A 54,915-nucleotide genomic window follows, 5' to 3' on the forward strand; every position below is an offset into this window, starting at 1 on the left:
AGGCCGTGGGAGCCGGGATGCAGACCCGTGTCACACGGGTGGAGGACGACGGCGCCGACGTCGTGGTGCTCCTGTGCACGGGCGAGTTCCCCGGCCTGCGGACTCGGCGGGCGCGGCTCGTCGAGCCCGACGTGCTGGTGACGGGATACGTCGGCACGGTGTTGCGGGGCAGCCGGGTCGGGATCGTCGTCCCGCTGCCCGAGCAGGTCACCGAGGCCCGTGAGAAGTGGCAGGCCGTCGTCCAGGACCCGGCGTTCACCACGGCCTCGCCGTACGCCGAAGACGACTCGGCCCTGCACGCAGCGGCTCGCACGCACCTCGACGCGGGAGCGGACGCCCTGATGCTCGACTGCATGGGCTACGGGGCACGGCACCGTCAGGCGCTGCGCGCGGCCGGGCTCACCGTGCCGGTCCTGACGCCCGGGGCGGTGGTCGGGGCGGCCCTCGGCCCCCTGCTGAGCTGATGAGGCCTCAGCGGCTGGTATCGGTCTCCACGTAGCGCAGCCAGTACGGGTCGCCGATGCGCTTGCCGACACGCAGGGCGGCGTCGCGCACCGCCCGGCCGAAGCGGGCCGCGTTCTCGTCATGCAGCTCGGGCGCGGGCAACGCGACCCCTATGCCGAAGATCTGGCCCGTGTCACTGTCGAGCACGGCGGCTGAGACCCCGGCGACGTTCGGTACGTACTCTCCGCGCGAGGACTCCCACCCGTCGGCGCGCACCCGGGCCAGGCAGGAGGTCAGTTCACCGGGGGTGCGCGGCGCCGAGCCGGTGCTCTGTTCGAGGCGAGCGTCGACGAGCCGCAGCACCTGCGCGTCGTCCAGGCGGGCGAGCAGGGCCCGCCCCATCGAACTGGCGTAGGCCGGTGCCCGGGTGCCGGCCGGGGTGTAGGCCTGGAGGGCGCCGGTCGTCCCGAGCCGCATGTGGAGCACGAGCGACTCGGCCCCGTCGAGCACGTCCACGTACCCCGTGTACCCGATGTCCGCGACCAGCCTGGCCAGCTCCTCCTCCAGCAGTGAGGCCGTGCTGCGCGACGCGCGGAAGTGGTACGAGGCCTCCATGACGAGCGCCCCGGGGCGGTAGGCGCGGCTCATCGGGTCGCGGTCCAGGAAGCCGTAGTCGGCCATCATGCTCAGCGTCCGCGAGACGGAGCTCTTGGGCAGGTCCAGCGCCCCCGCGACATCCGTCACGGTCAGGTCGCGCTGCAGGCGCGCCATCAGCCGCAGGACATCGCGCGCGTTGGCGAGTGTGCTCACCGTGGTTCCGCCTCCCCCGAGCTCCCCCGAGTCGTGTCGTCCGATCGTAAGGGGCGGCCGGGCACGCCCGTGACCGCCCCTCGCCCGGGACTCCGGACCGCCCACATACCGAGAAGGCGAGCCGGGACCTTGACGGCAGAGTACGCCGTATGGATGATCCATGGATATCCACATTTTCACTTACGGTTCCAGATTCTAGAACTCACCCAGGCGGCTGACAAGCGCCGACCCGCACGGGAGCACCGCATACCCATGAGCACTGACGCCTCGCCGCAGGCCGACAGCCCGCCCACGGCGGGTGAGGGCCGACGCCATCCCCGGGCCCTGGCACCCGGCAATCTCATCCTCACCGTGGTGCTCAGCGTGTTCGGCGCCGTCGTGGGCGTGCAGCTGCTCGCCACGCTCGGTGTCACCCCCAGCACCTCACTGATCGGTGCGCTGGCCGCGATGACGCTGGCCCGGGTGCCGCTCGCCCTGTTCCGTGGTTTCCGCTCGGTGCATGCGCAGAACCTGGCGCAGACCAGCATCTCCTCGGCCACCTTCGGCGCGGCGAACAGCCTGTTCCTGCCGATCGGCATCCCGTTCCTGTTCGGGATGGACAACATGATCATCCCGATGCTGATCGGGGTCTCCGCCGCGATGCTGGTCGACGCCTGGCTGCTCTACCGGATGTACGACACCCCGGCCTTCCCCGCGGAGAACCCCTGGCCTCCGGGGCTCGCCGCCGCCGAGGCCATCAAGGCGGGCGACGAGGGCGGCCGGCGCGCCAAGGTGCTCGGGCTCGGCCTGCTGACCGGACTGGCCGGAGCCGCCTTCACGCTGCCCATGTCGGCGTTCGGCGTGGCTCTGATCGGTGGGTTCGGCGCCATGGCCGCCTTCGGCGTCGGTCTGCTGTCCAGCCAGTACGCCGACCCGCTGTTCGGCCTCGATCTCGACTCGATGTACCTGCCGCACGGCATGATGATGGGGGCCGGTCTCGTCGCCCTGTTCCAGGTCGGCCGCACCATCCTCGAGGCCCGTCGTGCCACGGCGGACGACGCCCGCGCGGCCGCACCGGCAGGCACCCCCGGCAGCACGCGGGCGGGCGCCCGGCACCTGGGCCGCTCGATGCGGCTCGGCTTCGGCGCCTACCTCGTGATCTCGGTCCTGCTGGCGTTCGGTACCGGCGCCGCCACGCACATGAGCCCCGGCATGCTGATCGGCTTCCTCTTCTACGCCACCGTCGCCGCGTTCCTCCACGAACTGCTCGTCGGGATCGCCTCCATGCACTCCGGCTGGTTCCCGGCCTTCGCGATCGCCCTGATCACGCTGCTGCTCGGAATCCTCATAGGCTTCCCGCCCGAGGCGCTCGTCGTGCTGTCCGGCTTCACCGCCGCGACCGGTCCGGCCTTCGCCGACATGGGCTACGACCTCAAGGCGGGCTACCTGCTGCGCGGCGAGAGCGCCGACCCGGCCTTCGAACTGGAGGGCCGGCGCCAGCAGCTGATCGCCGCGATGATCGGCTTCGGCGTCGCCATCGTCGTCGTGCTCGTCTCGTACCGGATCTTCTTCGACAACGGGCAGACCGCCCCGATCGACGCCGCGTACGTCGCCGCGATCAAGGCGGGCCCGTCCGCCGAGACCGCCCGGAACCTCGCTCTGTGGGCGGTCCCCGGCGCGATCGTGCAGTTGATCGGCGGCTCGAAGCGCCAGCTCGGCATCCTGCTGGCGACCGGGCTGCTGATCACCACGCCGATGGCCGGCTGGATGGTCGCCGCAGGCGTCGCCGTCCGCATCCTCGCACCGCGCGTGCTCGGCCCGAAGGCCAAGCAGGACCTGGAGGTCTTCGCGGGCGGCGCGATCGCCGGCGACGCCCTCTACTCCTTCGGCAACGGCGTGTTCAAGGCCACCAGGTAGCCGGACGCCCGTACGCCCTCTCGCACACCCGCACAGAACCACCCTGGGAGACACCCGTGAAGCGACAGCTGACCCATGACGACATCCGCGCGGCCGTGTACGGCGGCGCCGTACTGGGCGGAGGCGGCGGCGGATTCGTCGAGCGGGGCCTGCGCACCGCCGAACTGGCCCTCCAGATCGGCATGCCGGAGCTGTGGACGGCCGATGAGTTCGCGGCCGAGGACCTGACGGCGACCGTGGCCCTGGTCGGTGCCCCGGCCGCGCCCGACCCGCTGGTGCTGCCCACCCATCTGCTGCGCGCGCTGGAGCTGCTGCGCCGTGATCTGCCCCGGCAGCTCGTGGCGGTCCACACGAACGAGAACGGGGCCGAGACCACCATCAACGGCTGGTTCCACTCGGCGATGACCGGCCTCCCCGTCATCGACCTGGCCTGCAACGGCCGCGCCCACCCCTCGAGCGTGATGGGCGCGATGGGCCTCCACCTCGTCGACGACTACCGCTCGTACCAGGGCTACGCGGGCGGCAAGCCGTACGCCTACGTCGAGGGCTCCGTCTCCGGCGGCCTGGAGGCCACGTCGAACGTGGTCCGGCGCGCGTCCGTCGAAGCGGGCGGCTGGGTCGGTGTGGCCCGCAACCCGGTCGAGGTCGGCTACGCGGTGGAGAACGGCGCGCCCGGCGCGGTGAGCTTCGCCATCGAACTGGGCCGCCGGTTCCTCGCGGAGGGGCCGGCCGGCGTCGCCGCGCAGCTCGGCGGTGAGATCGCCGCGGCCGGCACCGTACGTGAGTACCGCTGCGAACAGCGCGAGGGCCTGGACGTCGGCGTCGCCGTACTCGACGACGCGGCGGGCACCACGCTGCACTTCGTCAACGAGTACATGGCGCTCGACCTGGACTCCGGCCGCCGGGCCGCGTTCCCCGACCTGATCACCACGTTCGACGAGAACGGGCAGCCGCTCGCCTCCGCGGACGTGGAGGTGGGCCGGCCGATCAGCGTCCTGGTCGCCCCGGCCGGCGGTCTCCTGCTCTCCACGACGATGCACATGCCCGAGGTGTACGCGCCGGTGGAGGAGCTGCTCGGCATCGAGTTCGCTCCGGCGGCGAAGGCGTTCACCGCTGCCTGAGCAGGCGCCGGCCCCCTGCTCAAGCGGCCGACACGCCGCCGATCACGCCCGACAGCACCGCTGACCGGCTCAAGGCCGGCCGGGCGGGCTCCGCCGGCGCCGACACCGAAGGACGTACACATGCAGACCGCCCCCGCCCCGCGCACCGGGCGCCCCAGGTCCCCCGCCTGGCTTCCCGTCGCCCTTCTGCTCACCAACGGGCTCGTCGGCCTGCTGACCCTGGCGGACGTCGCACCGGCGCTCCTCCTGCTGTTCGAGGCCATGGACCTCGCCGCGGTCGTGATCGTGTGGCGATCCCGGCACTGGACGGTCGGTCAGAAGTGGAGCGGAATCGCACTGGCCCTGATCCTTCCCGGGATCCTGCGTCTCATCTGGAACCTCGGCGTCCCCGAGGACATGTCCGGCAGGGACGCGTGGCGTTGGGTGCTCCTCGTCACGACGCTCATCCTGAACGTGAGCGGCTGCGCGTCGCTCTGGCGCACCAGGCGTCGTTGACCGGCTCCCCGGCCGGCGGCCCGTCCGGTTCACCGTGCGACCACCCGTCGGCAGCCCTCCGTCGCGCCCGGCCGGCCTGGAGCAGTGGGGCCCCGTTCATGCCGGTGGCCGGTGGCGGGTCCTGTTCGACCCGCGACGCAGCGGTGCGCCGCGCAAGCCGTCCTGTCCGCGCCATTGCTGACGATCTGCCCGCGCGAGCATACTGACAGTGGTCGTGGCGGCACGGTCCGGAACGGAACCTCCGGCCACGCACGGAACACTCAGGGCCTGCCGGGCCTCCACCGGACGGCACGGACACGGGCGCGCCACGAGTCACCGGCACGCAAGGCACCCACACGTCAACGCAGGGGCACGGCCGCCGCGTTCGCACCGTAGGGAAGATCATGCGCAAGTTCGTCGCTGCCCTCATGGGCGCCTTCGCGCTCGTCGCCGCACACCTGGTCGTCGCGACTCCCGCTCAGGCCGAGACCAGCCTGATCGTCTGCACGGGCACGGCTACCGTCGACTACTCCCCGCCGCTCGGCCCGCTGCCCCGGCAGACGACACAAGGCGTGACCGAGAAGCTCGGAACCGACGGGGGCGGAGGCTGCACCGGGCCGTTCGCCGGAGGAAGCGCCTACACCGTGTTCGAACAGCAGGTGAGCTGCCTGGCACAGGGGCTGGGCGACACTCTCGTCCAGAATGTCGTGACGTACCACTGGCAGGGCGGGCAGACGAGCACCGTCACCTATCCCGTCACCGCGGTCGTGCACGCGGTCAACCAGGAGATCGTCACCTCCACGGGAACCGTGACCGCCGGCTACGGGCTCGGCGCGGTGTCCGTACGGATCGCCGTGTACCCCAGCCTGGAGGTGCTCGACTGTCTCGGCTCCGACATCACGCGGCAGACCGGTCTTCTGACGGTGACGTTCACCTGACGCCCCGGACCAGGGAAACCGGAGCGGTCGGCGACTCCGGCCGCACGGCGAAGCCCTTGCTCCGAGTGCGCGGACCCTGCGGCCGGATGACGGGCGTCCCGCCCGCCCTGCGTCAGGGGGTCGCCGCCGAGACCACGTAGACGACCGGAGCAGCCGGGTCGGTCATGTTGACGGTGATGCTCTGGGTGGGGCGCGGCTTCTTGTTCTTGTGGACCGTTCCGGCCCAGTCGACGCCCGGTCCGAAGTACCAGCCGGTGATCTTGACGTCCCGCTCGGCGATGGTCACCTTGCCGGTCTCCAGCGCGGCCCGGCCGGTGCCGACACCGCTCAGGAAGCGGTCGAGCCCGGCGGAGGTCGTACGGAACTTCACGTACATCCGGCTGGCTTTCCAGTTGTTCGTCTCGTAGTACTGGACCCCGATCGCGTTGCCCGGGATGGGCAGCTCGAAGATCCTGCGCTGCATCCCGGAGGGCCAGTCCTCGCGCAGCCCCTGGGCGGAGGCCTCGGCCTCCTTGTCCTTGCCGGAGCGGCGGCTCTGGCCGGCGGAGATCACCAGGTAGCCGGCCGGGATCCCGATGAGCAGCACGATGATCGTCAGCGTGATCAGCCGCCGGCGGATCGTCCTGCGCCGGTCCTGCGGAGGGGTCCCGTCGCCGTCGCCCGGGGAGCCGGCGGAGCCGGACGACGGGGGCTGGCGCGGCACGATGTTCTGCTCGGCTGCGGTCATGGTCGGTGATCCCTCGAAGCTGCGGTACGGAGCGGGGTGCGGGTGTGGGCGGGTGCCGCTGCGCGCGGCCCGCGGATCAGTCGGTGCGGGTGCTGCGGGTGTTCCGGATGGTGCTCGCTGCCTGGTCGTAGAACTGCGCGTACCGCTCGTAGCGCTCGACCCGGCGGCGGTTGGTCCGCCGGAACCTGCGGGCGACCAGGCGGGCCAGGTCGGCGGCGCCGACCATACCCGCCTCGGGGCCGAGCTGCGCCTTCGCGATCCGGGCCTCGGGGCGGTAGCCGCGCCCGGTCAGATGGCGTTTGAAGGCGTCCCTGGCCGGGCCGATCAACAGGTCGTCGGCCGCGCTGACGCCACCGCCGATGACGAAGCAGGAGGGGTCCAGGGCCGCCGCGAGGTTGGCGATGCCGACACCGAGCCACTGGCCGATGTCCTGGAGGAGCTCGACGCACATGGCGTCGCCCTCGCGGGCCAGCTCGGTGATGAGCGGTCCGGTGATGTCCGGGATGTTGCCCTTGACCCGCTCGATGATGCCGTAGGCGACCGGGGAGTCCGCCGCGGCCAGCTCCCTGGCCTCGCGCACGAGGGCGTTGCCCGAGCTGTACTGCTCCCAGCATCCGCGGTTGCCGCACGGGCAGCGGTGCCCGCCCGGCACGACCTGCATATGACCGAACTCACCCGCGACGCCGTACTTGCCCCGCTTGACGTGCCCGTCCTCCAGGATCGCGCCGCCGATGCCGGTGCCCAGCGTGATCATGACCAGGTGGTCCTCGCCGCGGCCCGCGCCGAAGCGCCACTCCGCCCACGCCGCGGTGTTGGCGTCGTTGTCGACCATCACGGGGACCACCAGCCTGGAGGCGATGGCGTCACGGAGGGGTTCGTCCCGCCACGCGAGGTGCGGGGCGAACAGCACCTTGGAGCGGTCCGCGTCGACCCAGCCCGCCGCGCCGATTCCCACGGCGTGCACGTCGTGCCGGTCGGAGAGGTCCAGGACCAGTTCGACGATGGTGTCCTCGACGACCTTGGGGCTCTTGGACTTGTCCGGCGTCTCGGTCTTCAGGGTCTCCAGGATGTTGCCGTCCGCGTCGACGACGCCGGCCATCACCTTCGTCCCGCCGATGTCGATGCCCACGGTGGGGACCCGGGGCGCCGTGAGGTGCGAGCGCCGCTCCCTGGTGCCCACGGTCCGCAGGACGGTCGCGCGGGCGGAGCCGCGGTGTGTGAAGTCGCGGTACGTGCTCATCGTCCCTGCGCAGGTCGGGGGGCCGGGCGGCGGTCCGTCCGGCGGCGGACGGCGCCCGCCAACCACGATTCTGCCATTCCCGGGCCCCCGGAACCGGCCTCCGGCCCGGGGGCCCGGGAATGGCGGACGGGGATTACGGGGTGTCGTCGGCGTCGGGACGGCCGCCGGGGTGGTCCGGAGCCGGGGCCCGCTCGAGCTCGTGGCTGAGCTCGTCGAGCTCGCTCCCGCCCGCCATCTGACGGGTCAGTTCGTCCAGTGTGACGCCGTCCTTGGTGTGGCTTCCGGACATCGTGCCGCGCTTGAGCAGGACGAACCGGTCACCCACGAGGTAGGCGTGGTGCGGGTTGTGCGTGATGAGGACCACGCCGAGTCCGGCGTCCCTGGCGGCCGCGACGTACTTCAGGACGACCCCGGACTGCTTGACGCCGAGCGCCGCGGTCGGCTCGTCGAGGACGAGGACCTTGGCACCGAAGTACACCGCGCGGGCGATGGCCACGCACTGGCGTTCGCCGCCGGACAGGGTGCCGATGGGCTGGTCGACGTCCCGCAGGTCGATGCCCATGCGGAGGAGCTCCGCGCGGGTCGTCTCGCGCATCCGCCTCACATCGAGGCGCTTGAACGGACCGGAGCCCTTCGTCGGCTCCGAGCCGAGGAAGAAGTTGCGCCAGACCGGCATGAGCGGAACGACGGCGAGGTCCTGGTAGACGGTGGCGATGCCCCGGTCCAGCGCGTCACGCGGGTTGGCGAGCGTGGTCTCCTCGCCCTCGATCAGGAACGTCCCGGCGTCGTGCCGGTGGAGCCCCGCGATGATCTTGATGAGGGTGGACTTGCCGGCGCCGTTGTCGCCGAGGACGCAGGAGATCTCTCCCGCGTGGACCTCCAGCGAGACGTTCTCCAGAGCCTTGATGTTGCCGTAGTACTTACTGACACCGTCGAGCTCGACGAGCGCCCGGCCGGCCGTGTCCCGGGGGGCGGGAGCCTGGGTGGCCGTCATTTCGTCGCCTCCGCACGCTTGCGTACCCATGCGTTGAGCAGGGTGGCCAGGAGCAGCATCGCTCCCAGGAAGAACTTGAACCAGTCGGGGTTCCACTCCGCGTACACGATGCCCTTGCTGGTCATGCCGAAGATGACCGCGCCCACGGCGGAGCCGATCGCCGAGCCGTAGCCGCCGGTGATCAGACAGCCGCCGATGACGGCCGCGATGATGTAGATCAGCTCGTTGCCGACGCCCTCGCCGGACTGCACCACGTCGTACGAGAAGAGCAGGTGCTGCCCGGAGACCCAGGCGGCGAAGGCGACGCCGAGGTAGAGCCCGATCCGGGTGCGGATCACCGGGACGCCGACGGCGCGGGCGGCGTCGGACTGGCCGCCGACGGCGAAGATCCAGTTGCCGAAACGGGTGCGGATCAGGATCCAGGTGGCGATCGCGACGAGCGCGGCCCACCACAGGATGGTCACCTTCAGCTCGACGCCGCCGACGGTGAGGTAGGACGCGAAGATCTTGCGGGCGGAGTCGAATCCCTCCATGTTCCCGATGGCCTTGGTCGAGACCGTGCCGCTGATCAGCTTGGTGAAGCCGAGGTTCAGGCCGGTCAGCATCAGGAACGTGCCGAGCGTGATGATGAAGCTCGGGAGCTTGGTGCGGGTCAGCATGAAGCCGTTGAACGCGCCGAAGCCGAGGGTGACCAGCAGCGACACGGAGACGCCCACCCAGACGTTGGCGGTCATCTGGTAGCTGAACATCGAGGAGATCAGCGCGGAGCTGGTCACCATCACACCGGCGGAGAGGTCGAACTCGCCGCCGATCATCAGGAGCGCCACGGGCGCCGCCATGATCCCGATGGTGGAGGCCGCGTACAGCACCGTTCCGAGGCTGGAGGCCTGGAGGAAGCTGTCGGCGACGATCGCGAAGAAGAGGAAGACGGCCGCGGCTCCGACGACCGAGCCGAGCTCGGGCCTGCCGAGCAGCTTGCGCAGCGGGGAGGTGCGCAGCAGGCGTTCGTCGGTGCTGGGCGCCGCCGGTTGCCCGGTCGCCGTCATCGCGTCCCCCGGTCCGTGTACTCGGCGAGTGCGTCGGCGTCCTCGGCCGTGATGACCTGCGGTCCGGTCAGGACCGGGAGGCCGCCTCCGAGCACGTTCTGGTTGAAGCGGTAGAGCCAGAGCAGGTCGACGGCCTCGTACCCCTGGAGGTAGGGCTGCTGGTCGACGGCGAAGCCGAGCGACTTGTCCTGGAGGCCGGCGGCGACGCTCGCGTTGAGGTCGAAGGTGTCGACCTCGGCCTCGCTGCCCGCGGTCCGCTTCGCCTTGACGGCGGCGGTGGCGAACGGCGCGCCGAGGGTGACGACGGCGTCGATGTCCTCGTCGGCGCTCAGCTTGGCCTCGATGGAGGACTGGACGTCGGGCATGTTGGTGCCGTCGACGTAGAGGTTCTGCATCGTCCCGTCGAAGGTCTTCTTCGCCCCGGCGCAGCGCTGCTCGTGGCCGACGTTGCCCTGCTCGTGCAGGACGCAGAGGACCTTCTTGCGGTCGCGCCGGCTCAGCTCGTCGCCGACCGCCTCGCCGGCGATGGACTCGTCCTGCCCGATGTGGGTGAGCGCGCCGAAGGCCTTGGACTCGGCGGAGCCGGAGTTCACCGTGATGACGGGGATTCCGGCCTTGACGGCCTTGGCCACGACGGTCTTCATCGAGTCGGGCTTGGCCAGCGAGACGATCAGGCCGTCGACCTTCTTGTCGATCGCGGTCTGGACGAGCTCGGCCTGCTGCTGGCCCTCGTCGCTGTGCGAGTACAGGAAGTTGATGTTGTCCTTGTCGGCCGCCTGCTTGGCACCCTTCTGGACGATGTCCCAGAAGGTGTCGCCATCACCCGAGTGGGTGACCATGGCGAATGTCCAGCGGGGCGTGTTCACCGCGGACCGGCCCTCGGCGGCCTGCTGGGCCGCGCGCTCCTCCGCCCGCTTGCCGCCGGTGCTGCTGCATCCCGCGAGGGAGGCCGCCAGCACCGCTGCCAGCACGGCGCCCATCGCGCGTACCCCTGTCCGAACCCTTGCCACGACGCCGTGCCCTTCTAGTGCTGCTCGTTGTGCTGCCTGGTGAGCCGGGGGAGCGGTCTCGCCGCCCGGCGGGCCAAGTATCCCCGAGCCCGGTCCGGTGCGGCCCGGCAGGGGCGCGGGGCGCGCCCTTCCGCCGTTCTAACGACCTAGCATGACCACGTCAATGATTGTGTCCGAACATTCTGACCGGAGGGCCGCGGCCCGGGCGCTCAGGGCCGGACGAGCAGCTGGAACTCGAAGGCGTACCGCGAGGCGCGGTAGACGTGTGACCCGAATTCGACCGCCCGGCCGCCGTCGTCGAAGGTGGTGCGCTCCATGGTCAGCAGCGGTGCGCCCACCGGTTCCGCGAGCAGCTCGCCCTCCTCGGCGGTGGCGGCCCTGGCACCCACGGTCTGCCGGGCACTGTGCAGGGTGATGCCGGAGGCGCGCATCATCCGGTAGAGGCCGGTCGCCTCCAGCCGCTCGGTGGAGAGGTCGAGCAGCCGTGGCGGCAGGTGGTTGCGCAGGAGCGCCATGGGCTCGTCGTGGGCGTACCGCACCCGCTCGACGAGATGGACCTCACTGCCCTCCTCCACACCGAGCGCGGCCGCGGTCTCCGGCGTGGCCGGCTCGACCGTGTTGCGCAGGACCTTGGTCGCCGGCTGCCTGCCGGCCGTCTCCAGGTCGTCGTAGAGGCTGCTCAGTTCGAGCGGGCGCCTGATGCGGCTGTGCACGACCTGGGTGCCGACACCGCGCCGGCGCACCATCAGCCCTTTGTCGACGAGCGACTGGATGGCCTGGCGGACGGTGGGACGGGAGAGCCCGAGGCGTGCGGCGAGCTCCAGTTCGTTACCGAGGAGGCTGCCGGGCGCGAGCCGCCCCTGCTCGACGGCCGCCTCCAGCTGCTGGGCCAGCTGGTAGTAGAGCGGGACGGGACTGGTGCGGTCCACGCCCAGCCCCAGGGCGGCGGAGTCGGCGGCGGGTTTGGGCACGGCACGGAGCGTACCCCGTGGCGTCGCGCCGCACCCTTCGATTTGTCAGGACATATAGTTGACAGTGCGACTGAGGGGCGGCACGTTGGGTCCATGCGCATCGGACTCATCGGCACGGGCAGGATCGGTTCCTTCCACGCGGGCGTCCTGGCACGTCATCCGGAGGTCGCCTCCCTGGTGGTGACGGACCCCGACGCCGGCCGCGCCGCACAGGTCGCCGCGCTGACGGGGGCCATCGCCGTCACGTCCGCCGAGGAGGTCCTCGCCGCGGGCGTGGACGCCGTGGTGATCGCCTCGGCCACCTCGGCACACGCCGGTCTCATCGGCCTTGCGGCCCGGGCCGGTCTGCCCGCCTTCTGCGAGAAGCCGATCGCGCTGGACCTGGCGGGGACACTGGGCGCCCTGCGTGAGGTCGAGCGGGCGGGCAGCGTGCTCCAGCTCGGTTTCATGCGGCGCTTCGACGCCGGATACGCCGCCGCGCGCACCGCCGTGCGCGGCGGCGCCCTGGGCCGGCTGCACACCGTCCGGGCGGCCACCTCCGACCCCGCTCCCCCGCCCGCCGCGTATCTCCCGCTCTCCGGAGGCCTGTTCAGGGACTGCCTGGTGCACGACTTCGACATCCTGCGCTGGGTGACGGGCCGTGAGGTGACGGAGGTGTACGCCACCGGGTCGGACGCGGGCCCCGCGATGTTCCGCGAGGCGGGTGACGTGGCCACGGCGGCGGCACTGCTGACCCTGGACGACGGCACCCTCGCCACGGCGACGGCCACCCGGTGCAACGGGGCCGGTTACGACGTGCGCATGGAACTGGCCGGCGAGCGGGACCAGATCGCCGTGGGCCTCGACGACCGCACCCCTCTCACGTCGGCCGAGCCGCAGGGCCCGTCCGCGCCCGCCAAGCCGTGGCCCGGCTTCCTGGAGCGGTTCGCCCCCGCGTACGAGGCCGAACTGGACGCGTTCCTCCGTGTCGTGCGCGGCGAGCGGGAGAACCCGTGCGACGGCCGGGAGGCGCTGCACGCGCTGCGCGTCGCCGAGGCCTGCGAGCTGTCGCGCGCGGAGCGCCGCCCGGTGCGGCTCACCGAGATCACCGGGGCCTGAAGCCCGCTACCAGGCCACGGGCAGGCTCTGCGGCCCCCGGAGCAGCATGCCCGTACGCCAGCGGAGCCGGGCCGGATCCGTGTCGAGCCGCAGCTCCGGACAGCGCTCCAGGAGTGTCCTGATGGCGATGCGGGCCTCGATGCGGGCCAGGGGAGCACCCAGGCAGTAGTGGATGCCGTGGCCGAAGGCGACGTGCCCGCGGGTGTCCCGCGTGATGTCGAACCGGTCGGCGTCCGGGTAGCGGGCGGGGTCGCGGTCGCAGCCGGCCATCGCGATCAGGACGAGCTCACCGCCGCCCGGGATCACCGTGCCCGAGACGTCGAGCGGCTCGGTGGTGAAGCGGTACGTGGGGGTCTCGACGGGCCCCTCGTAGCGGAGCGTCTCCTCGACCGCGTTGTCGATGAGGCCGAAGTCCGCTCGCAGGGACTCCAGTTGCTCCGGATGGGTCAGCAGGCTCAGGACGCCGTTGGAGATGAGGTTGACCGTGGTCTCGTGCCCGGCGACGAGCAGCAGCCAGGCCATGCCCATGAGTTCGTCGGCGGAGAGCTGGTCGCCGTCGTCGTCCGCCGTGTGGATCAGCGCACTGATCAGGTCGTCCCCGGGCGCCGCGCGCTTCTCCGCGAGCAGCCCGGCCAGGTACCGGGTCATGGCGGCGGTGGCCAGGCCGCGGGCCTCGGAGTCCAGGGACGACACCGCCGTGTTGGACCAGGTGCGGAACGCCTGCCGGTCCAGTGTGGGCACACCCAGCAGATCGCAGATGACGGCCATCGGCAGAGGGAACGACAGCGCCTTGACCAGGTCGGCGCTCCGGACCGTCCCGCCGGTCATGGAATCGAGGAGTCCGTCCGTCATCTCCTGGACACGCGGGGCGAGCCGCTCCATACGGCGCGGGGTGAACTCCCGGGCCACCAGCCTGCGCAGCCGGGTGTGGGCCGGCGCGTCGTTGCTGAGCATGGACGTCCCCGCGGAGACCTTGCCGACGTCCAGGGAGGGCGACGCCCTGTGCCACTCCTTGGAGAGCCGCTGGTCGGCGAGGAGGGCCCTCCCCGCCTCGTACCCGACGACCAGCCAGGCCTCCGTGCCCTCCGGGATGCGGACCCGGTGCACCGGCCCGCGGGCGCGCAGGCGCGCGTAGACGGGATACGGGTCGCGGATGAAGTCGTCGCCGAGTGCGCCGAGGTCGAGCAAGGTGTCCGTGGTCAACGTGGTGCCCTTCAGGTCGTCGGGAGGGCGGACAGAACGGTCCCCTGTGCCACCGCGCACAGTGTCTCGGCCCCCTCGTCGTCCACGGTGTACAGGTCGCAGCGCACCACCGCCTGGCGGCGGCCGGTGTGGACGACCTCGGCGCGGGCGGTCAGGGTGCGGCCGCTCGCCGGGCGGACGTACTGGATGGAGAAACCACCGGTCAGGACGGCGGCCCCGAGCGTCGTCCCGGCGGCGAAGGTGAGCGCGTTGTCGGCCGCGTAGGACACGACACCGCCGTGCAGGTAACCGTTCTGCTGGGTGAGTTCGTCGCGCACGTCGATCTCGAGGACGGCTGTGCCGGCCCCGAACTCCGAGATGCGTGCGCCGACGAGCGCGCTGAAGGGCTGGCTGTCGAGGACTTGCTGCGCCGTGCCGAGCGATAGTTCGGTCATGGCTGCCATTTCACCTCACCAGCGCACCGGCAGGCGACGCACCCCCCGCAGCAGCAGGCCGGGCAGCCAGTCGGGCTCCCCGCCGTCCGGGTCCCGTTCGAGCCCGGGACACCGGTCCAGCAGCGCCCGGATCGCGATGCGGCCCTCCATCCGGGCCAGCGGAGCGCCCAGGCAGAAGTGGATGCCGTGCCCGAAGGCCAGGTGTCCCTGCGCCTGGCGCCGGATGTCGAAGGTGTCCGGATCCGGATAGCGGCCGGCGTCCCGGCCGCCGGAGCCCAGCGCGACGAGCACCGCCTCGCCGCGGGGAATGACGACGGAGCCGATGGTGACGGGTTCACGGGCGAAGCGGAAGGTCGCCGTCCCGACGGGGCCGTCGTAGCGGAGCATCTCCTCGACCGCGTTGTCGATCAGTTCCGGCCTGTCGCGCAGCAGGGCCAGTTGCTCCGGGTGGTCGAGGAGCGCCCGTACGCCGTTGGAGATCAGGTTCACGGTCGTCTCGTGGCCGGCCACCAGGAGCAGGAACGCCATGCCGGTCAGTTCGTCGCGCGACAGGCTGTCGCCGTCCTCCACGCGTGCCTGGATCAGGGCGCTCATCAGGTCGTCGCCCGGTGCGCAGCGCTTGTCCTCGATCAACTCGTCGAGATAGGCGCCCATCTCGTGGACCGCCTCGCTCTCCTTCTCCGCCGAGACCGGTGTGACGATGGCGTTGGACATCCGGCGGAACGCGTCCCGGTCGATGTCGGGTACGCCGATGAGTTCGCAGATGACGGTCATCGGCAGCGGGAAGGCGAACGCGTCGACGAGGTCGGCGCGGCCCGCGGGCACCATCGCGTCGAGGAGCTCCGCGGTGATCTGCTCGACCCGCGGGCGCAGAGCCTCGATCCGACGCGCGGTGAACACGCCGGCGACGAGTTTCCGCAGCCGGGTGTGGTGCGGGGCGTCCATCTCCAGCATGTTGGCGTTGATCGGGTTGCTCGACGCCGACCAGAGTTCCGTCGTCCGCCAGTCCTTGCTGAACCGCTGGTCCGCGAGGGCCGCACGGGCCTCGTCGTAGCCGACGATCATCCACACCCGCTCCAGGTCATCGGTGCGGACCTCGTGCACCGGGCCCTCCGCACGCAGCTTCGCGTAGTAGCCGTACGGATTCGCGTTGAAGTCGCGCGCACCGCGCAGATCGACCACCGACATCGTCCCGCCCCCTCGTCCGGTCTGACCCCTTCAGCCTAGGCGGCCGCCTCCCGCGCCGTCCTCGTCCTCATGGAGGAGACCGGCGTCGTGCACCAACAGGGCGATCTGGACACGGTTGTTGAGCCCGAGCCTGGTGAGGATCCGGGACACGTGCGCCTTCACGGTGGCCACGCTCAGATGGAGCTCCGCCGCGATCTCCGCGTTGGAGCTGCCCCGCCCGACGGCCGCGGCCACGTCCTGCTCGCGCTCGCCCAGCGCGGAGAACCGCTGCCGGGCGCGGGCGCCACGGGCCTGCCGGTCGTCGGCCGGTCCTCCTGCCGCGCGGGCCATGAGCCGCCGGGTGACGGCGGGTGAGAGAACGGGTTCACCGGCCGCGACCCGCAGGACGGCGTCGACGATCTGCGCGGGCGGGGTGTCCTTGAGGACGAAGCCCGCCGCCCCCGCGCGGATGGCCCGCAGGACCTGCTCGTCGGCGTGGAAGGTGGTCAGGACGATGACCTCGGGGGCGCCGGGCCGTCGCCGCAGCTCCTCGGTCGCGGCGAGCCCGTCCATGCCGGGCATCCGGATGTCCATGAGTACGACGTCGGGGTGCGTGCGGGCGACGAGGGCGGCGGCCTCGGTCCCGTCGGCACCCTCCCCGACGAGTTCGATGCCCTCCGCACCGCCGAGCATGAGGGCCAGGCCGGCCCGCACGAGAGGGTCGTCGTCGACGACGGCCAGCCGGACCGGTGTCGCCTCCGGAGGCGTGGGAGTGCTCATGCCGGCCACGGTAGCCGGGCCCGGACCGTGAATCCCCCGTCCGGCCGGGGCCCGTGGTGCAGACTGCCGCCCGCCAGGCTCGCGCGCTCGGTCAGGCCGATGAGCCCCTGTCCCGATCCGGGGACCGCCTCGAAGGATGCGGTGGGAGCCGGATTGCCGACCTCGATGGTCAGCCCGTCGCCCGGCCCGCCGGCCACCGTGACGCCGACAGGCGCTCCGGGTGCGTGCTTGCGGGCGTTGGTCAGCGCTTCCTGGGCGATGCGGTAGACCGTGCGCCCCGTGGCCGCCGGCGCCCGGGCCGGTTCGGCGACGGTGTTGTCCAGGGTGACCTCCATGCCCGCCGAGCGGGACTCCTCGATCAGGGCGTCCAGGGTGACGAGGGTGGGCTGCGGCCTGTTGCCCTCGTCGCCCTCCCCCGGGGCGCGCAGTACGCCGATGATCTCGCGGAGGTCCTGCAGGGCTTCGTGGGCGCTGTCCCGGATGACTCCGGCAGCCCTGCCGACCTCGGCCGGGGGCGCGTCGGGCCGGAACTCGAGGGCGCCCGCGTGGACGCTGAGCAGGGTCAGCCGGTGGGCGAGGACGTCGTGCATCTCGCGGGCGATGGCCTCCCGCGCGAGCCGCTGGGCCTGCTCGGCGCGGAGTTCCGCCTCGGCCTCAGCCCGGCGCGCGCGTTCGCGCAGGGTGACAACCAGCTGCCGCCGTGACCGTACGACCATGCCCCAGCTGAGGACGAGCAGGACCAGCAGCACTCCGATGACGGTGGACGTGAAGAAGGAGGTGGACGGGTCCGGGCGCAGCATCGGCTGTACGGGCGCCGCGACGAGGGCGAGCGCGCCGACGACGGCCACCGGCCTGAAGGGACGGTGCACCGCCAGGCTGAACATCGCGATCAGCATGGCTCCGGCCGCCACCGGTTCCACGATGCTCAGCACCGTGAGGACCGCGCCGACCGCCACGGGCCATCGGCGCCGGACCCAGAGGGCGCAGCAGGCGGCCGCCCCGAGCAGGGAGTCGGCGACCACGACACCGCCGGGGGTGGAGCCGTCGGCGTCGATCGCGGCGAGCACGGCCACCCCGAACGCGGCTGCGCAGAGGAAGAGCGTGATGTCGACGGCCCAGTCCCGCACGGTCCGGCGCGGTCCGCCAGAGGGGCCGGGCCTCTCGTGACCGGCCAGCGCCGAGGGCAGCAGCCAGGGGTATTCCGTGGAGGTGGAGGGCATGTCGGTAAAGCTACGCAGTCGGCGGGCCCTGCCGGGCGCTTGCGCCCCGGCGCGATACCGAAGTCGCACGACTCGATACTTCCGTCGGGGTACGGCAGACCGGTGGCCGACGCGGGCCCGGGGCGGCCCGCGCCAGGCTCGGACCATGAAGAAATTCGTGGAGACGGCCGGGTTCATCGTGTTCGTGCAGGGCGCCGCCGGACTGCTCTACGAGTGGACGGGCTGGTTCCGGCTGTGGGCCGTGGTGGCGAGGCTCCCCGTCCTCGACGACCACGGACTCTTCGCCGGCATCGTCCTGGTGGTGACCGGCGGGGCCGTGATGATCGCGGCCGACTCGATCAGGACGTGATCCAGGACGTGATCAGGACGCGGCGTCGGCGCGGCGGCGCCCCCACGCGGTGCCGAGCAGCACGAGCACCGCGCCCAGCAGTCCCAGCGCACCGAGACGCTCGCCCCCGATGGCGATACCGACGGCGGCGGCCCAGAGCGGCTCCGTCCCGAGCAGCAGGCTGACGCGGGACGGCGAGGTGCGGCGCACCGACCACATCTGCACGAAGAACGCGAACAGCGTGCAGAAGACCGAGAGGAAGAGCAGCCCCGCCCACTCGGTGGCACCGAAGCCCGCGGCCACCGTCCACGGGGCGGGGCCGGTCCCGGGCACGGCGGCCAGCACGGCGAAGACGGCGACCGCGCTGCCGAGCTGCACCGTGGTCAGGGAGAGCGAGTCGGCGTCCTGGACCGCCTTGATGCGCGCCATCGCCAGGACGTGGACCGTACGGGCGAGGGCCGCGAGCAGCATCAGGAGATCGCCCGTCGACGGGCTGGTGAAACCGCCGCCCTGGGTCAGGAGCACGACACCGGTGACCGAGAGACCGGCCGCCGCGAGGAACGACGCCGGCGGGCGGACCCGGGTCACGGCCGCCTCCGCGAGGGGGGTGAAGATCATGGTGAGGCTGATGATGAGCCCGGCGTTGGTCGCCGACGTGTGCACGACGCCGTAGGTCTCCAGCAGGAAGATCCCGCTGAGCACCAGCCCCAGCAGGCCCGCACCCCGCCACTGCGGGCGGCTCAGCGCCCGGAGCCCGCGCCATCCGGCGACGGCCAGGGCCGGCAGCACGATCGCGAAGCGGAGCACCAGGACGGCGATCACGGTGTGCGTCGTCGTGATGCCCTTGGCGGCGAGGTAGCTGGCTCCCCAGACGGCGGCGACCAGCAGGAGCGGCAGGTCGGTGACCCAGGCGCGACGGGACGGTGCGACGGCGGGCAGGACGGCAGAGGACACGGGTGCTCCTGGTTCTCCACAACGGGAACGATGTGGAGACCTCGCCGGCTCACACGCGGAGCCATCACCGTACCGAACGGATGACCCCCTCAGGAACCTCTGTCCGCAGGGTGATCCGACCACCTGTTCGCAGGGGTCGTCCCTGGCGGAAGCGGTCTCCCGGCGGTGTCGGCTCCTCCTAGAATGTCGGTCCTGGGACGCTCGGACACACGGAGTTGGCACATGGGTGGAGCGCGGCTGGACGGACGGGTCGAGCGGGGGAACCAGACCAGACAACTGGTGCTGGGGCGCGCGGTCCACGTCGCCTCGACCGAGGGGCTGGAGGGCCTCTCGCTCGGCCGGCTCGCCACGGAACTGAAGCTGAGCAAGAGCGGCGTCTTCGCCCTCTTCGGCTCCAAGGAGGAACTGCAGCTCGCCACCGTGCGGGCCGCCGTGGCCGTCTTCGTCGAGCACGTGCTGACACCGACCCGGGCGGCGCCGCCGGGTCTCGGCCGCGTCTGGCGCATGTGTGAGAGCTGGCTCTCCTACTCCCGGCGCCGGGTGTTCAGCGGCGGCTGCTTCTTCTACGCGACGATCGCCGAGTTCGACTCACGGGACGGCAAGGTGCACGACGCGCTGGCCTCCACCCAGACGGGCTGGGTGACCTTCGTGGAGGAGACCGTCGAGGAGGCCAGGGCGCGGGGCGAGCTCGCCGCGGACACGGATGTCTCCCAGCTGGCCTTCGAGCTCATCGCGTTCATGGAACTGGCCAACGCGGAGTCGGTGCTGCACAACAACAGTCCCGGCTACACGAAGGCGGCGCGGGCCATCCTGGGGCGGCTGCACGCCGCCGCCACGGATCCGTCCCTGCTGCCGGAGGCGCCCTGACGGGAGGAATTAGCTGCACGACCGTTCGTATAGTTATATCGTCGACGGGAGGCCGCGGCACCGGTCCGGCCCACCCACCTCGACGAAGGGGGCCGGTCATGCCCTCCGGCATCTGGAAGACGTCCTGGAAGAACGGTCCGGCGGCGGACAGTGCGGACCCCGGCTCGGCCGTCGTCGTCAGCATCACCGAATTCAGCACGCACCGCCCGTGGGGCACGCCCGCCGTCGCGTTCGAGGGCATGCGGCTCCGGCGCAGCTGGCCACAGACGCCCGGAGCAGTCGCCATCCGGCTCTGGATGGACCCCGGTCCTCGCCTGAACCGGTCGGGGTCGGTCACCGTATGGACCGACGAGGCTTCCCTGATGCGCTTCGTCGCCCGGCCCGACCACCTGCGCGTCGTCCGGGCGTTCCGGGGGCGCGGAGTGATGCGGTCGGTCCTCCACGAGACGGCGCTGGGCGCCCCCACCGCCGGCCTCCCGACGGTCGGCGGCACCGGACTCGCGCCGCTCTGGGCGGACGCGGAGCGAATCCTGACCGGAGGCGGCCCGTGGAGCTGATCGGGACACCCGCGGACCTCGTCCTGCTCGACCGCATCGCCGTCCTGGAGTCCGTGCGTGTGGTGGACGAGGCCCGCTCCGGCGACTGGGGGCGCCCGACCCCGTGCGGCCGGTGGACCTTGCGTGAGCTGGTGGAGCACATGGCCGCACAGCACCACGGCTTCGCCGCAGCATCGCGGGAAGAAGGAGCGGACGCCTCCGCCTGGCGGACGCGGGACCTCGGGGACGACCCGGCCGGCGCCTACCGGACCGCCGCGACGGCCGTCCTGGACGCCTTCGCCTCCCCCGGCCTGCCCGAAAGACAGTTCACCCTGCCGGAGATCACCGTGCGGCCGGTGCCCGCTCCCCGGGCCGTCGGCTTTCACTTCGTCGACTACGTGGCGCACGCCTGGGATGTCGCCTCAGCGCTCGGGCTCGCGGTCCGCCTGCCGGAGCCCGTGCTCCGTGAGGCCCTGCCGATCGCCCGAGCCGTGCCGGACGGCGACGTACGGCGTGCCCCGGGCGCCGCGTTCCGCCCAGGCCTCGCCCTGGACGAGGGGATCCCCTCCGACCGCCGTGGCCGACCCGGCACGCTGCCCCTGGTCCTGGCTGCCCTGGGCCGCAGCCCTGACTGGACCCCACCCCCGGGCCCTGGTGCCGGCCCGCCTCCTCACACCTCGCCGACGGTCCCGAACCGCGCGTCCCCCGCGGGCCGGTAGGTGTGGATCGCGATGCCGCTGCCGGTGGGCCGGACACCGGTCAGCTCGAAGGCCGTCGGCTTCCCGCCGTCCGCGAAGAGGCGCCTGCCGCTGCCCAGACAGACCGGGAAGACCAGCAGGTTGATCTCGTCGATCAGTCCGTGCTCGAGAAGTGACCGGGCCAGGATCCCGCTGCCGTGGATCTGCAGCTCACCCTCCGCCGTCCGCTCCTTCAGCCGCGCGACCTCCGCCGGCACGTCGGCCGCGACGACGGTCGTGTTCTCCCACCCGGGATCGGTCAGGGTCGTGGAGACGACGTGCTTCGGCAGCGTGTTGAGCCGGGAGGCGATCGGGTCCTCCGGGTCCGTGACCCGGGGCCAGTAGGCCGAGAAGATGTCATACGTACGCCGTCCGAGGAGGTAGGCCCCCGACCGGTCGAACACCTCGTTCATGAAGGCCCCCATGCCCTCGTCCGCGAAGGGCGCCAGCCAGCCGCCGTACGCGAACCCGCCCGTGGTGTCCTCGTCAGGGCCTCCGGGCGCCTGCATCACCCCGTCGAGGGACACGAACGCGGTGAGCGTGAGCTCCGCCATGGTCCTGCTCCTTCGCCTCACTGCCGCGGATCCGGGCAGTACGTGTGCTTCCAGCACCTCTGACACCACTTTCGGGCTGAACCCGCCGGTCCGCCCGGTGAACTCCGCCGCGCCGCGGAAGAACGGTCACAGTTCGTACACATGACCGATGAACCGTGCGGATCTTCGATACACAGGGCACATGCGCACCGCACTGACTCTTCCCGCCGGGCTGTCCGTACTCGCCGCCGTCCTCGTCACGCTGACGTCCTGTTCCGCCGGACCCGGCGCGACGCCGTCCGCCTCGCGTTCCGCCGCCTCACCCGCGGCCTCCTCCGCCGCCCCGGTGGACTCCGGCGCCCTGGAGTCGTCCGTGCGGACGTACGTGAAGGCCTACTACGAGCCTGACGCCGGTGCCGCCTACGCACTGCTCTCCGCCCGCTGCCGGAAGGAGTGGTCCGAGGCCTCCTTCCAGTCACTCGTCGACCGGGCTGCCCAGACCGCCGAGCAGTTGGGGAAGGCTTACACCTTGCGGCGGCTCTCCGTGGACGACATCCACCCGGACATCGCGCAGGTGACCTACGGCGTGGGCGAGCCGCAGTACGACGAGACGTCGCCCTGGGTCCGGGAGGACGGGGAGTGGCACAACGACCTCTGCTGAGGTGCCCGCCTCCCGCGTACCGCGCCCCGCCCGGCGGCCCGTCCTACGCTGGCGGGGAACGGCCCACGCGAACGAAATGGGAGACCATGAGCCAGACACCGCCCCCGGTCCGCAACCTCCACGACGGAAGCACCGTCCCCGCGGTGGGCCTCGGCACCTGGCCGCTCGACGACGACGCGGCGGAGGAGGCGGTGGCCGGCGCGCTGGAGCTCGGCTACCGGCTGGTCGACACCGCACTGAACTACCGGAACGAGGCCGGTACGGGCCGGGGCATCGCCCGTTCCGGCGTGCCGCGGGAGGAGCTCTTCGTCACGACGAAGGTGCCCGGCCGGCACCACGGCTACGAGGAGACGCTGGCCTCCTTCGAGGAGTCCCGGAGCAATCTGGGGCTGGACCACGTCGACCTGTACCTCATCCACTGGCCACTGCCCCGGGTGGACAAGTACGTGGACACCTGGAAAGCGATGATCAAGCTGCGCGAGGACGGCCTCGTACGCTCCATCGGCGTCTCCAACTTCACGGCGGAGCATCTGGACCGGCTGGAGCGGGAGACGGGGGTGCTGCCCGTGGTGAACCAGATCGAGATGCATCCGCTGCTCCCCCAGGAGGAGCTCCGGTCCGTGCATGCCGCGAAGGGCATCGTCACGGAGAGCTGGAGTCCGCTGGCCCGGGGGCGCCAGGTGCTCGAGACCCCGGAAGTGGTCTCCGTCGCCGAGGCCCACGGGGTGACGCCCGGCCAGGTCGTGCTGCGCTGGCACACCCAGCTGGGTGCGGTACCGATCCCGAAGTCCGCCGATCCCGGGCGGCAGCGGGAGAACCTCGACCTCTTCGGCTTCGAGCTGACCCCGCGCGAACTCGACCTCATCGGGGCGCGGCCGCCGCACCGCTTCGGCGGGGACCCCGACACGCACGAGGAGTTCTGACGGCCAAGGGCCAGGCCTGACGCCCGGCGCGGTGCCCCACACCGGGCGCGGCCCCACGCCGGGCGCCGGGCAGGGCCTCACGCCGGGCGCGGCCTGCGGCGGCGTTCACCGGCCCGGCGACGGTCACCGGTTGCGGGGGGTGACCTCCGACATCCGGGACCAGTCGTCCCCGGGCACCTCGACGTTGATGATCTCCGGGATCTCGCTGACGAGCTCGGACATGGTGTCGATCGCCGCCTTGAAGTGGTCGGAGTTGACATGCGCCACCCCCGCCTCCTGGGAGGCGAACGCCTCGAGCAGGACGAACTGGTCCGGGTTCTCGACGCTGTAGGACCAGTCGAAGAAGAGGTTCCCCGGCTCCTGACGGGTGGCGAGGGTGAAGTCCTCCACGGCCGGGAGCCAGTTGTCCCGCTCGGCGGTACGCACGGTGAACTTGACGGCGATGAAGATCATGGCGGCTCCTGGTCGGGACGGCGACGTCCCGACCAGGGTCCCATACCGCTACAGACCGTTCATGAACCGGCACACCCGCCGGTGGACCGCGCACAACGCCCGGGAGAGCCGGTGCCCGTTGTACGGAAACGCCGGGCCCGCGCCCCGGCACCGCTCCCTGATCCGGCGGGATCCGGACGGAAGTCCCTAGCCGCCGAGAGCGTCGTGACGGGCCGCCAGCCGGGCGGCGCCCTCCTCGGTCAGCGAGCCGAAGAGCCGCAGCCGGGAGATTCCGCCGTCCGGGAAGATGTCGATCCTGACGTGGGTGCCGCGCACGGGCTCCGGCAGGACGAAGCGGTGGTTCGTGTCGGGCTGCAGCCGGGTCCGGGGCAGGAGCACGGACGTCCGTCCGTCCTCTCCGTCGCTCACCGAGATCTCGGCCCATCCGGCCGCGTTGCCCTTCAGGTACGCGGTGTCGATCTCGACCGCGCGGATCTCGGACTGCTCGGCCAGCCGGTAGCGGATCCAGTCGTTGCCCTTGTCGCGCCGGCGGCGGGTCTCCCAGCCGTCGTCCATCTTGCGGGAGCGGCCCGGCGCGATGGTGTTCGTGGCCGGGGAATAGAAGCGGTCGGAGGCGTCCTCGACCTCGCCGCCGTTCTCCAGGGCCACCACGTCGAAGGTACCGAGGGCGGCCAGCCACGCCGGGTCGGGGGCCACCTCGCCGTGGACGCGCAGACGGGCTATGCCCCCGTCGGGGTGCTGGTTGACCCGCAGATGGGTGAAACGCCGCCCCGCGTCGACCGCGAAGCCGTTCGCCGCGTGGCCTCCGACGGCCGTGCGGGGCACGAGGGTCGTCCACTTCACGTCGGGCCCGAGGAGGTCGTCGGGGGACGGGGAGCCGGGCACCGAGGCCGCCTCGACGGAGACCGACTGCGGGTAGTTTCCTCGGAAGTGGGCGGTGTCGACGATCAGACCGCGCACCACGCCGGGAGCGCCGAGGCGCACGAGGGCCCAGTCGTGGTCCGCGTCGGTGGGGTGGGGCTCCTCCGCGCCCGCACCACGACGGCGACGGGTCTCCCATCCGTCCATGATCTTGCCCTTGTGCCCGAAGCGCTCCGGGTCGAACTCCGCGGGCTCCGGCCTCAGGAGGTTCTCGCGCTCGGCGAAGAACTCGTCGTTGGCGGCGACGACACCCGCGCCGAGGCGCCGGTCCGCGAGGTCCACGAGGTGGGTGAACGGGAAGTCGGCCGTCCGGTAGTCGGCGTACGGGTCGCCGCCTCCGTAGGGGCTCGCGTCACCGGTGAAGTGCGGGATCGACGTCATGGTCAGCGGTTCCTTTCGAGGAGGCGGCCGGCCGGTTCGGCGAGTACGCCGTCGGCCGCGATCCGCGTGCCGCGCAGCCAGGTCGACCTGACGACGCCCTGCAGGGTCTTCCCCGCGTAGGCGGTGACCTGGTTGCGGTGGAAGAGTCCGGCGGGGTCGACGGTGAACGTCTCGTCCGGAGCCAGGACGGCGAAGTCGGCGTCCCGCCCGGCCTCGATGGCGCCCTTGCGGCTGAGCCCGGCGAGCTCGGCCGGTGCGGTGGACATCCAGCGGACGACGTCCTCCAGGCTGTGGCCCCGCCGGCGCGCCTCGGTCCAGATCGCCGGCAGGCCCAGCTGGAGGGAGGAGATCCCGCCCCAGGCCGAGGCGAAGTCGGGCGTCTTCAGATCGGTGGTGCAGGGCGAGTGGTCGGAGACGACGCAGTCGATAGTGCCGTCGGCGAGGCCGGCCCAGAGGGCGTCCTGGTTGGCGGACTCCCGGATGGGCGGGCAGCACTTGAACTCGGTGGCACCGTCCGGTACCTCCTCGGCGGTCAGGGTGAGGAAGTGCGGGCAGGACTCGACCGTGACCCGGACACCCTCCGCCTTGGCCGCGGCGATCAACGGCAGCGCGTCGCTCGAGGAGAGGTGCAGCACGTGGATGCGGGCGTTCAGCCGCCGGGCCTGGGCGATGAGGCCCTCGATCGCGGCGTTCTCGGCGTCGCGCGGCCGGGACGCGAGGAAGTCGGCGTACTTCTCCCCGCTCTTCTGCGGGGCGGACGCCAGGTGGTGCGGGTCCTCGGCGTGCACGATCATCAGGCCGCCGAAGCCCGCGACCTCGGCCATCGAGCGGGCCAGCTGCTCCTGGTCGAGCTCCGGGAACTCCTCGACGCCGGAGGGCGAGAGGAAGCACTTGAAGCCGAAGACACCGGCCTCGGACAGGGGACGCAGATCCTTGGTGTTGGAGGGGATCGCGCCTCCCCAGAATCCCGTGTCGACGTGCGCCTTGGGGGCGGCCACCTGCTGCTTGACGCGGAGGTTCTCCACGGTGGTGGTCGGCGGGAGGGAGTTGAGCGGCATGTCGAGCAGGGTCGTGATGCCGCCGGCCGCCGCGGCGCGGGTGGCGGTCCAGAAGCCCTCCCACTCGGTGCGGCCGGGGTCGTTCACATGGACATGGGTGTCGACGAGCCCCGGCAGCAGGACGTCGTCACCGAAGTCCTCGACACGGGCCCCCGCGGGCACCTCGGTCTCGTACGGCAGGACCGCCTCGATGGCTCCGTCGGCGACGAGGACCGCTGCGGCGCGGGTTCCCTCGGGGGTGACGACGCGCGTCGAGCGGAGTACCAGCTTCACGTCCACACCGGACACCTGTGCTCCTCACGCAGATTCAACGATTTGTTGAAGGAGTCTTCACTCGGGAAAGCGGCCCGTCAAGGCCTCGACCTTCCCGTGGGGCCACCAGCGCACCACAGGGCGGCCGCTTGGAGATTTCCACGAAGTAAAAGTTCATTTTCGACAGGCGGAACGTAGAATGGGCCAGGAGCAGCGTCACCGCGCTTCGCGCCGAACGCGGCCCTGACCGCCGACACCAGGACAAAACAGGTCCTGACCGGCAAGGACGCCGCACCGGGAGCAGTGGGCCGATCGGGAGCAGCCCGGTAGGCTGCTGCCTTGCCTCCGCCTCGAAAGGACCGTTGACGTGCCGCCGTCCCACGCCAGCACTTCCGACTCCAAGCCCGCCGGTCCCAGCGGCGGCGTACAGTCCCTCGAACGCGCCTTCGATCTCCTGGAGCGCATGGCGGATGCCGGGGGCGAGGTCGGGCTCAGCGAGCTGTCCGCGAGCAGCGGGCTCCCGCTCCCGACCATCCACCGGCTGATGCGCACCCTGGTCGTCTGCGGCTACGTACGCCAGCAGCCCAACCGGCGTTACGCTCTCGGCCCGCGCCTGATCCGTCTCGGCGAGTCCGCGTCCCGGCTGCTGGGCACCTGGGCACGGCCGTATCTCCAGCGCCTGGTCGAGGAGACGGGCGAGACGGCGAACATGGCGCTGCTCGACGGGGACGAGATCGTCTACGTCGCCCAGGTCCCGTCGAAGCATTCGATGCGGATGTTCACGGAGGTGGGCCGCCGGGTCCTCCCGCACTCCACGGGTGTCGGCAAGGCTCTCCTCGCCCACACCCCGGCGGACGAGGTACGGGCCCTGCTGGCCCGTACGGGCATGCCCGCGGCCACCGACAAGACGATCACCACACCGGACGGCTTCCTCGAAGCGCTCGAACTGGTGCGGCGGGCGGGTTACGCGGTGGACGACAACGAGCAGGAGATCGGGGTGCGCTGCCTCGCCGTCCAGGTGCCCGACTCCCCGACCTCGGCCGCCATCTCCATCTCCGGGCCCGCGGGCCGGGTGACGGAGGCGGCGACCGAGCGGATCGTGCCGATCCTGCAGCAGATCGCGAAGGAGCTCTCCGAGGCGCTGGCGAGCAGCGGGCCGGCCGCCTGAGGCCCCCACTCCGGTCCGGCCAGAGGGCCGGGCTTCGGACCCGCGCATCAACGGCCGCGGACGGACTCCCCGGGGCCGACCTCGCGGGCTTCGGGCCCGCGCGGGCCCGAAGCCCGCGAGGTCGGCTGTCAGCGGTCCGGGGAGTCCCCGAAGAGCTCGACGGCGATCCGCACCTCGCGCAGACCGGGCGCGAGTGCGCTGACGGAGCCGATCGCCCCCACGACCAGCAGCAGCGAGCGGCGCAGCCGGGGGATCTCCGGCCTCCCGCTGACCGCCATGGAATCCAGGGCCGCCAGCTCGTCCTCGGCGATGCCCCGGTCCGGGAACTCGGCAGGGTGTCCGGCCAGTTCACGGCGGAGCCGGGAGACGGCCGTACGCAGCTCCGTCACTCTCGGATCCTCGCCGCTGCCGGTCAAACGCTCCTGCCCCACGCTTCGCAACAAAGCACTCCCCCTCGCACGTCATTGTGCCGGTGTGTCGACCCCGCCCCAAGCGCGGTCAAATGCCTGGGGCCGTCCGCAAGTTAACGCCATCGAAGGTGGCGCGCGCCACAGTGCGGACCGAGAACGAGCGTACCCCTGAGGGGTGACACTCCTCCCGCCGGTACGGACGCCGCAGTGGTATCCAGGGCACATGCCTCACACACAACGGATCCCCTCGGTCGCCGGAGTACTGCTCGCGGCAGGAGGCGGCCGCCGCCTCGGCGGCCGGCCGAAGGCCCTGCTGGAACACCGCGGCCGCCCCCTCGTCGAGCACGCCGCACGAGCGCTGCGCAACGGCGGCTGCGGCCCCGTCCACGTCGTGCTGGGCGCCGCTGCCGACGATGTGCGGGCACGGGCGGACCTCTCGGCCTGCGCGGTGACGGTGAACCCGCTGTGGGAGGAGGGCATGGGGTCCTCACTGAGGGCCGGGCTGGACGCGCTCGAGGGCTCGGCCGCTGACGCGGCCCTCGTGCTCCTGGTCGACCAGCCGGGCATCGGGGCGGAGGCGGTGGCGCGCGTCCGCTCGGCCTGTCTGTCGCGGACGGCCCTGGCGGCCGCCGCGTACGACGGGGTACGCGGCCACCCCGTGCTGTTCGGGGCCGACCGGTGGGCGGACATCGCGGCCGGCGCGCTCGGCGACCAGGGAGCCCGGGCCTACCTGCGGGCGCATCGCGATGCGATCACGCTCGTCGAGTGTTCCGATGTGGCTCAGGCGTACGACATCGACACGGCGGAGGATCTGACGCACCTGGAGTGACCGACGCGCCGGGGGTGAACCGTCCGTACAGGACCTGGCACGCCGCGCCACCAACGGCCGCACATCTGTCGACCCGGAGAATCTCGACATCAACAAACCATTGAACTTCCACCATGAGGAAACTAATATCCACTGATCAGAAGCATGCGGCACGCACGCGGCATCGCTTCGCACCCGGACGGCACCCACGGCCGTATCTCGGAGCCACGGCACGCCGTGCCATACCAGGCGACCCGGCGGCCGTGGGACGCCGTCCGCGCCGCCCCCGCTGAAGGAGTGACAGCTCATGTCCGCACCAGCGCCGTCCCCGCTGGCCATCGTCGACGCCGAGCCCCTGCCGAGGCAGGACGAGGTCCTGACCGATGCGGCCCTCGCGTTCGTGGCCGAGCTGCACCGGCAGTTCACGCCCCGGCGTGACGAGCTGCTCGCCCGCCGTGGCGAGCGCCGGGCCGAGATCGCCCGCACCTCCACGCTGGACTTCCTGCCGGAAACGGAAGCGATCCGCGTGGACGACACCTGGAAGGTCGCCCCGGCCCCGGCCGCGCTCGACGACCGCAGGGTGGAGATCACCGGTCCGACCGACCGCAAGATGACCATCAACGCCCTGAACTCGGGCGCCAAGGTCTGGCTCGCCGACTTCGAGGACGCGTCCGCCCCCACGTGGGAGAACGTGATCACCGGCCAGCTCAACCTGATCGACGCCTACACCCGGAACATCGACTTCACCGACGCGAAGTCGGGCAAGTCGTACGCCCTCAAGCCCGCCGGGGAGCTCGCGACCGTCGTGACGCGTCCGCGCGGCTGGCACCTGAACGAGCGCCACCTCCAGCTCGACGGCACCCCGGTGCCCGGCGCGCTGGTCGACTTCGGCCTCTACTTCTTCCACAACGCCCAGCGTCTGATCGACCTCGGCAAGGGCCCGTACTTCTACCTGCCGAAGACGGAGTCACACCTGGAGGCCCGCCTCTGGAACGACATCTTCGTCTTCGCCCAGGACTACGTCGGCATCCCGCAGGGCACGGTCCGCGCGACCGTCCTGATCGAGACGATCACCGCCGCGTACGAGATGGAGGAGATCCTCTACGAGCTCCGCGACCACGCCTCCGGGCTGAACGCGGGCCGCTGGGACTACCTCTTCTCCATCGTCAAGAACTTCCGTGACGGCGGATCGAAGTTCGTCCTGCCGGACCGCAACCTGGTCACGATGACCGCCCCGTTCATGCGGGCGTACACCGAACTGCTGGTCCGCACCTGCCACAAGCGCGGCGCCCACGCCATCGGCGGGATGGCGGCCTTCATCCCCTCGCGGCGTGACGCCGAGGTCAACAAGGTCGCCTTCGAGAAGGTCAAGGCGGACAAGGACCGCGAGGCGAACGACGGCTTCGACGGCTCCTGGGTGGCCCACCCGGACCTGGTCCCGATCGCCATGACCTCCTTCGACGCGGTCCTCGGCGACAAGCCGAACCAGAAGGACCGCCTGCGCGAGGACGTCTCCGTGGCGCCGGGCGACCTGATCGCCATCGACACGCTGGACGCGAAGCCCACGTACGACGGCCTGCGCAACGCCGTCGCGGTCGGCGTCCGCTACATCGAGGCGTGGCTGCGCGGCATGGGCGCGGTCGCCATCTTCAACCTGATGGAGGACGCGGCCACCGCCGAGATCTCGCGCTCGCAGATCTGGCAGTGGATCAACGCGGACGTGGTCTTCGAGGACGGCCAACACGCCACGGCGGACCTGGCCCGCAAGGTCGCCGCCGAGGAACTGGCCGTGATCCGCGCGGAGGTCGGCGAGGAGACCTTCGAGTCCGGCAAGTGGCAGCAGGCCCACGACCTCCTGCTCCAGGTCTCCCTGGACCAGGACTACGCGGACTTCCTGACGCTGCCGGCGTACGAGCAGCTGGGCTGACGCCGCACGGCCGGGCGCCGCACCCCGCGTGTCATCGCGCCGGGGTGCGGCGCTTCCCGCATCCGGGGAGATCCGCCGCGACCGCGCGGGCGGCACACACGACCGCCCGCACGAGCAGTACGTTCACAGCCGCGCCCAGCCCGCACCCGAGAGCGGGGCTCAAGGCACCGGCCTCACCCCCGCCGGGATCGCCGAGGAGTGCGGTGAGCGGCATGAGGACGAACACGTACAGGAGGGTCAGGCCCGGCTGGGACAGCCAGAGCAGCGACTGCTCCCCGTGCGAGGCGCCCGGAGCCCCCACGGCGAGCCCGCCGGCCGCCATGGCGGCCGTACAGGCGGCGGCCGCGATCCGGGAGGCACGGCGACAGCGGTCACGTCTCATCGGTGCGGATCCTCTCGGCGTGCCAGTGGGAGGGCGGACCGCCCGTCATGCGGCACGGCCACCCACGCCCCTCATTATTGAACACGTTCATTATCTCGCGCCACGCCCTCGTCAGCTGTCCGGCGGTGTTCCACGGTCCGGTCTTCAGGGCGCCGACGGGTGAGGAGCTGGCGCGGGTCACGCGTCAGATCGGCGAGGAGCCGCCGGTACTCGTCGCCTTCGAGGCGGACGCCGGCGGCCGCGAGCCCGTCTCCTGTCTCATTGCGGCAGAACGGCTCGAGGTCGTGCACGAGAGCGTCCTCCGGTACTGGCGGGAGGACGCACCCCCTGGTCAGCGCTTCGCTCCGTGGGTGCGGCCTCCGGCGTAGCGACGACGTGGCCGCACGGGCCGCTTCGGCCCCCCACGGCCCGACGGCCCGCGCTCCCGCTGTCCGGCGGCAGCCGCGCGGTACGCCAGGGCGGCGGGAACACCGGCCACGACAGGACGCGGTGCGGCGGCACCTCACCGTCAGCGTACTGGCGTGCGAATTCGAGTCGTTGGCCGTTATGATCACGCACGGCAAGGCTGTAGCGCAGAGGTCGTCGCGCCCACGCAGCGAGCTGGAGGACGCCGGTTCGAATCCGGCCGGTCTTGCCACCTGTTCCTGGAGGATCGCGCCGACGCCGGTCGGGCGGTGGTGGACGCGAACGGTCCGCCTACGGCCCTAAATCCGGCGTGGGACTGGGGGAGTTGTGTTGTCACAGCCGATGCCCGTGCGCTGCCCCGCGATCGAGCACCCGGACGTTCCGCTCGTCGATGTGGCCGCGCTGCACCCGCTGTCGGAGCGGCTCGGGAGTGAGCGGACGGTCGGACCCGACGAGGTGTTCCCGGTCGGCACCCTGCGGGCCGACGGCCGGGTCGACCTGTGCAAGCAAGGCCTCGGGGCCGCCGGCGCGGCACTGCTGATGCCCGCCCTGGCCCGGTCGCCGCACGCCCGCCATGTCCTGCTCGGGACCAACTCCCTCGGCGACGAGGGCGCGCGCTCGGTGGCGGACGCCCTGCGCCGCGTACCCGGACACGGGCTGCGGACGGTCTACCTCGGCTGCAACCGCATCGGGGCCGGGGGCGCCGCCGCGCTCTCGGCCGCGCTGAGCGAGGACTCCACCGTCAGGGCGCTGTGGCTGAAGCGGAACCCGCTCGGTGACACCGGCGTCCGGGCGCTCGCGCCGATGCTGGCCCGCACCGTCTCGCTGCGCACCCTCGACCTCGTCAACACCGGGATCACCGCCGCCGGTCTGGAGGAGCTGCTCACCGCGCTGACCTCGCGGGAACAGCCGCTGGAGAGGCTCTTCCTCGGTGGCAACGGCATCGGTCCGGACGCCGCTCCGCTCCTCGCCTCGCTGATCCGGGAGGCGGGGGTGCGGGAGCTGTACCTGTCGGCCAACCACCTCGGCGACGCCGGGGCCGCCGTGCTCGCCGCCTCGGCCGATCCGGATCGCCCGGTCCGGCTCGGGCTCGGCGGCAACGGCGTCGGCCCGGCCGGGGCCCGCGCCCTGGCCGACGCGCTCGGCGCGATCGAAGCCCTCGACCTCGGGCGGCCGCTGTCGGAGCGCAGCCTCGGGGCGGTGGGCAACGCGACCGGTGACGACGGCGCCCGCGCGCTGGCCCTGGCTCTGCCAGGAAGCCCTCTGCGGCGCCTCGAACTGGCCCACACCGGGCTGACCGGGCGGGGGGCGAAGGCCCTGCTGGGCGCTGTCGGCGCGGACTGCCGGCTGGAGTACGTCGGTCTGGGCCCCGGGCTCCCCCGCAAGGTGAAGCGGTCCTTCGCCACCCGGCTGCGCCCGGACCACGGCGCCCACCCCGACCTCCGCGCGATCCGGAGCGTCTACCGGTGAGGCCGCGTCCGGAGGACCGGTTCCTCACCCGTGAGGAGGCGTCGAGCCTGTGGCAGGTCCGGCGGTACGCCGTGCCCCGCGGGATGATCGAGCGGTCCGCCGAGCGGCGGCTGGCCGGTGACTGGCGGGGCGCGCTCGCCGCGGCCGCCGTCGACGTGGACTTCGCCCTCGCCGAGGTGGCCGGCGCGTACGGCACGCCCGTGGCTGAGGCACTCATGACGGACCTGCGCCACCTGGTGCCCGACCTGGTGCGCTGGCACCTGCCCCGGGTCCTGGGAGGACGCTCGACACTCGCCCCGGACCGGACCGTCGTCCTCGCCGGATACGCCGGACACGCCGGGCACGAAGGCGGGTCCGGCCTGCCCCACGCGCCGTATCTCCATCTGCGCACGCCCCCGATGGCGGAGGGCCGCCAGCGGCTCTCGCTGCGCTTCGGTGCCGTGCCCGGCGAGGCCGCCCCGGGTCTGTTCGATCGCGACACCGAGGACTGGCGCTCCGTCCGGTACCTGTGGGACTCCCGGCGTACGGACGGTCTGCGGACGGCCGTTGGGGCCGGCCGCCGGATTCCCTTCCTCCACCACGACGGCACCCCGCTCACGCCTCAGGAACTCGGCGCGTCCGGTGACGGCGATGCCGCTGCCCGGGCGGAGCGGGTGGCCCTGCTGTACGAGGAGGGCGATATCTCGGAGGCGTTCGACGCCGCGGGGATCGAGTGGGATCCGACGCCGCCCTCCACCGAGCGGTCGAGGTACCGGGTGGACCCGGGGGACGTCCTCCGCGCGACCGCGATCGACATTCCCCGGCTCGAGTCGGCGGTACGCCGGGCCACGGCCGCCACCGGCCGGGAGCGCTTCCTGGCCGCCCGCCACTGGCAGCGGCACATCCTGCTGGAGCTCACGGACCACAGCGCGGGCGGGCGGCTCCGGGCCACGGTCGTGGGGACGAGGTCCACCGCTCCCACCGCCTTCCTTCCGGAGGCGGCGTGGCGGCGGCTTCCCGACCTCGATCTGCTGCGGGCGGGCGTCGTACCGCCGCAGTGGCTGCACCCGTTGGTGGCGCGGGCCCTGTTCCCCTCGCTCGAAGGGCCGTTCGGGCCGCCTAAGGCGTCTCTGCCGCGTCCGGTGCGCGTCCGGTGCCGCGGTGAGTGGCACGAGGTCGTCTTCCGTGACGGCGCGCTGCGCTCACCGCATACGGAGGAGGAGCGGCTGCGCGAGAGCGCCATGCGGGCGTTCGGCGGCGCGGTCGCGGGCTGCTTCGCGGTGGAGCACTCCTGCACGACGGGGAAGGGGCGCCTCCCCAAGGCGCTGCGGGCACAGCGCAAGGAGCTGTTCCTGCACATCCAGCACGGGAACACCGAAGGAGTCCTGGAGCTGCTGGACGCCGGGGTCGACCTCCGGGTGCGCAACGCCAGGCGGCGGGGACTGCTGCACGTGCTGCCGCTGCTCGACCACGAGGCACTCCTGCCGCGGCTGCTGGCAGCCGGGCTCGACCTGGAGGCCGGGGACCATCTCGGCCGGACCCCGCTGAGCGTCGCGGTGAGCGAACGGGGACCCCTCGCGCTCGTACGGGCGCTGATCGACGCGGGGGCCCGGATCGACGTGACGGACTCACAGGGGCTCTCCCTCGAACAGCTGATCCACCGTTACAAGCGTGAGGACCTCGCGTTCCTCCGGGAGCGGCTGACCACGGAGCACCCGGGCATCGGCGCCGACTGGTACGAGAGATGGTTCAGGAACGAGGACGGCGAGGACGAGCAGCGATGAGCACGACCAGCAGGGCCCGGACCCTCCCCTCGGGCCCCCTCGACGCGGCCGACGAGCTCAACAGGCGCCTGCGAACCACCCGCACCGAACCCGCCGAGAGCCCGCAGCTGGAGGCTCTCGCCCTGGCCGTGACGGCCAATCAGCCGGTCCTGCTGTGGGGCGAGCCCGGTATCGGCAAGTCCGCCGGGATGGAGCAGCTGGCCGCCGGCCTGGGGCTCGAGCTGGAGACGGTCATCGCGAGCGTGCACGAGCCGTCGGACTTCGCCGGGCTGCCGGTCGTGGGGGACGATCCGGAGGTGTCGGGTGTACCGATGGCACCGCCCGACTGGGCGGTCCGCCTCGCCCGCTCCGGCCGGGGCCTGCTGTTCTTCGACGAGCTGTCGTCGGCGCCGCCAGCTGTGCAGGCCGCGCTTCTCCGGGTCGTGCTCGAACGGCGGGTGGGCAGCCTGCGGTTGCCGGAGGCCGTACGCATCGTGGCGGCGGCCAATCCGCCGTCGAGTGCGGCGGACGGCTGGCATCTCAGTCCACCGCTGGCCAACCGGTTCGTCCATCTCCGGTGGACGCACGACCCGCGTACCGTCGCCCGCGGCATGGCGGGGACGTGGCCGGCCCTGGGCGTACCGGTGGTCGACCCGGCCAGGGTGCCGGGCGCGGCGGCGCGGGCGCGGGGCGCGGTCTCCGGATTCCTGACGGCACGCCCGGGGCTGGTCCACCACATCCCTGCCGACGCGGAGAGCCGGGGACGGGCCTGGCCGTCCCCGAGGACCTGGGACATGGCCCTGCGGCTGCTGGCCACCGGATACGCGGCGGACACCGGACGTGAGGCCCTGGCCGCCGCCCTCACCGGGGCGGTCGGAGACGGTGCGGGGATCGAGCTCCTGTCGTACCTGGAGCACCTCGACCTGCCCGACCCGGACCGTGTGCTCGCCGATCCGGACGCCTTCGCGCTGCCCGGACGCGGCGACAGGCAGCTGGCCTTTCTGATCGCGGTGGTCGCCGCGGTGCAGGGCGATCTCACGCAGAGCCGCTGGGAGTCGGGGTGGGCGGTGCTGGCCAAGGCCGTGGACGCGGGGGTCCCCGACGTGGCCGCCCGGGCCGCGGTCGACCTGGCGGCCGTGCGCAGCCCTGACTGGCCGGTGCCGCCGGGCATCGACGGCTTCCTGGACCTGCTGCGGCAGTCCGGCGCCCTGCCGCAGGGTGGCTGAGCTGGACACCACGAAGCTGCTCGCGGCGCGGTACCGGGCGGCGACGGACCGCCCGTACCTCGCCTCGGCGCTGTACGCGCTGACGGTGGTGCCCAGCGACGGGGTGCCGACCATGGGCGTGGACCGCCACTGGCGCTGCTACGTCTCGCCCGGCTTCGTCGACCGGACCCCGGTGGCGGAGCTGGCGGCGGTATGGGTGCACGAGGTCGCGCACCTGCTGCGCGACCATCACGGCCGCGCGGATCTGCTGCCGGCGGCGGACCGGCGTCACCGGCACCGGGTGAACATCGCCCAGGACTGCGAGATCAACGACGACCTGGTCGCCGACGGTTTGCCGCTGCCCGCCGGCCGCATGGAGCCACGGCTCTTCGGCCTTCCGGAGGGGCAGCTCTTCGAGGCGTATCTGCCCGCTCTGCCGTCCTCCCCCCTCACCCACGACTGCGGGTCCGGCGCACACGGTCAGCCGGTCCCCTGGGAACTGCCCGGGACCACGGGGCCGCCAGGGGTGGGCAGGGCCGAGGCGGAGGCGCTGCGGCGTCACACCGCGGAGGCCGTGCGCGCCCACGCGCGGGCCGGAGGCTCCCTGCCCGGCGGCTGGAAGCGGTGGGCGGACGAGGTCCTCGAGCCCACGGTCGACTGGCGGCAGGCGCTCGCGGGCGCCGTGCGGGAGGCCGCCGCCTGGGCCGGCGGAGCGGTGGACTACACCTACCGGCGGCCGTCACGGCGGGGCGCGGCCCTGCGCGGCGTCGTGCTGCCCAGCCTGCGGCGGCCGCTGCCCAGGGTGGCGGTCGTCATCGACACCTCGGGGTCGATGGGCGATCGGGAGATCGCCGCGGCACTGGCGGAGGTCACCGGCGTACTGCGCGAGGTGGGGATCCGGGGCAACCGGGTCACCGTCCTGGCCTGTGACGCCGACGTCCAGGCCGTCTCCCGGGTGACGTCCGCCGCACAGATCACCCTGGGCGGGGGCGGCGGCACCGACATGCGGGCCGGGATCGCGGCGGCCCTCGATGTACCCGAACGCCCCTCCATCATCGTGGTGCTGACGGATGGTCTCACTCCCTGGCCGGACGAGACCCCGGCCTGCCGGGTGGTCGCCGCACTCGTGGGCCCGTCCGCCCCTGCCGCTCCCCCGTGGATCGAGACCGTACGCGTCACGGGCTGAGCCCGCGTGCGCCGCTCCCGGAACGCGCGGTCCGGGAACGGCGCACCACCGTAGGGCCGTCGGGACTCACCCGCCGGACGGGATGTCCACGTAGTCCTTGAAGAGCAGCGACACGGTGTGGCCGTCGGAGGGCCAGTTCGGCACCGCGAGGGTCTCCTCCACCCCTCCCGTGCCGCGCATGGTCTGGGTGACGGGGATCGACCCGCGGGCCCGCTCGTCGGCCGGGAGGGACAGGTCGGTCGCCGTCAGGAAGGGGATCCGGTCGAAGGGCGGCAGCGCCGCGTCGAGGTGACTGACCCCGTCGCATCCCTTGTCGAACGCGAACAGGCCCAGGATCTGACGTAGCTGCGGAGACACGGCGCGGTTCAGGACGTCGGCGCCCCCGATGCGGAGCCGGTCGTCGTCAGCCGTGCCGGCCCGCCACTCGCGTGCCCGGACGACGGTGAGCGCCGTGTGCGCGGGGCAGATGTCGATGGAGTCCGCGACCCCGCCCGGAGGGGAGACGAGCAGACGGACGAAGTGGTCGCTGCGCTCGAACGGTTCGAAGTAGAAGTGGCCGGTGCGCTCGCCCGGCCTGACGAACGCCAGTTCGTAGTGTCCGCGTCCGCCGACTCCGAGCGGGCCGAAGGCGCCGTCCGCGCCGACCCGCACGACGTGCTGGGGCAGCAGGCCGGCCCGGGCGCCGGTGGCGGGGTCGAGACGCCACACCTCGATGCGGCCTGCGAGCCCTCTGTTCTGCGGGAAGTGCACGGCACGGCCGGCGATCTCCACGGAGCCGGGCAGCTCGGGCAGCACCCGGGTGGTGAGCGGCGGCCTGCCGCGGAGGAACGCGTAGATGTGGCCGAAGCTCTCGGCGGAGGTGGCGCTCTCCGTGTGTCCCGCCTGGGGTTCGTGGACGTTGCGCGCTCCCCCGATCGAGCCGTTCGGCTGAAGGCTGCTCCAGATGGCGAGTGTGGGCACCCCGCCCGGCTGCGAGTCGGCCGTACGGCCGTCCAGATTCACGTACTTGGCGACCTCCGCCGCGCGTTCCGGCACGGCGAGGTACGCCTGCGCGACCCGCGTTCCGCGCGAGTGCGCGAGGATGTCGACCCGCGCGGCCCCGGTGCGCGCCCGGACGGAGTCGACCAGCGCCTCCAGCCCGGCGATCGCGTGGTCGTCGCCCGGGAGGGAGGTGTCGTACTCGTGGACGTACAGCAGGCCGTCGTCGTAGCCGTTGGCGGAGAACCGCTTGGCCTGCGACTGCCACTGCTGGGCCGAGCCCTCCTGGCCGTGCACGAAGATCACCGGGTTGAACGCGGCGCGCGGTTCCGCGGCCCGCGCCGGGGCAGTCAGGGCGCCGAGTGTGCCGGCGAGCGCCAGAAACACAGCGAGCAGCATGGTCCGGCCCGTCCGGGCCGGCTGTGAACCGGTCATCGCGTCCTCCGAGTTGCCGTCGTCGGAGTCGGAAGCTACGGGCGGTGCGCGGGAGGCCGCCAGAGCCCCGCCCGAGGGTGAGACGACGGTCTCAGACAGCACCTCGCGGCCGTCGGGGAGTTTGCTGGAGCACGGCGCGGGCAGTGCGCTCAGCCAGGGCGAGGTCGGGCCGGCGGCTGCTCAGCAACTCGGCGTACAGGGTGGATTCGACGACCCGTACGTAGAGGTAGGCGAGGTCGTCGACGCCGGACCGGGGCCACAGGCGGTCCTTCTCCCCCGCTTCCAGCAGGATGCTCCGCTGGGCCAGGACGGCTCGCCGGTGCACGAGGCCGCCGGTCAGCAGACGCCGCGCCGTCTCGGGTTCGGCACGCAGGAAGTCCGCGAAGGGGACGGAACCGCGCAGGGCGGTGACGAAGTAACGGGTGATCTCCAGGACCCCGTCCACGCCCTGCCGGGTGCGTCGGCGCCGCGCCCGTTCCAGGAGGTGGTCCGCCAGCCCCCACAGCACGTCGGCCAGGAGTGCGTCGCGGCTGCCGATCACGCGGTAGAGGGTCGCCCTGCTGACGGCGAGGTCCTGGGCGAGCGCGTCCATGTCCACCGTGCCGTGCCGCAGGAAGTACCGGCACGCGGCGTGCACGACCTGGCCCCGGGCGACCACGCGCCGGGAGGTCCCCGCCCTTCGCACGGCCCGCCACCTCCCCCGCTCGCCCCGGCACCGCCGCCGGGCCCGGTACCTTAGCGCGTGGCCGCCGCCGCGGACGAGCGGCCGTGGGGGCTCAGCCGGCGAGCACCACCGTCCGCTGGGCCGAGAAGTCACCCCACTTCCCGTCGGGGAGCTTGGGCCTGATCTTGAGCGAGTAGCGTGTGCCGGGCGGATCGGTGAGGGTGAGGCGGTACGTCGCACGGCCCGAGGGAGGCGTGCCTCCCCAGACGATCGTGGTGGTCAGCTTTCCGTCCAGGAAGAGCTGGTAGGCGGGAATCGTTCCGCCGGTCTCCGGCTGGTCCCAGGAGAGGTCGACCAGGGACTCCTTGCCGTCCGCGGTGGTCTTCGTGCGCAGTCCGGTGGGTGCCGTGCTCTTGGGGGCGCCCGGCGCGGACGGGGTGGTGAGGTCGAGGGCGTTGCCGTCGGGCGAGGAGCGGTCTGCGGCGTCGCGGGCGCGGACGGTGAAGGTGTAGACGGTGCCGGGGCGGAGTCCGGAGAGCCGGGCCGTGGTCTCGGTGCCGGGGACGGTGTGGATCCTGGAGTCCTCCTGGTAGACGTCGTAGGCCGTCACACCCACGTCGTCGGTGGACCCGCCCCAGGACAGCGTGACCGTCCGGGCGGTGCCTGCCTTGCCCCGGAGCTTCACCGGGGTGGTCGGCGGCTCCTTGTCGTCGGGAGCGGGGGCGGGGGTGGTGACGGGTACCGAGGAGCTCGGGGCCGATACGTTGCCGGCGGCGTCGCGTGCCCTGACGGTGAAGGTGTAGTCCGTCGACGCGGTCAGCCCCTCGACGTCGGTCATCAGCTTCGTCGCGGGTACCGAGAGGACCTTCTTCCCCTCACGGTAGACGTCGTAGCCGGTGATCCCCTTGTCGTCCGAGGCCTGCTCCCACATGACGTGGGCGGACGTGGCGCTGCCCGCCTGGGCGGTCACACCCGTGGGGGCCGTGGGCTTCTTCGTGTCGGCCTGCGCGGTACCGCCGCAGGCCGTGAGCGGGGCGAGGAGCAGCGCGGCGGAACAGGCCAACGCGGTGCGTGCGTGGGGGCGTTGCACGGTGATGCCTTCCATCCGACAGCAATGGTCCAGACCTATATGCCATGCGGGTGGGGCCCCCGACAAGGGGGTGGACTGGAACGTTCCGCAATGTCCGCGATGAGTTCCGGGCCCGGAAGCGGTCTGAAGAGTATGGAAACGAACAAGGCGACCGCGCCCGGCCTCGATCTCGGGCCGGCGGCGCGGCAGATCCGTGGACTCCTCGGGGCCGTCGACGACGGGCAGCTCTCCGGCCCGACACCCTGCCCCGGCTACTCGGTGCGGGAACTGCTCGGTCACCTGCTGGGGCTGACCGTCGCGTTCCGTGACGCGGGGCGCAAGCAGCTCGGCGCGACGACCGACACCTCCCCGGGCACGGCTCTGCCGGTGCTGCCCCCGGACTGGCGCACGGCCCTGCCGCCGCTGCTGGACGAGCTGGTCGCGGCATGGCGGTCCCCGGAGGCCCTGGAGGGGATGACCAGGGCGGGCGGGGTGGACCTGCCCGGCGAGGTGGCGGGAATGGTCGCGCGGAACGAGCTGGTCGTACACGGCTGGGATCTGGCCAGGTCGACGGGGCAGAAGTTCCGGGCGGAGGACGCCGACCTGCGGTCGTCGGAGGCGATGCTGGCGCCTGGCGACGATGACAGGTCCGGCTCCGACGCGATCTTCGGCCCGCCCGTTCCCGTGCCGGACGGCGCACCGCTGGTGGACCGGGTGATCGGCCTGAGCGGCCGGCGCCCGGACTGGCGGCCGGGCGGCTGACCGGCCCCATCGGGCGCGGTCGGCCGGGCGGCTGCCCGGTGGCCGGTCCGGGCGCGATCGGCCGGGCGGCTGCCCGGCAGCCGGTCCGGGCGCGATCGGCCGGGCGGCTGCCCGGTGGCCGGTCCGGGCGCGGGCTCCGGGGCCGGCGGGAGGCCGGACGGCGGGACCGTGCGCACGGGCGGGGGCGCGACACCGCCCGTCGTGGGCGCCGGACGTAACACCGCCCGTCGTGGGCGCCGGACGTGACACCGCCCGTCGTGGGCGCCGGACGTCTCAGCTGGTGAAGAACTCGGTGATCTGGTGGGCGACCTGGTCCGCGTGCTTCTTGTGCACCTGGTGTCCGCCGCCCAGGGTGATCAGCCGGCAGTCGGGGATGAGCGAGGCCATGTCGGCCAGCCTCCCCTGCGGCATGGAGCTCTCCGGGCCGCCCGCGATCATCAGTGTCGGAGCGACGATCTGCCCCAGCTCCTCCTCCCAGCGGGGATCCGGATCGGCGATCTGCGCCCGGACGGCCGAGCGGGCGTTCTCGTCGTAGTCCACCGGCCCCGCCGGGGCGGTGTCGGTGACCAGCTGCCCCGGAAACGGCGGCGGGGTCTCCACCAGCACCAGCCGTTCCACGCGGTCCGCGTGCTCCTCGGCGAGCAGATAGGCGACGACTCCGCCCATGGAGTGGCCGACCACACCGACCCGGTCGAGCTCGCAGGCGTCGAGGAACTCCAGGACGTCGTCCCGCATCTGCTCGAAGCCGTACTCGTCGGGCCAGTCGCTCTCCCCGTGGCCGCGGAGGTCGATGGCGTACACCCGCCACTCCTCGCCGAGCAGCGCGCCGACGCCCTCCCAGCTCAGGGACGATCCCCCGAGGCCGTGCAACAGGACCACGGGTGAGCCGAAGGGGTCGCCCCAGGTCCGATACGCCAGCCGCACATCGCCGACGTCAACAACAGACTGATCTTCCATATCCCGAACGCTACAGGCGCCCCGGCCCCGTCGGCTCCGGCCCCCGGCCTGGCACGCTTGGCGCGTGAAGCACAGACGTCTCGCCCTCGCCGCCGCCGCGGCCCTCGTCCTGGCCGGCTGTTCCGGAGCGTCCTCCAGCTCCCCGGAGAAGAGCCTCGACGACCCCGCGAAGAAGGACATCGCCATGCGACTGGTGTCCAGCGCGGAGAACTCCACCCTGGACTGGAAGGCCCAGTACGCCTATGTCGAGGACATCGGCGACGGCCGCGGCTACACCGCCGGCATCATCGGATTCTGCTCCGGCACGGGAGACCTGCTCAAGGTGGTCGAGCGCTACACCCGGGAGCGCCCGGGGAACCCGCTCGCGGATTTCCTCCCGGCACTGCGCGCGGTGAACGGGAGCGATTCGCACGAAGGGCTCGGCACCGCGTTCACCAGGGCGTGGAAGGAGGCTGCGGCGGACTCGGCGTTCCGGTCGGCGCAGGACGCCGAGCGTGACTCCGCGTACTTCGACCCGGCCGTCGAGCGGGCCGAGGCCGACGGGCTCAGCGCACTGGGGCAGTTCATCTACTACGACGCCTACGTGATGCACGGTTACGCGGACGCCAGGGGATCCGTCGGCTTCCGGACGATACGCGCCCAGGCCGTCGCCGCGGCGGATCCGCCGTCCGACGGCGGCGACGAGGAGGCCTATCTGAACGCTTTCCTGGACGCCCGGGTCTCCGCCATTCGCAAGGAGCCCTCGCACAGCGACACCAGCCGGGTGGAGACCGCACAACGCGTCTTCGTACGCGAGGGAAGGCTGCAGCTGGAGACTCCGCTGACCTGGCGTGTCTACGGCGAGAGTTTCCGGATCGATCACGCGTAAACACCCTGCCGGTGGGCGCTCGACGCACCCGCCGGGGCGTTCGCGTACGCCGGTCCCCTCGCCTCCGGCCCGTGCTCGTACTCGTGGGGGATTCCACCGCCCGAGCCGTTACCCGGAAGCGGCGATTCCTGTTCCGCCGATTGCAGGCTCACACCCACACCCGAGGTGCGGATCCACCGCCCGCGAGGGGGCGGACAGGGCGGAACCAAGCCCCCGTACCGACCCGACAGGGGGCTCTTTCCTCATGCGGGGACGTTTCGGCTCACCCGCGTCCGGACCCTGTACCGCACCCCCGGGGGCCTGATAGGAAAGCTTCCTAACAGAACATCGGAACGGCGAACTCCTCCTGGAGGCCCGGTGCATCACCCCCACACCAGCACCTCACGTCGCACCACCCGACTCACCCGACTCACCCGCAATGCCGGACTCGCGGTCGTCGCCCTCGGGCTGATCTTCACCGCGGTTCCCGCCACCGCCCACGCCGGCGCCCCCACGCCGTCGGCCGCACACCTGGAGGCAGCCGCGAGCGGACTCGACGATCCCGCGAAGAAGGACATCGCCATGCAACTGGTCTCCAGCGCGGAGAACTCCACGCTGGACTGGAAGGCCCAGTACGGCTACATCGAGGACATCGGCGACGGCCGCGGCTACACCGCCGGCATCATCGGATTCTGCTCCGGCACCGGCGACATGCTCGCCCTGGTGGAGCTGTACGCCGAGCGGAAGCCGGGCAACGTCCTGGAGGCGTACCTGCCCGCCCTGCGGGAGGTCGACGGGACCGACTCGCACGAGGGGCTCGACCCCGGATTCACCGGCGCCTGGGCCGAGGCGGCGTCGGACCCCGTGTTCGAGCAGGCCCAGGACGACGAGCGCGACCGGGTGTACTTCGACCCGGCGGTGCGTCAGGGCAAGGACGACGGTCTCGGCACGCTCGGTCAGTTCGCGTACTACGACGCCATCGTGATGCACGGCGGCGGCACCGACGCCACGAGCTTCGGCTCGATCCGGCAGCGGGCCCTGGCCGTGGCGTCACCGCCCTCGCAGGGCGGTGACGAGACCGCCTACCTCGACGCGTTCCTGGACGCGCGTGTCTGGGCGATGGAACAGGAGGAGGCCCACTCGGACACCAGCCGGGTCGACACGGCCCAGCGGGTGTTCCTGCGGAACGGCAATCTGAACCTGGACCCGCCGCTCGACTGGCAGGTCTACGGCGACAGCTTCCACATCGGCTGACACCGCGCGCCCCGAGGTGCGCGTACGGGCCCCGTCAGAGGGTGTCCGTGCGCGCACCTCGCGGATCAGTGGGCGACGGGTACGGCCATCGGGTCCTTCGGCTGCTCGCTCTCCGGCACCCCGGTTTCCGGGTCCGGGTCCGCATCCGGCCGCCGGCCCCAGTGGTTGAAGGCCAGGTTGAGCACGATCGCCACCACGCAGCCGGTGGAGATGCCCGAGTCCAGGACGACGAGCAGGTCCTCGGGGAAGGCGTGGTAGAAGTCCGGTGCGGCGATCGGGATGAGGCCGACGCCGACGGCCGCCGCGACGATCAGGGCGTTCTCGCCCTTCTCCAGTGCCGCGGTCGCCAGGGTCTGGATACCGCTCGCGGCGACCGATCCGAAGAGCACGATGCCCGCGCCGCCGAGGACCGGCAGCGGGACGAGGGCGATGACGGACGCGGCGACGGGGACCAGGCCGAGCAGGACGAGGATGACTCCGCCGGCGGCGACGACGAACCGGCTGCGGACCTTGGTCATGGCGACCAGCCCGATGTTCTGGGCGAACGCGCTGCACATGAAGCCGTTGAAGAGCGGGCTGATGGCACTGCCCAGGGTGTCGGCGCGCAGACCGCCCTCGATGGTCCGCTCGTCGGCGGGCCGGCCGACGATCTTGCCGAGGGCCAGCATGTCGGCGGTGGACTCGGTCATGCAGACCAGCATGACGATGCACATCGAGATGATCGCGGCGATCTCGAACTGCGGTGCGCCGAAGTGGAACGGCGTCGGGAAACCGACCACGTCGGCGTCGCCCAGTGCCCCGAAGTCGGTGATCCCGGCGGGGATCGCGATGAGGGTGCCGATCACCAGACCGAGCAGGATGGCGATCTGCTGGAGGAAGCCCCGCAGCAGCTTGCGCAGGGCCAGCACGATCAGGAGGGTGACGGCGGCCATCGTGATGTTGGTCATCGAGCCGTAGTCGTCGGCGGTCGCGTTGCCGCCCTGCGACCAGTTGAAGGCGACCGGCAGCAGTGAGACGCCGATCAGTGTGATGACGGTGCCGGTGACCACGGGCGGGAAGAACCGGACCAGTTTGCAGAAGTACGGGGCGAGGACGAAGCCGAGGAGGCCGGCGACGATGATCGCCCCGAAGATGACGGCGATGCCGTCGTGCCCCCGGTCCTTGCCTATCGCGATCATCGGCGTCACTCCGGCGAACGAGACGCCGTTGACGAACGGCAGCCGGGCGCCTATGCGCCAGAACCCGAGGGTCTGGAGCAGGGTGGCTATCCCCGCGGTGAAGAGGCTCGCCCCCATGAGGAAGGCGGTCTCCTTGGCGCTGAGGCCCACTGCGGGCCCCACGATCATGGGCGGGGCCACCACGCCCGCGTACATCGCGGCCACGTGCTGCAGGCCGCTGGTGAACATCCTGAGGGGTGGCAGTTTCTCGTCGACCGGGTGCTTGTCCACCGGTCCTTCCGCCGTATTCCCTTCTGCTGCGCTTCCTTCTACTGCGCTTCCGTCGACTGCGTTCTTACGAAACCTGGGCGTAGCTGCCACGGCTTCCTCCGGTCGGGTACACGTCGGGCGACGTGGGTATCAGGGAGGTGGTGCTGAGTGGTGCGTTGGTGCAGGTCGTGCAGCTGGTGCGGGCAGCTTGGAGCTCACCTGTGCGGGGGCGCGTGAACGGGTTCACGCGCCCCCTCACAGGCTGCCGTGAACCCTGCTGGGTCCACGGCGGCCGGCCGAGGGCCGTCCCCCCCGGCCGGCCTGTCATGGGGGTGCGGAGCGTCAGGCTCCGGCGGCGATCTGCGCCAGGCGCCTGGCCTGGTCGCGGGTCGCGCGGGCGATGGCGTCCTCGTCCACCGTGATGAGGCGGCTGTCCTCGACGACGGGCCTGCCGTTGACGAGGGAGAGCGTCACGGGAGCCGCGGCGCCGAACACCAGGGCGGTCACCGGGTCGGCGATGGAGGCGTGGGCCAGGGTGTCCAGCTTCCACAGCACAAGGTCGGCGAGCTTCCCCGGCTCCAGCGAGCCGATCTCGTCGGCCCGGCCGAGGACCCTGGCGCCGCCGTGGGTGCCCAGACGCAGCGCCTGACGGGCGTTCAGCGCCTTCTCGCGGTGGGCCCCGAGGCGGTTGATGAGGAGCGCGTTGCGCAGTTCGGTGTGGAGTTCGCCCGACTCGTTGGACGCGGTTCCGTCGACGCCGAGCCCGACGGGGACTCCGGCGGCGAGCATGTCGGGGACGCGGGCGATGCCCGCGGCGAGGCGGGCGTTGGAGGAGGGGCAGTGCGCGACGCCGGTGCCGGTGCGGGCGAAGGCGGCGATGTCGGAGTCGTTCATGTGGACGCAGTGCGCCATCCACACGTCGTCGCCGAGCCAGCCCGTCGACTCGAAGTAGTCCGTGGGGCCCATCCCGAACAGTTCCTTGCAGAACTGCTCCTCCTCGACGGTCTCCGAGCCGTGCGTGTGCAGCCGGACGCCGCGGCGGCGTGCCAGTTCGGCACCCTGCTTCAGCAGTTCGGTGGACACCGAGAAGGGGGAGCAAGGAGCCACGGCGACCTGCGTCATCGCGCCGAACGAGGCGTCGTGGTGCTCGTCGATGGTCGCCTCGGTGGCGGCGAGCGCACCGTCGAGGGTCTCCACCGCGAAGTCCGGCGGAAGGCCGCCGTCCTTCTTGCTGCGGTCCATGGAGCCACGGGCGAGGGTGAACCGTACGCCCATGTCGCGGGCCGCGCCGATGATCGCGCCGGACAGGTCACCGGAGCCCTGGGGATAGACGTAGTGGTGGTCCATCGCGGTGGTGACACCGCCTCGGGCCATCATCGCGAGCGAACCCTGTGCGGCCACGCGTGCCATCGGCTCGTCGATGCGCGCCCACGTCGGGTACAGGGCGACCAGCCAGTCGAAGAGGTTGTGGTCGGTCGCCAGGCCCCGGGTGATCCACTGGTAGAAGTGGTGGTGGGTGTTGACGAGGCCGGGCGTGACGAGGTGGCCGGTGCCGTCGACGCGCCGTACGACGCCGGTGAGGCCCTCCGGCGCCTTGCCCGCGCCGACGGACTCGATGCGGTTGTCCGCCACGACGATGTACCCCGAGGCGTACTCGGTGTCGTGTGCGTCGACCGTGGCGATCGAGCAGTTCTCGATGACGATGCGCTCAGTGGTCCTTGAATCCGCCGAAGCTGCCATGGTGCTTCCCTCTTCTGTCTCTGGCGATGTGGGCACGGCAGGACCCTAGGAGGATTTGAGTGCCACAGCGTTACGGCTGTGGGTGCCGAGATGGTGGAAGAACAGATTGAGCAGGACCGCGACGAGCGCTCCCGCGCTGATCCCCGAGCCGAGCACGGTCTGCGCCCAGGAGGGGAAGCCGGCGTAGAAGGAGGGGGCCGCGAGCGGGATGATGCCCGCGCCGAGTGCCACCGCTACGAGGATGATGTTGGAGCTGTCGTCGAGGCCGGCCTCGGACAGGGTCCGGATGCCGCTCACGGCGATCGAGCCGAACAGGACGATGCCGGCGCCGCCGAGCACGGGCATGGGGACCAGCGAGACGACCGCGCCGAGCATGGGGAACACGCCCAGGACGATCAGGGCGCCACCGGCCGCGGCGACGACGTAGCGGCTGCGTACCCGCGTCAGCGACACGACGCCGACGTTCTGGGCGAACGCACTGGTCGGGAAACCCCCGAAGACCGGGCCGAGAAGCGTGGCGATCCCGTCCGTGCGCAGACCGCGGGTGATGGTGGCGCCGTCGGTGCGCCGCTCGCAGATCTCGCCGAGCGCCAGCATCCCGGCCGACGACTCCGTCATCAGCACCAGCATCACGATGCACAGGGAGAGGATCGCGGCGGGCTGGAACTCGGGCGGCCCGAAGGCGAAGGGCGTGGGCAGGGCGGCCATCGGGGCGGAGCCGAGCGCCGAGAAGTCGGCGAGTCCGAAGGGGATCGCGGCCAGCGTGCCGAGGAACATGCCTGCGAGCAGGGCCACCTGCTTGACGAAGCCGCGCCCGAAGCGCTGGATCAGCAGGATGACGACGAGGGTGAAGGCGGCCAGCGCAAGGTACTTCATGGCGCCGAAGTCGTCGGCGGTGGCGTCGCCGCCCTGGGCCCAGCCGACCGGCACCGGCATCAGGGTGACGCCGATGAGGGTGATGACGACGCCGGTGACCAGCGGCGGGAAGAAGCGCAGCAGCCGCCCGAAGAAGGGTCCGACGGCCAGGCAGAAGACGCCCGCGACGAGTACCGCCCCGTAGATCGCGGGGAGTTGGCGGCCGGGGGCACTGGTCTCCGCGATGGCGAGCATCGGCGCGATCCCGGCGGAGGACGCGGCGTTGACGAAGGGCAGCCGGTTCCCGGCGAAGCGTCCGGCGCCGAGGGTCTGGAGGAGGGTGGCGAGTCCCGCGATCAGGAGACTGGCGGCGATCAGACGGGTCATGCCGGCCGCGTCGAGACCGACGGCCTGCCCGATGATGAGCGGAGGGGTGACGACGCCCGCGTACATGGCGGCGATGTGCTGGAGCGCGGCGGGGACGAGCCGCGAGGGCGGGAGCTTCTCGTCCACCGGATGAGCTGCCGTGCCGACAGCGTTCGGTGGTGCGGTACATGGGCCTTTCGCCGGCCCCGTTGCAGGCTGTGCCATGGGATTTCCCTCCGGGTGACCGGGCCCCGCCCCACTGGGGGGCGGAGGCCGGTTCAGCACCGCGTCAGAGGTTGGTCATGTCGACCGGGATCTTCGGCTCGACGCCGTCCCGGAGCACCGTCGCCTCGATGAGGCCGTACGGGCGGTCGGCCGCGAAGTACACCTCGTTGTCGTTCTTGAGGCCGAAGGGCTCCAGGTCGACCAGGAAGTGGTGGTTGTTCGGCAGTGAGAAGCGGATCTCGTCGATCTCACTGCGGTTGTTGATGATGCGCGAACCCATCTGGTACAGGGTCTGCTGGAGCGAGAGGGAGTACGTCTCCGCGAAGGCCTGGAGCATGTGCTTGCGTGCCTGCTCGTAGGACTTCTCCCAGTTCGGCATGCGCTCTTCGTCGCTGGTCCAGTTGTAGCGCCACCGGGCGGAGACGTCGGTCGCGAGGATGCGGTCGTACGCCTCCTTCAGCGTCGTGTACTTGTCCTTGACGTAGCCCCAGAACTCGGAGTTGGTCGAGTTCATCACGGAGAGGTCCTTGAGGCCCGAGATGACCTCCCACTTCTCCCCGTCGAAGGTGATCTGGCTGACCCGCGTCTCCTGGCCCTTGCGGGCGAAGGAGTGCTTGACCTCGTCGGCGCCGATGAACCTGGAGTTGCCGTCGGAGGTCGCGATGCGCTCCCAGCCGTACTCCTCGATCCTGATCCGCGCCGTCTTGATCGGCTCCTGCGAGGTCACGAAGTGCCGGGCGAGGTGGATGCCGAACTGCTCGGCGGACTCGATGCCGTGTTCCTTGGCGAAGGCGAACACCGTGTTCTTGGTGGTGTCGGTCGGCAGGACGTTGGCGTTGGAGCCGGAGTAGTGGACGTCGTCCATGTCGCCGGAGAGGGCGACCGAGACGTTGAGGTCCTTGATGTGGTGGGTGTCGCCGTCCCGCGTGATCTTGACGACGCGGTTCTCTGCTTTGCCGTACTGGTTCTGGCCGAGAATCGTGGGCATTGTCTGCTAGCTCCCTCGGTAAACGGAGTAGCCGAACGGGTTGAGCAGCAGCGGCACGTGGTAGTGCTCGCCCGGGGTGACGGCGAATGCGATCGCCACCTCCGGGAAGAACGCGCCGCTGTCCCTTACGCGGGGGGCGTCCTGCTGCGCCTCGGCTTGCTTCTTCGCGGTGAAGTACGACTCGGTGTCGAAGACGAGCCGTACGTGGGTGGTTCCTTCCGGCAGGGCCGGCAGGTCTTTGCAGCGCCCGTCCGCGTCGGTCGCGGATCCGCCGAGCGTCACGTACTGCGTGTCGCCGCCGCTGCGGGCGGCCAGGGAGACGGTGACGGCTTCGGCGGGACGGCCGATGCTGGTGTCCAGGATGTGGGTGGACACCGATGCGGTGGTGTCGGTGCTCAAGACCGTCACGCTCCTTGTTCTCTTCGGGTGGTGCGAGGGCTCAGGAGTCCTGCGCGAGGCGGGTCAGACGAATGCGGTTGATCTTGCCCAGTTCCGCGCGGACGATCTCGCGTTCCCGCTCGGGCGAGTTGCCGATCCGGTCCTTGACCGCGTCGCGCATCTGCTCACCGGTGGCTCCGGTGGCGCAGATCAGGAAGACATGTCCGAACCGCTCCTGGTAGGCCAGGTTGAGTTCGAGCATCTCCGCCCTGAGCTCCTCGGACGCACCGGCCATCCCCCGCTGCTCGCGGGCCGATGCCGGGTCCCCGGGCTTGGGGCGTCCGATCGGCGGGTGTCCCGCCATCGCCTCGGCCAGGTCCTCCGCGGAGAGCTCGGCCATGGCGGCGTCGCTTGCGGAGAACAGGGCTTCCGTGCCGGCGTAGGGCCGGTGGGCGAGGACGAAGCTTCCCCACGCCGTACTGGCACACACCTCGTGCAGCGCGGCTGCGGCCTCTTCGGCCGCCAGGGTGTTGAACCGGGCGAGGCCCGGTGTGGAGCTCGTAGTCACGGGAGCCTCCGTGGCTTTTTTCGCTGTGCGTTGTCGGGCTGCGGATAGCTAACGCCCTTCGCAACACCACGTCAACAGTTTGTTGAAATTCCGCGAACAGATAATGCCGCCGCCCGAGTTCCCGGACGGCGGCATCGAGAGGCGTTTACGGGCCGACTACCCGCTCTCGCCTCCATTGTCCCGGTTGAGGTAGTTGTAGACGGTGAAGCGGCTGACCCCGAGGGCGCCCGCCACCGTCTCCACCCCGTGCCGCACAGAGAAGGCACCGCGTGCCTCCAGAGTGCGCACCACACCCTGCTTGGCCTTGCGGTCCAGGTCGGCCAGCGGCATCCCGTGCCGGCGCTCCATCGCCGCCAGGATGTGGTCGAGCGATTCGGAGAGCTGCGGGAGCCGCACCGCTATGACGTCCGCCCCCTCCCAGGCGAGCACCACGTCCTCGGTGGTGGCCTGGTCAGGGGCGAGGAGCTCGGCCCCCATGGCGTCGACGAGGGGCTTCACCGCGGTGACCAGCGGGTGGTCGGCCGGTTCGGTCACGGGGTGTCCTCCCCGATCACGTTGACCTGCAGGGAGACCCGGGTGGCACCCGAGGCCAGCGCCTTGCGCAGCAGGGAGTCCACGGCGGTCAGCACCTCGTCGGCGCCCCCTTCGGCCGTGTTCCCGAAGGGGCCCACGTCCACCGCGTCCAGGTCGGCGGTCTGGATGACCTCACGGGCGACCACGGCGTGGTCGGGCGCCTCGTCCAGATCGAAGGGCTCGGTGGTGAATTCCACCCTCAAGCGCACGTTGCCTCCCTCATGTCCCGCCGTGTCCGTCGGCTCGCACGGCTCGCCCCGACCCTAAGGCACGGATCCCGGGGCACACCGGGCGCGCGCGGGCCCCGGCACACGACGGGGCCGGCTCTCAGGAGCCGGACTGGATGTCCCCCCGGGTGGACGAGGCGATCGGGTCGCCGTGCGCGAAGTCTCCGGGCGGGATCCCCGGGTGGTGTCCGTCCCGCACCAGCGGGGCGGCCGCCGGACCCAGGGCCAGCCGGGAGACGATCCGGTAGCGGTCGCCCCGGTAGACCGAGTGGACGTACTCCACGGGCACCCCAGCGGTGTCCGAGGTCAGGCGCTCGAAGAGCAGGGCCGGGGAGAGCTCGGGCACCTCCAGCAGCTGGGCCTCCGCCCGCGTGACGACGGTGGGCTCGATGGCCTGGACCGCCTCCCGGACATGGACCCCGTGGGTGTGCCGCAGGTGCTCGTAGAGATCGCCGTCCTCCAGCTCCTGCGCCGACAGGCCGGGGACGAGCGCCGCTCTGATGTGCAGGTGCTCGATAGCCATCGGAGCACCGTCGACCAGGCGCAGCCGCGCGACGTAGACGATCTCCTCGGCGGGCGACATCCGCAGCTTGCGGCCGACCCGGGCGCCCGCCTGGAGGGTGGTGAACTCCAGCAGCCTGCTCGACCACGCCCCCGCCGCCTGGGGCAGGCTCAGGGCGAGGTCCGCCGAGACCAGCTCCTGGGTGATCTTCTCCGGTGCGACGAACATCCCGCGTCCGTGCTCGCGGACCAGCAGCCCGGCGGCCACCAGCTCGTCGACGGCGGCACGCAGGGTGGGCCGGGAGACGCCGAGCAGGGCGCAGAGGGCCCGCTCGGAGGGGATGGCGTCCCCGGGCATGCGGCTCTCGATCAGCTCCAGGACCGCGTCTCGCGCCCGCTCCCGTTTGAGCACCGTCCCTGGTACGTCGGCTTTCATGCGATCCCCTTCGCGCGTCCCGCTCCCTTTACCAGTTGAGCGATCCATGTCCACTGGTCAGGGAGAGTCTAACCACTTCGACGACCGAGCAGCAGGGGCAATCACATCGATGTCCACAACGCCCTTTTTTACAGGGGGGGTTGACGACCTCATTGGTCTATGCCACTTTCATCCATCACCAAGAGGTGAGCTGTCCAGTGGGCTTCACTGGTCAGGTGGTCAGGTCTCTGCTCCCGTTGAGGTGAACCGTGAAGTACCGCTTGCTTGCCGGTGTGTCCGCGCTCGTGACGGCCGCCGCTCTCAGTGCCTGCAGCTCCGGCGGGGACGGCGCCGACGAGGCCGGAGGCGTGACGACGGTCGACGTCTGGCTGATGCGCGACAGCGTTTCCGCCGCGTTCCAGAAGGAGTTCACCGAGGGCTTCGAGGCCGCGCACCCGGACATCGACGTGAAGATCCAGATCCAGGAGTGGGACGGCATCGGCCAGAAGATCACCGCCGCCCTGGCCAGCAACGACGCCCCGGACGTGATCGAGGCAGGCAACACGCAGGTGGCGCAGTTCGCGGAGAGCGGCGGGCTGCTGGACCTCAGCGACAGGAAGGACGAGCTGAACGGCGGCGACTGGCTGAAGGGCCTGGCCGAGCCGGGTTCGTACGAGGGGAAGCAGTACGGCATCCCGTACTACGCGGCCAACCGGGTCGTGGTCTACCGCAAGGACCTCTTCGAGAAGGCCGGCGTCGACCCCGCGAAGCTCACCACGCGCGAGGAGTGGATCGCCGCCACCACGAAGCTGAACAAGGGCGGCACCCAGGGGATCTACCTGCCCGGACAGCTCTGGTACGCGCTGGCCGGCTTCGTCTGGGACGAGGGCGGAGACCTCGCCACCGAGTCCGGCGGCCGGTGGAAGGGCGCCCTCGACACCCCCGAGGCGCTGCGCGGGATGGCCTTCTACGCGCAGCTCCAGGCGCTCGGCAAGGGGCCCCGGGACTCCGACGAGGACGACCCGCCCCAGGCCGAGGTGATGGCGAAGGGCCAGGTGGCCCAGGTCATCTCCACCCCGGGAGGCGCCAACGTGGTCGTCGAGAACAACCCGGAGCTCGAGGGGAAGCTCGGCTTCTTCCCGATCCCCGGGAAGACCGCGGGCACACCGGGCGCGGTGTTCACCGGCGGCTCCGACCTGGTCGTCCCGGCGGCGGCCGGACACCCGGACGCGGCGGTGACGTTCATCAAGGAGCTGACGGGCGACGCCTGGCAGAAGAAGCTCGCGGTGGCCATGAGCTACGTCCCGAACAGGACGTCGCTCGCCTCGGCCGTGGCGGACGACCCGGGGGCCTCGGCGATGGCCGTCGGCGCGGCGAACGGGCACGCGACACCGAACACCCCGGGCTGGGCGGCCGTGGAGGCCGAGAACCCGGTCAAGGACTACATGACCGCGGTCCTCACCGGCGGTGACCCGGAACGGGAGGCGGCCAAGGCCTCCGCCGACATCACCCGGGCCATGAACGCCGGCTCCTGATCCGGCCCGTCCGTTCCCCACCACCACCGGGAGGAGGCCCGCCGTGCCGGCTGTCCGTGAAAGACCCGCGCCACGTGTCCACCGTCCACCGAAGGCACCACCGGGGCGGCGAGCCGGAGGACCCCCGCGCGACCTCTGGCCCTACGCCCTGATCGCGCCCGCGATCGGCGGCATGCTCTATCTGCTGGTCTACCCGCTGGTGCGGGCCGTGGTGATCTCCCTCCAGGACTTCCGGCTCCGCCAGCTGATCAGCGGGGACGCCGAGTTCGTGGGGCTGCGCAACTACCGGACGCTGCTGTCCGACCCGCGCTTCTGGGAGGTCACCGGCCGCACCTTCGTCTTCATGGCCGTCAACGTCGTCCTGATCATGGTCATCTCGACGCTGGTCGCGCTGATGACGGAGCGCCTCCGCCGGGCCGGCCGGACGATCGTCCTCTGCTCGCTGGTGCTCGCCTGGGCCATGCCCGTGGTCGCGGCGACGACGGTCTTCCAGTGGCTGTTCCACTCCGAGTTCGGCATCGTGAACCAGTCCCTGACGGCGCTCGGCTTCGGGTCCTTCGACCGCTACCCGTGGTTCGCGAACGGTACGGCGTCCTTCACGATCCTGGTCCTGCTGATCGTCTGGCAGTCCGTGCCGTTCGCGGCGGTCACCCTCTACTCCGCCCTGACCACGGTCCCCGGCGAGCTGTACGAGTCGGCCCGCCTGGACGGCGCCTCGGGCTCCCGCATCTTCCGCTCGGTCACCTTCCCGATGCTGCGGCCGATCTTCATGCTGGTCCTCTCCCTGGAGGTGATCTGGACCTTCAAGGCGTTCGTCCAGATCTGGGTGATGACCCGCGGCGGGCCCGGCGACGCCACCACCATCCTGCCCGTGTACGCGGTCCAGACGGCGCTCTCCAGCCAGCGCTACGACCTGGGATCGGCCGCGTCGATGATCACCGTGGTCCTGATGTCCGGGGTGCTGGTCCTCTACTTCCGCCAGATGCTCCGACAGGAGGACCACCCGCGATGACCTCGCCGCACCCCCGGATCCGGCGGATCCCGCTGAACGCCGCCGCCGTCGTGACCGTCGTGGTCTGCCTGTTCCCGGTGTACTGGATGGTCTCCACCGCGTTCAAGCCGTCCCGGGACATCCAGTCCTCCGAGCCTCGCCTCCTCCCCTACACCTGGACGCTGGACCACTTCCGCCGGGCCGTACAGGCGGACGGCTTCGAACTGTTCTGGCGCAACAGCGTCCTGGTCACCCTGGGCGCCGTGCTGCTCTCGCTCCT

The 54,915-nt window shown here is 71.7% G+C and carries 58 protein-coding genes and 1 pseudogene (2 of these 59 cut by a window edge); 27 read left to right on the forward strand and 32 right to left on the reverse strand.

Annotated features, from left to right (window positions below):
- On the forward strand, nt 1-464 hold the 3' portion of the coding sequence (locus tag ACIRJR_RS18070; RefSeq protein WP_403781165.1) for an AroM family protein. The gene continues 217 nt to the left of window position 1, outside the view; 464 of the gene's 681 nt are visible here — the last part of the coding sequence; the start codon falls outside the window, past its left edge; its stop codon occupies nt 462-464.
- Nucleotides 465-471: 7 nt separating this feature from the next.
- On the opposite strand, the gene ACIRJR_RS18075 is transcribed toward ACIRJR_RS18070, so the two are convergent.
- On the reverse strand, nt 472-1,254 hold the full coding sequence (locus tag ACIRJR_RS18075) for an IclR family transcriptional regulator (protein WP_403781168.1): 783 nt from the start codon (nt 1,252-1,254) through the stop codon (nt 472-474).
- Between the two features lie 252 nt (nt 1,255-1,506).
- Between ACIRJR_RS18075 and ACIRJR_RS18080 the strand changes: the two genes are divergently transcribed.
- The 4 genes from ACIRJR_RS18080 to ACIRJR_RS18095 all read left to right on the forward strand — a co-directional run bounded on the left by ACIRJR_RS18080 (nt 1,507) and on the right by ACIRJR_RS18095 (nt 5,683).
- A complete protein-coding gene (locus tag ACIRJR_RS18080; protein WP_403781171.1) occupies nt 1,507-3,150 on the forward strand; it encodes an OPT/YSL family transporter in 1,644 nt (547 codons plus the stop codon).
- 56 nt (nt 3,151-3,206) lie between these two features.
- Complete coding sequence (locus ACIRJR_RS18085) at nt 3,207-4,271, forward strand: DUF917 family protein (protein ID WP_403781174.1); 1,065 nt, start codon at nt 3,207-3,209, stop codon at nt 4,269-4,271.
- Nucleotides 4,272-4,391: 120 nt separating this feature from the next.
- Entirely contained in the window at nt 4,392-4,766 is a 375-nt protein-coding gene (locus tag ACIRJR_RS18090) for a hypothetical protein (protein WP_403781177.1), read from the forward strand.
- Nucleotides 4,767-5,149: 383 nt separating this feature from the next.
- The gene (locus tag ACIRJR_RS18095) at nt 5,150-5,683 is read left to right on the forward strand and encodes a hypothetical protein (protein WP_403781180.1); all 534 of its coding nucleotides are present in this window, start codon (nt 5,150-5,152) and stop codon (nt 5,681-5,683) included.
- A gap of 112 nt (nt 5,684-5,795) precedes the next feature.
- Here the strand turns inward: ACIRJR_RS18095 and ACIRJR_RS18100 are convergent, their stop codons facing one another.
- The 6 genes from ACIRJR_RS18100 to ACIRJR_RS18125 all read right to left on the reverse strand — a co-directional run bounded on the left by ACIRJR_RS18100 (nt 5,796) and on the right by ACIRJR_RS18125 (nt 11,671).
- Nucleotides 5,796-6,410, reverse strand: a complete 615-nt coding sequence (locus ACIRJR_RS18100) for a hypothetical protein (protein WP_403781183.1) — start codon at nt 6,408-6,410, stop codon at nt 5,796-5,798.
- Nucleotides 6,411-6,486: 76 nt separating this feature from the next.
- On the reverse strand, nt 6,487-7,650 hold the full coding sequence (locus ACIRJR_RS18105; protein WP_403781186.1) for an ROK family glucokinase: 1,164 nt from the start codon (nt 7,648-7,650) through the stop codon (nt 6,487-6,489).
- Nucleotides 7,651-7,783: 133 nt separating this feature from the next.
- Nucleotides 7,784-8,644 carry an ATP-binding cassette domain-containing protein gene (locus ACIRJR_RS18110; RefSeq protein WP_403781189.1) on the reverse strand — a complete coding sequence of 287 codons (861 nt, stop codon included), beginning with the start codon at nt 8,642-8,644 and terminating at the stop codon, nt 7,784-7,786.
- On the reverse strand, nt 8,641-9,690 hold the full coding sequence (locus ACIRJR_RS18115; RefSeq protein WP_403781193.1) for an ABC transporter permease: 1,050 nt from the start codon (nt 9,688-9,690) through the stop codon (nt 8,641-8,643). The genes ACIRJR_RS18110 and ACIRJR_RS18115 overlap by 4 nt, the downstream gene beginning before the upstream one ends.
- Nucleotides 9,687-10,670, reverse strand: coding sequence for a sugar ABC transporter substrate-binding protein (locus ACIRJR_RS18120; RefSeq protein ID WP_403781926.1), 984 nt, complete (start codon nt 10,668-10,670; stop codon nt 9,687-9,689). Before ACIRJR_RS18120 ends, ACIRJR_RS18115 begins: the two co-directional genes overlap by 4 nt.
- Nucleotides 10,671-10,909: 239 nt before the next feature.
- The gene (locus ACIRJR_RS18125) at nt 10,910-11,671 is read right to left on the reverse strand and encodes a GntR family transcriptional regulator (RefSeq protein ID WP_403781196.1); all 762 of its coding nucleotides are present in this window, start codon (nt 11,669-11,671) and stop codon (nt 10,910-10,912) included.
- Between the two features lie 93 nt (nt 11,672-11,764).
- Here ACIRJR_RS18125 and ACIRJR_RS18130 point away from each other — a divergent pair, with 93 nt between their 5' ends.
- Nucleotides 11,765-12,769, forward strand: a complete 1,005-nt coding sequence (locus ACIRJR_RS18130) for a Gfo/Idh/MocA family oxidoreductase (protein WP_403781199.1) — start codon at nt 11,765-11,767, stop codon at nt 12,767-12,769.
- Nucleotides 12,770-12,775: 6 nt separating this feature from the next.
- Here ACIRJR_RS18130 and ACIRJR_RS18135 read toward each other — a convergent pair whose 3' ends face one another.
- The 5 genes from ACIRJR_RS18135 to ACIRJR_RS18155 are packed head-to-tail and all read right to left on the reverse strand — an operon-like array spanning nt 12,776 to nt 17,573.
- Complete coding sequence (locus ACIRJR_RS18135) at nt 12,776-13,972, reverse strand: cytochrome P450 (RefSeq protein ID WP_403781202.1); 1,197 nt, start codon at nt 13,970-13,972, stop codon at nt 12,776-12,778.
- An 11-nt stretch (nt 13,973-13,983) separates the two neighbouring features.
- Entirely contained in the window at nt 13,984-14,406 is a 423-nt protein-coding gene (locus ACIRJR_RS18140) for a PaaI family thioesterase (RefSeq protein WP_403781205.1), read from the reverse strand.
- A 15-nt stretch (nt 14,407-14,421) separates the two neighbouring features.
- Complete coding sequence (locus ACIRJR_RS18145) at nt 14,422-15,594, reverse strand: cytochrome P450 (RefSeq protein WP_403781208.1); 1,173 nt, start codon at nt 15,592-15,594, stop codon at nt 14,422-14,424.
- 30 nt (nt 15,595-15,624) lie between these two features.
- Complete coding sequence (locus tag ACIRJR_RS18150) at nt 15,625-16,353, reverse strand: response regulator (protein WP_403781211.1); 729 nt, start codon at nt 16,351-16,353, stop codon at nt 15,625-15,627.
- Complete coding sequence (locus ACIRJR_RS18155; RefSeq protein WP_403781214.1) at nt 16,350-17,573, reverse strand: sensor histidine kinase; 1,224 nt, start codon at nt 17,571-17,573, stop codon at nt 16,350-16,352. Before ACIRJR_RS18155 ends, ACIRJR_RS18150 begins: the two co-directional genes overlap by 4 nt.
- A 145-nt stretch (nt 17,574-17,718) precedes the next feature.
- Here ACIRJR_RS18155 and ACIRJR_RS18160 point away from each other — a divergent pair, with 145 nt between their 5' ends.
- Nucleotides 17,719-17,922, forward strand: coding sequence for a hypothetical protein (locus ACIRJR_RS18160; RefSeq protein ID WP_403781217.1), 204 nt, complete (start codon nt 17,719-17,721; stop codon nt 17,920-17,922).
- 12 nt (nt 17,923-17,934) lie between these two features.
- On the opposite strand, the gene ACIRJR_RS18165 is transcribed toward ACIRJR_RS18160, so the two are convergent.
- Entirely contained in the window at nt 17,935-18,855 is a 921-nt protein-coding gene (locus ACIRJR_RS18165) for a DMT family transporter (protein ID WP_403781220.1), read from the reverse strand.
- Between the two features lie 222 nt (nt 18,856-19,077).
- On the opposite strand from ACIRJR_RS18165, the gene ACIRJR_RS18170 reads away from it, so the two are divergent.
- The 3 genes from ACIRJR_RS18170 to ACIRJR_RS18180 all read left to right on the forward strand — a co-directional run bounded on the left by ACIRJR_RS18170 (nt 19,078) and on the right by ACIRJR_RS18180 (nt 20,977).
- Nucleotides 19,078-19,722, forward strand: a complete 645-nt coding sequence (locus ACIRJR_RS18170) for a TetR/AcrR family transcriptional regulator (RefSeq protein WP_403781223.1) — start codon at nt 19,078-19,080, stop codon at nt 19,720-19,722.
- A gap of 98 nt (nt 19,723-19,820) precedes the next feature.
- Nucleotides 19,821-20,279 carry a hypothetical protein gene (locus ACIRJR_RS18175; RefSeq protein ID WP_403781226.1) on the forward strand — a complete coding sequence of 153 codons (459 nt, stop codon included), beginning with the start codon at nt 19,821-19,823 and terminating at the stop codon, nt 20,277-20,279.
- A complete protein-coding gene (locus tag ACIRJR_RS18180; RefSeq protein ID WP_403781229.1) occupies nt 20,270-20,977 on the forward strand; it encodes a TIGR03086 family metal-binding protein in 708 nt (235 codons plus the stop codon). The genes ACIRJR_RS18175 and ACIRJR_RS18180 overlap by 10 nt, the downstream gene beginning before the upstream one ends.
- Here the strand turns inward: ACIRJR_RS18180 and ACIRJR_RS18185 are convergent.
- Nucleotides 20,929-21,549 carry a dihydrofolate reductase family protein gene (locus ACIRJR_RS18185; RefSeq protein WP_403781232.1) on the reverse strand — a complete coding sequence of 207 codons (621 nt, stop codon included), beginning with the start codon at nt 21,547-21,549 and terminating at the stop codon, nt 20,929-20,931. The genes ACIRJR_RS18180 and ACIRJR_RS18185 overlap by 49 nt on opposite strands.
- Nucleotides 21,550-21,730: 181 nt before the next feature.
- Here ACIRJR_RS18185 and ACIRJR_RS18190 point away from each other — a divergent pair, with 181 nt between their 5' ends.
- Nucleotides 21,731-22,189, forward strand: a complete 459-nt coding sequence (locus ACIRJR_RS18190) for a hypothetical protein (RefSeq protein ID WP_403781235.1) — start codon at nt 21,731-21,733, stop codon at nt 22,187-22,189.
- Between the two features lie 86 nt (nt 22,190-22,275).
- On the forward strand, nt 22,276-23,112 hold the full coding sequence (locus tag ACIRJR_RS18195; protein WP_403781238.1) for an aldo/keto reductase: 837 nt from the start codon (nt 22,276-22,278) through the stop codon (nt 23,110-23,112).
- A 123-nt stretch (nt 23,113-23,235) separates the two neighbouring features.
- Here ACIRJR_RS18195 and ACIRJR_RS18200 read toward each other — a convergent pair whose 3' ends face one another.
- From ACIRJR_RS18200 to allB, 3 genes are all read right to left on the reverse strand, one after another.
- Nucleotides 23,236-23,565, reverse strand: coding sequence for a putative quinol monooxygenase (locus tag ACIRJR_RS18200; RefSeq protein WP_103514383.1), 330 nt, complete (start codon nt 23,563-23,565; stop codon nt 23,236-23,238).
- A gap of 186 nt (nt 23,566-23,751) precedes the next feature.
- Complete coding sequence (gene alc, locus ACIRJR_RS18205) at nt 23,752-24,867, reverse strand: allantoicase (protein WP_403781241.1); 1,116 nt, start codon at nt 24,865-24,867, stop codon at nt 23,752-23,754.
- A gap of 2 nt (nt 24,868-24,869) precedes the next feature.
- Entirely contained in the window at nt 24,870-26,213 is a 1,344-nt protein-coding gene (gene allB / locus ACIRJR_RS18210; protein ID WP_403781244.1) for an allantoinase AllB, read from the reverse strand.
- Between the two features lie 331 nt (nt 26,214-26,544).
- On the opposite strand from allB, the gene ACIRJR_RS18215 reads away from it, so the two are divergent.
- Complete coding sequence (locus ACIRJR_RS18215; protein WP_403781247.1) at nt 26,545-27,345, forward strand: IclR family transcriptional regulator; 801 nt, start codon at nt 26,545-26,547, stop codon at nt 27,343-27,345.
- Nucleotides 27,346-27,473: 128 nt separating this feature from the next.
- Here ACIRJR_RS18215 and ACIRJR_RS18220 read toward each other — a convergent pair whose 3' ends face one another.
- Nucleotides 27,474-27,788 (reverse strand): DUF5955 family protein, encoded by a 315-nt coding sequence (locus ACIRJR_RS18220; protein WP_403781250.1) that lies wholly within the window; start codon nt 27,786-27,788, stop codon nt 27,474-27,476.
- A gap of 190 nt (nt 27,789-27,978) precedes the next feature.
- Between ACIRJR_RS18220 and ACIRJR_RS18225 the strand changes: the two genes are divergently transcribed.
- Nucleotides 27,979-28,584, forward strand: a complete 606-nt coding sequence (locus ACIRJR_RS18225; protein WP_403781253.1) for an NTP transferase domain-containing protein — start codon at nt 27,979-27,981, stop codon at nt 28,582-28,584.
- 286 nt (nt 28,585-28,870) lie between these two features.
- The gene (gene aceB, locus ACIRJR_RS18230) at nt 28,871-30,490 is read left to right on the forward strand and encodes a malate synthase A (protein WP_403781256.1); all 1,620 of its coding nucleotides are present in this window, start codon (nt 28,871-28,873) and stop codon (nt 30,488-30,490) included.
- A 31-nt stretch (nt 30,491-30,521) separates the two neighbouring features.
- On the opposite strand, the gene ACIRJR_RS18235 is transcribed toward aceB, so the two are convergent.
- A complete protein-coding gene (locus ACIRJR_RS18235) occupies nt 30,522-30,872 on the reverse strand; it encodes a hypothetical protein (RefSeq protein WP_403781259.1) in 351 nt (116 codons plus the stop codon).
- Nucleotides 30,873-30,949: 77 nt separating this feature from the next.
- Here ACIRJR_RS18235 and ACIRJR_RS18240 point away from each other — a divergent pair, with 77 nt between their 5' ends.
- From ACIRJR_RS18240 to ACIRJR_RS18265, 6 genes and pseudogenes are all read left to right on the forward strand, one after another.
- A complete protein-coding gene (locus tag ACIRJR_RS18240) occupies nt 30,950-31,240 on the forward strand; it encodes a hypothetical protein (protein WP_403781262.1) in 291 nt (96 codons plus the stop codon).
- Nucleotides 31,241-31,433: 193 nt separating this feature from the next.
- A pseudogene (locus tag ACIRJR_RS18245) lies at nt 31,434-31,509 on the forward strand.
- 98 nt (nt 31,510-31,607) lie between these two features.
- A complete protein-coding gene (locus tag ACIRJR_RS18250; RefSeq protein ID WP_403781265.1) occupies nt 31,608-32,747 on the forward strand; it encodes a gala protein in 1,140 nt (379 codons plus the stop codon).
- A complete protein-coding gene (locus ACIRJR_RS18255) occupies nt 32,744-34,510 on the forward strand; it encodes an ankyrin repeat domain-containing protein (RefSeq protein ID WP_403781268.1) in 1,767 nt (588 codons plus the stop codon). Before ACIRJR_RS18250 ends, ACIRJR_RS18255 begins: the two co-directional genes overlap by 4 nt.
- Nucleotides 34,507-35,715 (forward strand): AAA family ATPase, encoded by a 1,209-nt coding sequence (locus tag ACIRJR_RS18260; RefSeq protein ID WP_403781271.1) that lies wholly within the window; start codon nt 34,507-34,509, stop codon nt 35,713-35,715. Before ACIRJR_RS18255 ends, ACIRJR_RS18260 begins: the two co-directional genes overlap by 4 nt.
- Nucleotides 35,708-36,880, forward strand: coding sequence for a VWA-like domain-containing protein (locus ACIRJR_RS18265; RefSeq protein ID WP_403781274.1), 1,173 nt, complete (start codon nt 35,708-35,710; stop codon nt 36,878-36,880). The genes ACIRJR_RS18260 and ACIRJR_RS18265 overlap by 8 nt, the downstream gene beginning before the upstream one ends.
- 66 nt (nt 36,881-36,946) lie before the next feature.
- Here the strand turns inward: ACIRJR_RS18265 and ACIRJR_RS18270 are convergent, their stop codons facing one another.
- The 3 genes from ACIRJR_RS18270 to ACIRJR_RS18280 all read right to left on the reverse strand — a co-directional run bounded on the left by ACIRJR_RS18270 (nt 36,947) and on the right by ACIRJR_RS18280 (nt 40,062).
- A complete protein-coding gene (locus tag ACIRJR_RS18270; RefSeq protein WP_403781277.1) occupies nt 36,947-38,395 on the reverse strand; it encodes a hypothetical protein in 1,449 nt (482 codons plus the stop codon).
- Complete coding sequence (locus tag ACIRJR_RS18275; protein WP_403781280.1) at nt 38,385-38,978, reverse strand: QsdR family transcriptional regulator; 594 nt, start codon at nt 38,976-38,978, stop codon at nt 38,385-38,387. Before ACIRJR_RS18275 ends, ACIRJR_RS18270 begins: the two co-directional genes overlap by 11 nt.
- A gap of 91 nt (nt 38,979-39,069) precedes the next feature.
- The gene (locus ACIRJR_RS18280; RefSeq protein WP_403781283.1) at nt 39,070-40,062 is read right to left on the reverse strand and encodes a fibronectin type III domain-containing protein; all 993 of its coding nucleotides are present in this window, start codon (nt 40,060-40,062) and stop codon (nt 39,070-39,072) included.
- A gap of 117 nt (nt 40,063-40,179) precedes the next feature.
- On the opposite strand from ACIRJR_RS18280, the gene ACIRJR_RS18285 reads away from it, so the two are divergent.
- Nucleotides 40,180-40,788: a TIGR03086 family metal-binding protein gene (locus tag ACIRJR_RS18285; RefSeq protein ID WP_403781286.1), complete on the forward strand. Its 609-nt coding sequence runs from the start codon at nt 40,180-40,182 to the stop codon at nt 40,786-40,788.
- 273 nt (nt 40,789-41,061) lie between these two features.
- Here the strand turns inward: ACIRJR_RS18285 and ACIRJR_RS18290 are convergent, their stop codons facing one another.
- The gene (locus ACIRJR_RS18290; RefSeq protein ID WP_403781289.1) at nt 41,062-41,745 is read right to left on the reverse strand and encodes an alpha/beta fold hydrolase; all 684 of its coding nucleotides are present in this window, start codon (nt 41,743-41,745) and stop codon (nt 41,062-41,064) included.
- 64 nt (nt 41,746-41,809) lie between these two features.
- On the opposite strand from ACIRJR_RS18290, the gene ACIRJR_RS18295 reads away from it, so the two are divergent.
- Nucleotides 41,810-42,613 carry a chitosanase gene (locus tag ACIRJR_RS18295; protein WP_403781292.1) on the forward strand — a complete coding sequence of 268 codons (804 nt, stop codon included), beginning with the start codon at nt 41,810-41,812 and terminating at the stop codon, nt 42,611-42,613.
- 357 nt (nt 42,614-42,970) lie between these two features.
- Complete coding sequence (locus ACIRJR_RS18300) at nt 42,971-43,846, forward strand: chitosanase (RefSeq protein ID WP_403781295.1); 876 nt, start codon at nt 42,971-42,973, stop codon at nt 43,844-43,846.
- Nucleotides 43,847-43,911: 65 nt separating this feature from the next.
- Here ACIRJR_RS18300 and ACIRJR_RS18305 read toward each other — a convergent pair whose 3' ends face one another.
- The 9 genes from ACIRJR_RS18305 to ACIRJR_RS18345 all read right to left on the reverse strand — a co-directional run bounded on the left by ACIRJR_RS18305 (nt 43,912) and on the right by ACIRJR_RS18345 (nt 52,130).
- Nucleotides 43,912-45,384, reverse strand: coding sequence for a nucleobase:cation symporter-2 family protein (locus ACIRJR_RS18305; protein ID WP_403781298.1), 1,473 nt, complete (start codon nt 45,382-45,384; stop codon nt 43,912-43,914).
- A gap of 231 nt (nt 45,385-45,615) precedes the next feature.
- On the reverse strand, nt 45,616-47,013 hold the full coding sequence (locus ACIRJR_RS18310; RefSeq protein WP_403781301.1) for an 8-oxoguanine deaminase: 1,398 nt from the start codon (nt 47,011-47,013) through the stop codon (nt 45,616-45,618).
- Nucleotides 47,014-47,058: 45 nt separating this feature from the next.
- The gene (locus ACIRJR_RS18315) at nt 47,059-48,459 is read right to left on the reverse strand and encodes a nucleobase:cation symporter-2 family protein (protein WP_403781304.1); all 1,401 of its coding nucleotides are present in this window, start codon (nt 48,457-48,459) and stop codon (nt 47,059-47,061) included.
- A gap of 64 nt (nt 48,460-48,523) precedes the next feature.
- Nucleotides 48,524-49,447 (reverse strand): factor-independent urate hydroxylase, encoded by a 924-nt coding sequence (pucL, locus tag ACIRJR_RS18320; RefSeq protein ID WP_403781307.1) that lies wholly within the window; start codon nt 49,445-49,447, stop codon nt 48,524-48,526.
- A 6-nt stretch (nt 49,448-49,453) separates the two neighbouring features.
- On the reverse strand, nt 49,454-49,846 hold the full coding sequence (gene uraH, locus ACIRJR_RS18325; protein ID WP_329234782.1) for a hydroxyisourate hydrolase: 393 nt from the start codon (nt 49,844-49,846) through the stop codon (nt 49,454-49,456).
- Nucleotides 49,847-49,886: 40 nt separating this feature from the next.
- Nucleotides 49,887-50,393: a 2-oxo-4-hydroxy-4-carboxy-5-ureidoimidazoline decarboxylase gene (uraD, locus tag ACIRJR_RS18330; protein WP_403781310.1), complete on the reverse strand. Its 507-nt coding sequence runs from the start codon at nt 50,391-50,393 to the stop codon at nt 49,887-49,889.
- 156 nt (nt 50,394-50,549) lie between these two features.
- Complete coding sequence (locus ACIRJR_RS18335) at nt 50,550-50,927, reverse strand: helix-turn-helix domain-containing protein (protein ID WP_403781313.1); 378 nt, start codon at nt 50,925-50,927, stop codon at nt 50,550-50,552.
- Nucleotides 50,924-51,175: a hypothetical protein gene (locus tag ACIRJR_RS18340; protein ID WP_403781316.1), complete on the reverse strand. Its 252-nt coding sequence runs from the start codon at nt 51,173-51,175 to the stop codon at nt 50,924-50,926. Before ACIRJR_RS18340 ends, ACIRJR_RS18335 begins: the two co-directional genes overlap by 4 nt.
- Nucleotides 51,176-51,293: 118 nt before the next feature.
- Nucleotides 51,294-52,130, reverse strand: a complete 837-nt coding sequence (locus ACIRJR_RS18345) for a GntR family transcriptional regulator (RefSeq protein WP_403781319.1) — start codon at nt 52,128-52,130, stop codon at nt 51,294-51,296.
- 248 nt (nt 52,131-52,378) lie between these two features.
- On the opposite strand from ACIRJR_RS18345, the gene ACIRJR_RS18350 reads away from it, so the two are divergent.
- The 3 genes in view from ACIRJR_RS18350 to ACIRJR_RS18360 are tightly spaced (at most 43 nt apart) and all read left to right on the forward strand, a layout consistent with a single transcriptional unit that may run on beyond the window.
- Nucleotides 52,379-53,644, forward strand: a complete 1,266-nt coding sequence (locus ACIRJR_RS18350; RefSeq protein ID WP_403781322.1) for an extracellular solute-binding protein — start codon at nt 52,379-52,381, stop codon at nt 53,642-53,644.
- A gap of 43 nt (nt 53,645-53,687) precedes the next feature.
- Nucleotides 53,688-54,656: a carbohydrate ABC transporter permease gene (locus ACIRJR_RS18355; protein WP_403781325.1), complete on the forward strand. Its 969-nt coding sequence runs from the start codon at nt 53,688-53,690 to the stop codon at nt 54,654-54,656.
- A protein-coding gene (locus tag ACIRJR_RS18360; protein WP_403781328.1) for a carbohydrate ABC transporter permease crosses the window boundary here: on the forward strand, nt 54,653-54,915 show its 5' end (the start). It continues 577 nt past the right edge of the window; 263 of the gene's 840 nt are visible here — the first part of the coding sequence; its start codon is at nt 54,653-54,655; its stop codon lies beyond the right edge, outside the window. Before ACIRJR_RS18355 ends, ACIRJR_RS18360 begins: the two co-directional genes overlap by 4 nt.

This window comes from Streptomyces sp. NPDC102402 (assembly GCF_044765765.1).
Lineage (GTDB): Bacteria > Actinomycetota > Actinomycetes > Streptomycetales > Streptomycetaceae > Streptomyces.

Excerpts from the sequence above, each read along its gene's own strand:
- ACIRJR_RS18200 (WP_103514383.1), bottom strand. The coding sequence starts at position 23,565 with ATGATCTTCATCGCCGTCAAGTTCACCGTGCGTACCGCCGAGCGGGAC.
- ACIRJR_RS18100 (WP_403781183.1), bottom strand. The coding sequence starts at position 6,410 with ATGACCGCAGCCGAGCAGAACATCGTGCCGCGCCAGCCCCCGTCGTCC.
- ACIRJR_RS18160 (WP_403781217.1), top strand. The coding sequence starts at position 17,719 with ATGAAGAAATTCGTGGAGACGGCCGGGTTCATCGTGTTCGTGCAGGGC.
- ACIRJR_RS18280 (WP_403781283.1), bottom strand. The coding sequence starts at position 40,062 with ATGGAAGGCATCACCGTGCAACGCCCCCACGCACGCACCGCGTTGGCC.
- ACIRJR_RS18285 (WP_403781286.1), top strand. The coding sequence starts at position 40,180 with ATGGAAACGAACAAGGCGACCGCGCCCGGCCTCGATCTCGGGCCGGCG.
- aceB (WP_403781256.1), top strand. The coding sequence starts at position 28,871 with ATGTCCGCACCAGCGCCGTCCCCGCTGGCCATCGTCGACGCCGAGCCC.
- ACIRJR_RS18235 (WP_403781259.1), bottom strand. The coding sequence starts at position 30,872 with ATGAGACGTGACCGCTGTCGCCGTGCCTCCCGGATCGCGGCCGCCGCC.
- ACIRJR_RS18155 (WP_403781214.1), bottom strand. The coding sequence starts at position 17,573 with ATGCCCTCCACCTCCACGGAATACCCCTGGCTGCTGCCCTCGGCGCTG.
- ACIRJR_RS18185 (WP_403781232.1), bottom strand. The coding sequence starts at position 21,549 with ATGGCGGAGCTCACGCTCACCGCGTTCGTGTCCCTCGACGGGGTGATG.
- ACIRJR_RS18115 (WP_403781193.1), bottom strand. The coding sequence starts at position 9,690 with ATGACGGCGACCGGGCAACCGGCGGCGCCCAGCACCGACGAACGCCTG.
- ACIRJR_RS18175 (WP_403781226.1), top strand. The coding sequence starts at position 19,821 with ATGCCCTCCGGCATCTGGAAGACGTCCTGGAAGAACGGTCCGGCGGCG.
- ACIRJR_RS18150 (WP_403781211.1), bottom strand. The coding sequence starts at position 16,353 with ATGAGCACTCCCACGCCTCCGGAGGCGACACCGGTCCGGCTGGCCGTC.
- ACIRJR_RS18190 (WP_403781235.1), top strand. The coding sequence starts at position 21,731 with ATGCGCACCGCACTGACTCTTCCCGCCGGGCTGTCCGTACTCGCCGCC.
- ACIRJR_RS18225 (WP_403781253.1), top strand. The coding sequence starts at position 27,979 with ATGCCTCACACACAACGGATCCCCTCGGTCGCCGGAGTACTGCTCGCG.
- ACIRJR_RS18140 (WP_403781205.1), bottom strand. The coding sequence starts at position 14,406 with ATGACCGAACTATCGCTCGGCACGGCGCAGCAAGTCCTCGACAGCCAG.
- ACIRJR_RS18080 (WP_403781171.1), top strand. The coding sequence starts at position 1,507 with ATGAGCACTGACGCCTCGCCGCAGGCCGACAGCCCGCCCACGGCGGGT.
- ACIRJR_RS18315 (WP_403781304.1), bottom strand. The coding sequence starts at position 48,459 with ATGGCACAGCCTGCAACGGGGCCGGCGAAAGGCCCATGTACCGCACCA.
- pucL (WP_403781307.1), bottom strand. The coding sequence starts at position 49,447 with ATGCCCACGATTCTCGGCCAGAACCAGTACGGCAAAGCAGAGAACCGC.
- ACIRJR_RS18260 (WP_403781271.1), top strand. The coding sequence starts at position 34,507 with ATGAGCACGACCAGCAGGGCCCGGACCCTCCCCTCGGGCCCCCTCGAC.
- ACIRJR_RS18145 (WP_403781208.1), bottom strand. The coding sequence starts at position 15,594 with ATGTCGGTGGTCGATCTGCGCGGTGCGCGCGACTTCAACGCGAATCCG.
- alc (WP_403781241.1), bottom strand. The coding sequence starts at position 24,867 with ATGACGTCGATCCCGCACTTCACCGGTGACGCGAGCCCCTACGGAGGC.
- ACIRJR_RS18345 (WP_403781319.1), bottom strand. The coding sequence starts at position 52,130 with ATGAAAGCCGACGTACCAGGGACGGTGCTCAAACGGGAGCGGGCGCGA.
- ACIRJR_RS18095 (WP_403781180.1), top strand. The coding sequence starts at position 5,150 with ATGCGCAAGTTCGTCGCTGCCCTCATGGGCGCCTTCGCGCTCGTCGCC.
- ACIRJR_RS18120 (WP_403781926.1), bottom strand. The coding sequence starts at position 10,670 with ATGGGCGCCGTGCTGGCAGCGGTGCTGGCGGCCTCCCTCGCGGGATGC.
- ACIRJR_RS18290 (WP_403781289.1), bottom strand. The coding sequence starts at position 41,745 with ATGGAAGATCAGTCTGTTGTTGACGTCGGCGATGTGCGGCTGGCGTAT.
- ACIRJR_RS18130 (WP_403781199.1), top strand. The coding sequence starts at position 11,765 with ATGCGCATCGGACTCATCGGCACGGGCAGGATCGGTTCCTTCCACGCG.
- ACIRJR_RS18090 (WP_403781177.1), top strand. The coding sequence starts at position 4,392 with ATGCAGACCGCCCCCGCCCCGCGCACCGGGCGCCCCAGGTCCCCCGCC.
- ACIRJR_RS18310 (WP_403781301.1), bottom strand. The coding sequence starts at position 47,013 with ATGGCAGCTTCGGCGGATTCAAGGACCACTGAGCGCATCGTCATCGAG.
- ACIRJR_RS18170 (WP_403781223.1), top strand. The coding sequence starts at position 19,078 with ATGGGTGGAGCGCGGCTGGACGGACGGGTCGAGCGGGGGAACCAGACC.
- ACIRJR_RS18195 (WP_403781238.1), top strand. The coding sequence starts at position 22,276 with ATGAGCCAGACACCGCCCCCGGTCCGCAACCTCCACGACGGAAGCACC.
- ACIRJR_RS18110 (WP_403781189.1), bottom strand. The coding sequence starts at position 8,644 with ATGACGGCCACCCAGGCTCCCGCCCCCCGGGACACGGCCGGCCGGGCG.
- ACIRJR_RS18105 (WP_403781186.1), bottom strand. The coding sequence starts at position 7,650 with ATGAGCACGTACCGCGACTTCACACACCGCGGCTCCGCCCGCGCGACC.